The sequence below is a fragment of the Alteromonas sp. AO-Serp genome, assembly GCF_017849675.1.
In the GTDB taxonomy this organism is placed as follows: domain Bacteria; phylum Pseudomonadota; class Gammaproteobacteria; order Enterobacterales; family Alteromonadaceae; genus Alteromonas; species Alteromonas macleodii.
In genome coordinates this window covers 1-57,671 of sequence record NZ_JAFLMX010000004.1, presented here as the reverse complement: position 1 = coordinate 57,671, position 57,671 = coordinate 1, and the positions used below count along the sequence as shown (strand labels likewise).

Sequence of the window (57,671 nt, the reverse complement as noted above, 5' to 3'; positions counted from 1 at the left end):
TTCATAGGGACTGAACGTGGTCACCATTTGTTGAGTCTACTTCATAGACTAGAACATTTACTTGGACGCCTAAAAAATCCTATACCCAGAACTGCATTAAGTGCCACTCTTGGTGAATTAGAGACCGTACCACTCTCTCTTAGGCCAAATAGATCATTGCCCTGCAAAATAATTAAGCAAACGCAATCTTCTGCTTCGCTAAAAATGCAGGTCAAGGGCTACATTGAGGTCAATTCAGCAGTAGGTGATGCCGTGCGAGCTGAACGGCTTGTCTGTAATGATTTATATGAACTTTGCCGAGGTGGTAACCATCTAGTCTTTGCGAATAGCAGAAGTCGTACTGAAAACCTCGCAGCAATATTAGCCGATATGTGTGAGAGTAACACTGTACCAAATGAGTTTTTTCCTCATCATGGTTCCCTTTCAAAGGAAATGAGAGAAACATTAGAAGGTCGGCTACAGCAGGAAAGGCTCCCAACTACTGCAATTTGTACCATGACCTTGGAGCTTGGTATTGATATTGGAAAAGTTAACTCAGTTGTGCAAGTTACAGCGCCTCATTCGATAGCTAGTTTGAGGCAAAGAATGGGGCGGTCAGGAAGACGCGGTGGTGCAAGTATTCTAAGGATGCTAATTACCGAGAACGAACTGACAAAGCAATCCAGTATTGTAGATAAGTTACGTCTGGAGCTAGTTCAGTCATTAGCGATCGTCAGACTATTAGTTGCTAGTAAGTGGTATGAACCAGCTGACTCCTCACTATTGCATTTCTCGACACTTCTGCATCAAATATTAGCATTAACTGCCCAGTGGGGAGGAATAAGAGCTGATCAAATATATAGTTTACTGTGTAAGGACGGCCCGTTTCAGCATGTTACCGTCACTCATTTTAAATGCTTATTGTCTCATATGGGCAATACTGAATTAATTACTCAGTTAGGTAGTGGAGAGCTAGTTTTAGGACATGCTGGCGAAAAAATAACGAATCATTATAGTTTTTACGCCGTATTTAAAACACCTGAAGAATTTAGAATTATTTCAGGCAGCAAAACTCTAGGAACACTTCCTGTAGATAGCTTGATTTTAGAAGGTCAACATATCGTTTTTGCAGGGAAAAGGTGGGTGGTTGAATTAGTTGATGTGGAAAAACAGGTCATATTAGTCAACCGCGCTAAGGGGGGGCAGCCTCCTAAATTTGGCGGTGCTGGAATGGCGATTCATGATGTGGTTCGACAAGAAATGTTTAAAATACTGAGTGAGAGCGACTACAAAATAAAGGTTGGCGAACACCGGATAGAGTTTGCGGATGAAACTGCACAGTCATTGTTTCAGGAAGCGGCTAAATTTTTCCAAACAGCTAATCTTTCAAAAGCTAATTTTATTCAGCAAGGCAATAGAGTGGTGATCCTTCCTTGGGCTGGCGATAAAGTTGTAAACACTATCGTTGCTGTACTGATCAGCAAAGGTTTCGCTGCTGGAGCATTTGCAGGAATCATTGAAATTGAAAAGGCCGATGCGCAAGATGTAATCGATGCACTTAAGAGTTTCCAGACTGATGGCACCATATCTGCGGAAGAGTTAGCTGAGTCAATTCCTGAAAAGGCGATTGATAAATTTGATGAGTATCTACCGGAAAATTTGCTTTTGGCTGGTTATGCCGCGAGAGCATTTGATGTCTTAAGTACGAAATTGAAAATCAAAGAACTATTAACAGATTTCGTCTGATAGATTTATTTTGACTAAATTGTAAGTTCAATAGCTTTAGCTCGTTCTTAAGGCTCTTCAACACTACCTACAAATTCGTTGTGTTTTTTATCGTGAAGCGATTGAACTCATTAAAACTGTAGCACATATGTAGCACAGGAAAATATGGTTGGTAGTTACTATCGCTTGAGGCGAGGAAAAATGGTGGCCCCACCCTGACTTGAACAGGGGACCTGCCGATTATGAGTCGGATGCTCTAACCAACTGAGCTATGGGGCCATTTTGAGATGTGCTGTGCAGTTTTTTATTGCAAATTGCTATGCATAACAACCACAAGCGAGCGCAAGTATAAGCAGTTTTATTTGCCTTGTCACGCCTCGCTGGTGGCTTTGTGATTTGTTTGCTTTATTTTTGTTCACTAAGCTGTAGTTTATGTGCCTTGTTTGGTAATTTTACACGTCGCCACCCAAGAGCTAATGCCAAGCCTAATATGCTAAACAGAGTCGTAGAACCGCCTCCACCAGAGCTATTTGAATTAGTATCCGTTGGCAAGCTCACTACACTTTCGTTTACGGTAACAGTAACGGTGTCGCTGGTGCTAACTCCAAACTCATCCGTTGCAGTTAACGAAAAGGTTAAATTGCTTTGAGATGATGGGGCGGTAAAAGACATGGTTAATGTATCTGCATTTCTGATGGTAACCGTGTCGCCGGCGGTTTGCGTCCATTCTACGCTTGTTAACGCGCCTTCGGGGTCTTGGGCGCTTCCCGTTAATTCAACGCTGGCTCTTACATCGGTTTCAACATCTGTTCCTGCGTTTACCACAGGGGCTTGATTGCTCTCATCATCTTTTATCGTAATCAGCGTTTCTACCACACCACCTAGAAGATTGGTGTCTTGTGCAGCAAGCACTAAACGAAATTGTTCGTTGTCTTCTTCGATACTATCGTTAATAAGCGCAATATTGACGGTCTTCGAATTAGTTTCGCCGTCGCTCCAAGTTAGCGTGCCGCTTTGACTGACAAAGTCTTCATTGCTCACTGCTGTGCCGCTTTCCAGTGAATAGTTCACACTTACTTCGCCTTCACTTCCGCCTTGGCGAACAATGTTTAACGCAAGTTCAGAGTCGGTCTCTAAAATAGTGCGTTCGCCAGTGCTTAATTCAACTTTCCCTTGCTGTGCAGTACCGTTAATGGTGACTCGAGTATAACCGCTACCAGAGGTGATGCCTCCTCCTTGTGGGTTAAATAACCTTACGAAAAATACTTCATTGCTTTCAGTATTTTCATTAGCGCTGATGCTTAACGTGATGTTTTTAGCCTGTGTTTCAGATGCACCCCAACTGAGTTCTCCAGACGCTAACATTACATCGCTGCTGGTGGCTGAACCCGCTATTACTTCATACGCAACTGTCATAGCCCCGGTACCTGTCTTATTAACAGGAAGGCTTAAGGTTGTATCAGCATCCGTTTCATAATTAGCCTGAGAGAAGCCCGCGACTGTTGTTGCGCTCAACGTATTGTCTTTTAATACAAACAAACCGCGCTGAATATCACTAACCAAAATATTACCGCTAGGTAGAAACGGGTATACGCCCCACGCACCATTAAAGTTGGTGCTGTTAAAAGCAGGGTAGGTGTCGAAAAAGCCAGCTTCTACAGGCGCGGTAGGATCTGAAATGTCTAGTACCGTTAAGCCACGCTCATAGTTAGACATATAGTAGCGGTTACCTCTTACGTAGCCGTTGTGATCGATAGTGCCGTTGTCACTGGTCCAAATGCTGGCAAGCACAGGTGTTGTGAGTGATGAAATATCAAAAATCATAACCCGGGTATTTAAGCTGAAGTTTCGCTCGTCCAACTCATCGTGAACAAAGGCATACTGCTTGTCTTCACTAAACCAACCGCTATGGGTGTAGGCAACCTCGTTATAACTAATACTACTTAGTTCAGAGGTACTATTTGTGTTCGTGTGATCCCAAAGGCGCATTGCATCTTCATTGAAGTCAAGCATAACCGTACATCCATCAGCCGTAGCATTCACACAGTCAGTTTGCGCTCTTGCGTCGGTAACGCGCATAGATGACGCATCATGCGTATAGTCGGCACGTGTGAGACCGCTAGGTATGTAAGACGCGGTTGGTGTTTGAGGTGAGGTTAGCGTATATGAACGAAAGGCTCCGCCGTTACTATCCTGGCCAACCAAATGCAACTGAGGCGCAGCGTCATTTAACGGTGTGTTTAGCGTGTAATCTACGTTAGAGATGTAGATATTGTGTGCACGGTTATCGTCGTTAATCCGCTTCGTTAAGCTAATACCATTAGGGAGGTCGTTAAGGTCAATGATGGTAAAACCTTCTGTTACGCTATCGGCACTGGCATAGGCATACGCTTTAAAACGCCCCGCAGCGCTATCGAAATACTGATAGACCTTAATGTCGCGCCATGTCGTACTTTGACCGGTAATTTCACCCACTACTACCGGCGCTGTTGGCTCGGTTACGTCTACAACGGCAATGCTGGCCTGCATGCCAACAATGGCATATTCTCTACGGTTGTTTAAATCGACGTGCCCCCAAATATCGTTGCTACTATTTGATACCGACGACAATACGTTAACAGGTACGTTAGAGAGTAGATCGATATTGCTGCATGGGAAGTCGGCAGCCGTTCCATCTGTGCAAGCTTCATTTGCACTGACTTCTGTACTAAGAACCATGTGCGATGATGCCTGTGCTTGAAGGGAAGAAGCGGCTTTTCCGTCAGTTATACTATCGAACCCTTTTTCATAAAGGGCTTCTGATAAATAGGTAGGCACATTAACTAGTGTAGTTTTGTGCAAGGCAGGCTTCTGTGCCTGGTAATGATCTTTACGAGAAAAGCCTCCTAATACGGGTAAAAGACTGTCGTTTAGAACTTGTGCATGCTGAGCGTTGTCGAAATAATATTGGCCTTCAGCAACGAGAATTTTGTCGCCTTTATTGGCCTGTCGCGCGGCATAGCTCAACGTTTTACAGGGCCTGAAACGGTTGTCACACTTGCCCGCGTCCACGCCGTCCTCGGCAACAAAACGCGCTTTGTCATGGTCTGTGTGTGCTTGTGCACCTTGACTCACAAATGCTAATAGCAGCACTATTAGCGTTAATGGGAATGCATTCATCTTGTCGTCCGCGCAAGTGTGTAATTAGAAAAAGGTAGTTTGTATAAAAAACTACCAGATATCCAAAGGAAGTACATACGTAAATGAAAATGCCTTTTCGCATGAGTGTCATGCCTTCGTTACTCTTTGCGGCGCTAGTGTCGTTAACCGGCTGTGATGTCATTAACCTCAAAGGAAGAGAGCCTGGTGAAATCCCGTTTAAGTTGGTGGGAGTCGATACGGGGGCATGTCCAATGATCATGAGTATTGGACAACAGCGATGGAATATAGACTACTTCGGTTTTTACCTTAGCAAGCCAGAAGTGCGCATTGATGGTAAGTGGCAGCGAGTTAAGTTTAAACAAACCCAATGGCAGACGCCGAATATAGCATTGCTAAAGTTTCACAATAAGTGCAACAACCCTGATGATGCCAATAGCAAAATTGTATTAGATGTATCGGAAGAGCTTTTAAAGCTGTCCACAAACTTGCGCTTCACTATGGGTCTTCCCTTCGACGATAATCACGCTAACCCGCTTACACAGCCTTCGCCATTGAATGACAGTACAATGTTTTGGAGCTGGCAAAACGGTCATAAGTTTTTGCGACTGGATGTGTCTAAAGGCTCAGAGGAAACACGCAAATGGTCTTATCATTTAGGTAGCGTGGGTTGCGATTCTGAATCAGCAGTCAGGCCACCTGAAAAATCGTGTGCTTTCACAAACCGGGTGGAGTTTATTCTGCCGATGACCCAACTCGATACTGATTTAGATTTGGAAGTATCGGTGTCTAACATTGTCGCGCAAGTTGATATAAACGAAGCGCCAAGCTGTATGTTCGAGTCACCTGAAACTGAGCCCTGTAAAAAGCTTATTCAGAATTTAGTGCACAGGCCTTGGATTAAGTGGCAGTAGCGGCACTTTTAATTTGCACTAGAAGGCGAGCTCTGCTCGCTTTCAAGGCGGCAATTATCGCTCTTGTTGCAATGATTTTAGGAGCGTGCAGTAAATCGCCCACGCCTTACATTTGGAATTTGCCTCACAATATTCCACAGCCTCCCGTTCCCGCAGACAATCCTGTGACCGAAGAAAGCGTAATTTTGGGAGAGAAGCTTTTCTTTGATAAGGGCTTAAGTGCTAACAAGGCGGTTTCATGCAGCAGCTGCCATGAACCAGAGCATGCTTTCTCTGAACCTAAGACGGTTTCAGTAGGCGCGAATGGAGACGCGCTAAACCGTAACGCATTAGCGCTAGTAAACGTGGCTTATAATGCATCCTTCACTTGGGCGCATAGCAATTTAGAAAGTATAGAAAAGCAGCTGATGATCCCGCTTTTTAATGAACATCCTGTGGAAATGGGCGTTACGGGAAATGAAAAGCGTATATTAAAGCGCTTTGAGGGCAGCGAATATCGAGCGCTTTTTGAAGCGGCTTATGGTGATGATACACCCAATTTAAACAATATTGTAAAGGCGCTTGCTAGCTACGTAAGAAGTTTGGTGTCGTTTAACAGTGCTTTTGATAACTACGCTTACTCTCAAGATGACGATGCACTAACCGCCCAGCAGCTTGAAGGTTTGAATCTGTTTTTTTCAGAGCGCACTGAGTGCTTTCACTGCCACGGAGGTCTGAATTTCACTCAATCGTCTAAGCATAGTTTTCAACCTTTTGCGGCTCAGCCTTTCCACAACACTGGCCTGTATAATGAAGATGGGAAGGGTAGTTATCCGGAATCGGACATGGGGCTTTACAGCGTTACTCACAATAAACAAGACATGGGGAAGTTTAGAGCACCTACTTTGCGCAATATAGCCCTTACTGCGCCCTACATGCATGATGGCAGTATTGCCACCCTTGATGAAGTCATTGAGTTTTATGCTCGTGGGGGAAATCTGGCTGAAAGCCCTAACCCTTACCGCAGTCCGTTCATAAAAGGCTTTACGATTTCTGAAGATGAAAAGGCGGCGTTGGTTGCATTTTTGCGCAGTTTAACCGACGAGCAATTTGTAAAAACACACACTACACGCAAAAATTAGCGATTTATTGCTCATTTTGTGTAATTTATGTTTATACTTTGCACACATATATCAACCAAATGCTTATGTGCTGATTGTTAACATCGTGATAAACTCAATCACTTACATTCTTTGTTAATAACTATAAAGCAGGTGAGCGGTCGCGGAGATGAGAATGACTGAAAAACCCTTCATTACAAGTGGTCGAAATACCATCATTCATAAAATAAGAAAATTAGATCTATTGGTGATCAATGGTGATGAACATCCGCCAATTCTTGTTACTTATAAAGGTATTAAGCAGTACGAAGGCAAAGTGCCTGAAAACAAGCGCGATGCTAAGATGATGGACATGGAACTAGTAGATGTAACTACTAGCGATGTGTTTGGCGACGAAAAAACATTATTGTTCGTACAAACCCTAAATGGGAAAGAGTATAAAATTGATTACTCTAAAATTGGAACGAGCATGTTTATTAAGATTCACCAAGACAGCATTTTCTAAAACACACCTTACCCCATATTGGGGTAGATGTGTTTTTAATTAATGGGGTTAGGCAATCTGGCCCCAGTTATCTGCCTTGAGTGAATTGAACCCTCCAATTACCCTTCCTTTTCCTTTAAGCTGTACGTAACGCTTTTTGAAAATGTTAAACCGGCAGATGTCCACCGGCGTGACTTCCGATGCATTTACGCCACTTACAACACCTGCAGTTTCCAACCCCTCAGCAATTAACTCTGAACAGAACCAGCTATTAAAGTCTTCTTGATTGTAGCTTATGCTGCCGAACAGGGGATGTTCATCAATCGCGTCCACTGCTGAGCCGAATAGCTGTAGCACGTCGTAAGGTTTCCCGTCTTGTTCAAACATGAAGTTAAAGAAGTCTCGCTTATTTTGCTCAAAGATACTTCTTGAGGCGCTAGACAAGGGCAGCCACCAAATATCACCGTCATAAGATGCTACACGCTCGCTTAGTCTATTGGTCATTACCCCTCGCTTTCCTTTATATGATGTAGCTTCCATGACTTGATTAAAATATCGATTAGAATCTTCATCGCGCATCTTCGTTTGCATAACTATTGCCACATGCGTTACCGCAGAGCGTGTAGTGAGTTTGGTCCAACGAGAAAATAGGCTATTGCCACCAAATGCGATGATGTCACCAGGCTGCATATGCTCTCTAATAAGGTGGTACTGTTGCTGCTCTAACATGGCTCTTCCTTGAATACGTGTTAAAAAATTAGATTGTTGTCTGCACCGCTAGGCGGGCAAGAGTATTTGCTTATGATTTTCCACTTTGCAATGTATGCATTTATAAGAATGTTGCAAAGTGTGTGTTAAGTACGACTAATAACAGTTTAGACCGATTATTAAACCTTAGCTTTTGTGTACTTGTCGCAACGTCTCAAATAGCGGTGCTTTAACGTTTTTATAGCGTGAATTTTACAAAGTTTCACTAATTTAATGGTGCGGGGACAAAAGAGGTAGTCACCGCGTTGCCGAATATTATCAGAGGAACTTGTTATGTTTATGTCACGCCGTGTTACCCAACTTGCTTTACTAGGAATAACCTTGTCGCTTACTGCAACAGTAGCGAATGCCGCCCCGTATCCCAAGCATGTAGAAAAAAACTTAATTGCAGTGTGTGAAGCGATAAAAAGCGATAGCCGTTTGCGATTGCATCGCGCCGTGAAAGCGACGGGTTTTAAAATGCGATATATCCATGAAGGATTAGTGTGCAACGGGCAAGACATGCTTACTTTTGCACTTACTCATAATGCATCTAAAAACGCACAGCTGATTGCTCGTCGCATTAATGCTAGCCCTAGTGTACTAACAGCAAAACGCTAATGAAGAGTTTTCTACCCTGGCGATTGGGCTATGCAGCTTATAGCCCCTTTTTCGCTTATTTTTACTTTTCGCTGTCTTCATCCCATCACTTATTAAGACTGGGATAAATAACGCTGACAGCTATTACTGCTTGCACTTGCAAGGGATCGCAGATGATCGCACTGGTTTTTTTACACTCTGTTTCTATGCAAAACTCACTTTGCAAAATGCTAGAAAAGCTAGACGTATTCAGTCACGTTTATGGCGCGCAATCGGTAGGCCATTGTCTTGCGTTAGCAGAGAAATACCCTCAGTCCATCGGTTTCTATTCAGTCTCTCAGTCAAGTCGAAACCTTGCATCACGGTATTGGCTTGCAGTAGGAAATAAAGACGAAGAAGCGCTGTTAGCCTTTTCTCATAACGCGTCAGGATTTGTTAAATCACCACTTGAAGAACCCCAAGTATTAAACGCTATAGAGCATGTCAAAACCAAGTACCATTTTTATGAACGGGACTTTCAATTCAATATGCTGGTAAAGGGACTTTGTGAACAATATGGGGTGTCTGAACCTGCGCTCCTAGCTACATTGCGCCAGCAATTGAACAAAAGTGTTCAGCCAAATGTTGTAGGAATACGCGCTGAAAACGGGTGGTGTTGTTTAAATCCAGCAGAGATTAAATGGATTGAAGCTGCAGGTGACTACATGTGTGTTCAAACGCTATCAGAAAGCTACGTTGTCCGCACAACCTTGTGTGAATTACTTAAGCGTTTGGGAGAGCAGAATTTTAAACGCTGTAACCGCTCTGTGGCGGTCAACGCAAAACATATCGCGCACCTGGAACAAAAACTCAATCAGCAGCGAGTTGTCATGCAAGGTGGCGAAGCGTTCAAGATTACTCACAAGTATTACTATCAGTTTTGGCTAACAGACTGAACGTCAAATCGCATTTCAGTGCAACATTCTACTATACGACCATGGTACTGCTGGTGGTCTAACTCGCTTATCGTTACACTTACTCACTGAATTTTGGGAATAAGTACCAGGACCTGCAAGGCCTAATAAGGAGCGATAGTGCGAGATGTAAGAAACATGATAGTGGGCGCAGTTTTAGTGTTTGCTGCTTATTATCTTGGGCTAGTTGTCGTTAATGTGAGTGCCCTTCCTATTCCAGGCCCATTAATGGGCTTATTCCTTTTACTCGCGATGCTTTTTCTTTTTCCTCAGCTTGAGGTTCACACGGCGCGCTTTGTTACTTTTCCTTTGAAGCATATGTCCTTACTGTTTATTCCAGCCGTACTTGGCGTATCTATTTATTGGGCTGACATTCAGTCCAATGCACTTGCCATTGCTATCGCGATTATTGTAACGACGTCGATAAGTTTAGGAATAACCGCTTGGTTTTCGCAGCAATTGTTTAATAGCAAAAGCGGCAGCGGCTCAGATGTGGCAAGCAAGGGTGGAAAGCAAGAATGAAGGAGGCTCTACATCAAGCATTTAGCTTAACGGGGTTATTGTGGCTTAGCGTTTCAATAATTGGCTACATTATTGCCCTTTGGGTGAACAAAAAATGCAAAGGTCACCCGCTAGCGCATCCCATTGTCGTTACCGCGCTGATTGTGTCAGCTGGCCTTTATTTAACTGAAACAGGGGTTACTGAGTATCAACAGGCGGCTTCTTTGTTGCATTGGTTGCTAGGGCCTATCACTGTGGCATTAGCACTACCCATTTACAGACAATGGCAAAAGCTAAGGCACTACGGCTGGCGGTTAATGGCGAGTATTGCTTTTGGTGGCATACTCGCGCCTTTCACCGCGTGGCTTACTTTGTTTGCACTAGATGCACCGCGTGCAATACAAATTACCATGTTAGCTAAATCAATCACCACGCCCCTTGCTATGGAGTCGAGTGCACAGGTTGGCGGCATTCCCGCATTGGCTGCCGTTTTTGTCATTGTGACGGGTGTAGTTGGAGCCATTGTGGCTACTGGTGTGTTTGCGGTCCTCAATGTACAAAATCGACAGGCGCAAGGTATTGCTATGGGCACGGTGGCCCACGCAATTGGTACAGCCAAAGCTATTCAAATGGGGGAAGACGTGGCGGCGATGGCGACTCTAGGCCTTTGTGTAAATGGTATATTTACTGCGTTGGCACTACCTGTCATTTTTGGTTTCTTTGTTTGAGAGCTTTTCTCGTAACTTGGCGTTCTATCTATTAGTTGTGATTTAGCCTGACCAGACCTGCAATCACCCGCCTTGACTAAAAGGTGTACAAGCTGCTGGAAAAACGCGTAGCAAAGAATCAACGCGCGCTGATGTTTGTGAGTAAAAACGTGCTGGCAATATTCCCCAAAAGTGCTATTTCTTAGTGAGGTGTTTCATATCACTATATGCTCGGTATCTATTCAAACAAAAAGTAACCGGGTTACAGCGAAGTGTAAGTTAACTCAAATCGTTACTTCAGTTCACAGTAGTTGTGCCGATACAATTGAAATTGCTAGAAAATACCGGCGGTAGCTGGTTTCAAAAGCTAGGTGGTAAAAGAACTTAATGTTTTCTGTACTCGTATGTGACGACTCGTTAGTTGCGCGCAAGCAAGTGGCTAAATGCCTTCCTCAAGACTGGGAAGTGGCCGTACATTTTGCGAAGAATGGTCAAGATGCTCTATCGGCTCTCGCTGAAGGAAAGGGCGATCTTCTATTGCTCGACCTCAATATGCCCGTTTTAGATGGGTACGGCACATTAGAAGCAATTCAGAAACAAGGTCTTAAAACCAAAGTTATTGTTGTGTCTGGTGATATTCAGCCTGAAGCTCATGAAAGAGTGACATCGCTTGGCGCTTTGGACTTTATTCGAAAGCCGGTGGATCCTAAGAAGCTGGCCGAGGTACTAGATAAATTCAACATTCTTCATGTTGAAGAGGAAGAGCCGGAAGAAGTTTCACCGCTAGACCCTGAAATCCGCGATTGTTACCAAGAAATCACTAACATAGCCATGGGGCAAGCGGGGGATCATTTAGCCCGCACCATGAACGTGTTTGTTGAGCTGCCTATTCCCAACGTTAATTTAATTGAAGTGTCTGAACTTCACATGATGCTTTCTGATATTGAGAGCCATGAACAAGTTACTGCGGTATGCCAAGGCTTCTTAGGGCCAGGTGTTAGTGGTGAGGCATTGTGTATTTTGAGCGACTCTAGCTTTGACGACGTGGCTAAAATACTCAATGTAGAAGGCGAAGTTGACGACCAGCTTCAGTTAGAGCTGCTTATGGATGCTGCGAGTATTTTGATTGGCACCTGTTTAACAGGGCTGGCCCATCAAATGGACATTAACTTCAGCCAAGGTCACCCCATTGTACTTGGTCAACATCGTGCCATCACTGAAATTATCAGCATGAACCAAATAAAGTGGAAGCGAACCTTGGCGATTGAGCTTAGCTATGGCTTGGAAGGCTACAATGTTCAGTGTGATTTGATTTTGTTGTTCACGGAAGAGTCTATGAAAATGATGAATTCTAAACTCGCCCACTTGTTGGAGGATTTTTAATGAGCCAGCATTTAGATGAGTTACAAGAATTTCACTGGATGATGGACATGCTACAAACGGTAGACGTTGGCATTGTCGTACTAGACCGCAACTTCACCGTGCAAGTGTGGAACGGTTTTATGGAAAGTCACAGTGGGCTTTTGCCGAGTGAAGTAAGAGACAAAACGTTATTTTCGTTATTTCCCGCAATCAAACAAGACTGGTTTATTAAGAAAGCTAAGCCCGTTTTCGACCTAAAAACCCGTGCCTTTATGACATGGGAACAACGCCCTTATTTGTTCAAGTTTCCAAACTACCGGCCGATTACAGGTAGTGAGTCATTCATGTACCAAAACATTACACTTTCTCCTCTTACTTCTGCGACGGGTAAGGTGGATTTTATCAGTATGATGATTTACGACATGACTGATGTAGCGGTAGGTAAAAAGCAGCTAGAAGCGCTACAAGTAACAGTGTCTGAAGCGCAAGAAGCAAGCTCACAATCAGATAGAGCAAAGAAAACCTTCTTATAACCGCTACGTGTAACCCGTGAGAGTATATTGTTTATCTTGCGGTTCTATCTACATCAAGTTTTTACTCGCACTGAGCATAGAACAGCGGCACAGAGTGCGATGGGAGTACGTATGCAATCAAGTTCGTCTTCATTTTCAAGCTACCTTCCTCGCACCGTAATACGCGGGCTTGCAGTTATTGGTGGTGCTTTCATTCTAGCAGCCTGCGGTGGTGGCGGAGGCGGAGATGGTGACTCTAGTGGTGGGGGATCTGGCAATGGCAACTTAGTTGTTAATGCAGGCGCTAACGCTACCGTAACGGAAGGCGTGACCTATTCACTAAGTGCACAAGTGAGTGGTGGTGATGGCACGTATACGTACAACTGGAGCGCGTCTCCATCGCTGACCATTACACATGAAGACACCAGCGCTTCTGCAGCGAGCTTCGTTGCGCCGTTAGTTAATAGCGCCACTGAATACACGCTTACCGTCTCGGTAAACGATCAAAGCGGTAATACGGCTAGTGACTTCACGGTAATTACTGTTGCGCCGGTAAACATAGCACCGGAAGCAAGTATTGATGTGCCTGCGTGGGAAGGTCTGCCTGCGAATACTTTTCCAGGCGGCGTTGAAATTATTTTTGATGGCACGGGAAGCAGCGATACTGACTCATCTACGTCCGATGGCGAAATTGCCGATTATGTTTGGTCTCAAACCAGCGGCACTAACGTTATTACGGGGGTGGAAACGAACCTTTCTACCTTAACAATTACTACGCCTATCGCTAACGAGTCTCAGGAGCTCACTTTTCAACTTGAAGTAACTGATAGCGAAGGTGCAACCGACGTAGACACAGTGACAATCTCAGTGCAGTCTGAAACCGAGACACTGCCTGTGGTTGATGCAGGCTTCTCGCAAGGCGTTTTCAGTGGTGAGGTGGTTATTTTGGATGGTGAAGCAAGCACCAGTATTCCCAGTGCTTTACCGCTTACTTATTCTTGGGAGCGCAGTAACAACGTTACATCTAACAATGGGGCAAACACGGGAGTGGCAGCTCGCCCGGTAGATGACAACGATGCACTATCTACGTTTGCTATTGCCCCTTCCGTATCTACCGCGACTGTGGTGGCCTATACACTTACTGTAACCGACGCTAACAACAACAGTGTTGAAGACACCATTAACGTTAGAATACGCCCCATGCCGACGCCGCTATTGAACGACACGGGATTTTTGCAGCAAGCCACCAATAATGCGTTAACAGAGGCGCAGCAAAATGATTTTCCTGGCCAAGACGGACAACGCGGAGCTGATATTATTGAACAGAACGGCTTAATTGAAAAAGCTGGGCGTGGTAAAGCCGGCTTCGACTTTACCCGTTTAAATGCCAATGGCGACGAACAAGACGCCAGCGCAGATACGTGGTCGTGCGTTCGTGACAATGTGACCGGATTGGTGTGGGAAGTTAAAACTGACGATGGGGCATTTCAAGATAAAGACTACACCTATTCTTGGTACAGCGAAGAGGTAAATGGTGGTTTTGAGGGCGACCAGACAGGCGCGAATGCAACGTGCTTATTAACCAGCTGTAATACCTCTGCATATGTACAGGCGGTTAACGCACAAGGGCTGTGTGGTTTTTACGACTGGCGACTACCTACTCACCATGAACTCTTTTCGTTAATGCATTTAGGCATTGCCGACGACGTGGCCATTGATGAAGATTACTTCCCTAACACCGGTGCAGTCTCTACCGAGCCCCTATGGTATTGGACCTCAGTGCCAAGTGCTGATGGGGTAAACAGTGATGATGCACAAAATGCATGGGCATTGGATTTCGATTCAGGTGTCGATAACTTTCTTAATAAGTCATCAGCGGCGCGTGTTCGTCTTGTAAGAGCAGGGAGATAGTCATGAGCAATAAAGTTAATAAATCCGCTCAACGCGTACTGAAAAGCGCAGTGCTAACTACACTCAAAATGGTTGCGGCCTCGACGTTGCTTGCTAGTGCATCGCTTTCAGCTTTCGCTCAAGAGTGCTTGTCTGATGGACTAGAAACCACGCCCAACGATAACTTTGAAGCAGTGACTACCAGTACTTTGTTGGATACCACCACAGATTTAGTATGGAGACGATGTTCCGAAGGGCAAACTTGGGACGGCTCAACTTGCAGTGGTGAAGCGGTGAAGTATACGTGGCAGCAGGCGCTACAACTTGCGCAGCAGGCGAGTAACGAAGACCTGCTAGGATGGCGCTTGCCCAACGTTAAAGAGTTGGCCACTTTAACGGAACGCGACTGCGTACGCCCGGCGATTAATAGCTCGCTTTTTCCTGCAACGCCGCCAGATGATTTTTGGACTTCTACCCCTTCGGCAGATGATCCAGACAGAGCCTGGGTTGTTGCGTTCTTTAATGCGAGCCATTCGATTAAAGAGAAAGACCGTTTCATTTACGTTCGACTGGTGCGCACCTACACCAACGAATAGGTGTAGATAAAGATCTACACCGCTTCGTATTAGTCTTTCGTCTAGTATCTGACCCTTAGACTTTTTATCAACAAAGCACGCTCTATAATGCGTGCTTTGTTTTTTTGGTTTGAACGTCAATTTTAAAGAAAATCGACACTCTTGCTTAGAGCCTGTTGACCTTTGGTGAATAACAAAAGTCTACAGGCCCTAGTATCAAGCTGCGTTTTGAGTAGATTGATAATATCGACATGTTCAACCTGATTTTTAGCACGTTAGACTCATGATGGCTTTTTATTTCCCAGTAAGCTAGCCACAATGTTGGTATGAAAATGATATCGAGCCTTAAGGCTGCCCTTTTTACAATTTGTTTATTCGCTGGACTTAGCACATCGGCGCAGGCTGAATATACCTGTAATATCGATTTTGCTTACGGTATTGCCGTTAATAACGAACAGCTTCGCGTAATGGATAAAACCCGCACCGTAGTTCAGATTAATGACCAAAACCAGCTGTTTGTAGGTGGGCGTTGGCAAACCTTGAATGAGCAAGAACGGCAGTGGCTAGAAGAGTATTCTTCAGGGTTACACTATGTAGTACCAAAAATGATTATTTTGGCCACCGAAGGTGTAGATTTAGCTATTGATACCATTGAGCATGTTTACTTAGGCTTAGTAGGCAGTGATCACGACAGCTATGAGCGTTTGAATGCTGCTATGAAGCGTGTTCAAAACCGCGTGAAAGATAAATTCAGGCATGCGAGTAATCATTATTTTATCGGCCCTGGATCACTCGAAAGCGTTGATGAATTCGTGGATAGTGAAATTGAAGCACAGCTTGAGGAAGCAATTTCTACCTCAGTAGGCGGTATATTATCGGCGATCAGTGGTATCAACACTGGAAGTGGCGAAGTAAATCAAGAGAAAGTAGCGGAAATTACTCGTCAGCTTAATAACGTGGGCGAGCATCTTGATGTGGGTGATAAAGCTACGACATTGCGTAAAAAGGCAGAGTGGTTTTGTGAAAAGCTCAAACGCTTAGACGTAGCGGAAGAGAACCTTCGAGCAAGTGTGCCTGCATTCAAGCCTTACAATATCATTACGCGACATGATAAGAGTGAAAACTAGTTGAAATAAGTATTACGTGTACTAATTCTGGTTAAAGACTGAAAAGCCTGCGTGAGCAGGCTTTTTTGATCTAGCTTTTTGGTTGGCTCTAATGGGCAAGATTATACGAAGCACGACAGCAGAGAGTTGAGATATCTACGTCCTTTAGCAGTTACCTGCCAGTGGCTATCTGAAATAGAAAGCAGCCCTTGGTGATGAGCATCAGACAGTGCGCGTTTAACGTCATCCGTTAACTCAGTACCTGTGAAGTCACTAAAATCACTCATCGGACAAGGCTCAACTAAACGAAACCTATTCATAAAAAACTCAAACGGTAGGTCGTCTGCACTAACCAGCGTTTGCGTATCTAAATACGGGCGGCTCATTTCCATATAGCCCCTTGGATGCTTCACTTTAACGGTACGATGAATTGTGCCGTTAGCGGCATCGGTAATCTTTCCGTGCGCACCGCATCCAATACCTAAGTAATCGCCAAAACGCCAGTAATTCAGGTTATGGCGGCATTGGTGCCCGGCTTTGGCGTAGCCTGAAATTTCGTACTGGTGATAGCCTGCACGCTCTAAGAGGCTGTGGCCTTTTTCCTGTATTTCCCACAGGATGTCGTCGTCTGGCAGTTCTGGCGGCTTTGAATAGAAAGGCGTGTTTGGCTCGATGGTAAGCTGGTACCACGACAAGTGGTAAGGATCGAGCTCAATGCCTTGCTTCAAATCTGCCATAGCATTCTCTACGCTTTGTTCAGGTAGACCATGCATGAGATCTAAATTAAACGTAGGTAGCCCTGCGCTGTGTGCTTGTTTTACCGCATTTTCAGCTTGGCTCTCATCGTGGATACGGCCTAGCACTTTTAAATGCTTCGGCTGAAAGCTTTGAATGCCCACCGATATTCGGTTTACGCCTGCCTGATAAAAGCCCGCAAACTTACCTGCCTCGACGGTGCCTGGGTTGGCTTCCATGGTTATTTCAGCAGTGTCGCTTAAGTTAACCCGCTGTTTGACGCCGTTTAAGATGTCAGCCATGGCCTCGCTTGAAAACAAACTGGGCGTGCCACCGCCTATAAAGATTGTCTCGACAGGGCGGTCGCCAATGCGTTTGGCATCAATGGCTAAATCGTCCAGCAGGTGCGCCACATATTCTTTCTCGGGTAAATCAGATTTAAGCCCGTGAGAGTTAAAGTCACAGTACGGACACTTTTGAACACACCAAGGAATGTGGATATAAAGGCTAAGCGGTGGATTACGCAAAAGTCGCTCTCATATTATCAAGCAAAATCGCTAAGGCGTTGCCGCGATGGCTAATACGGTTCTTTTCGGCTTTCTCCAATTCTGCAGCTGTGCAGCCATGAGTTGGCACGTGAAATACCGGGTCGTAACCAAAACCGTCGTTACCAGAGCGAGCAGTTAAAATTTCACCTTGCCACTTGCCTTGACTAACTAATGGCACAGGGTCGTCAGCATGGCGCATAAACACTAATGTACAGAAGAAATGCGCTTTACGCTGGGTTTCGCCATCTAGGGCAGCTAATAGCTTGTCAATATTGGTGTCATCAGTTGCATCAGCGCCAGCATAGCGGGCTGAATAGATACCGGGTGCACCGCCAAGGGCGTCGACTACTAAGCCTGAGTCGTCAGCAATAGCAGGAAGGCCTGTTACTTGTGCCGCATGACGCGCTTTAATAATGGCATTTTCAACGAATGTTGTGCCTGTTTCAGGCACATCAGATACACCTAATTCTTTTTGCGCCACAACGTCTACGCCGTAATCTGCAAATAAGGATGCAAACTCTCGCACCTTGCCTTGATTACCTGTGGCTAAAACAATTTTTTCTGGGAATTTCATTGTGCCAGACTCCTCGTTTTTTCTTTGCTCCTGAAATAAGCTCGAGCACATTCATCGGGTTACTTTAGGTTATTCAGGACGAAGGTTGGGAGTGGTTTGAGCAAACCCTCTGCCGTAGGGATGCGGCAGCGGAGCGCACATGGATGTGTTTACCGCGTGTTTGCGAAAGCCACTCCCAACCTTCGGCCATCGCATCGCTCACCCTCTACGTGCTCAAGTTTTACTTTTTCTTTTTAGGCTTAGCTTTTGCCTTGGCTTTGTCTTTGGCCTTCACTTTTTTCTTTTTGGGGCCAATCTTAGGCGTTTTGTTTTTGGGGCGTAGCTCGTCAATAACGCGAGCTTTAAGTGGTTCGCCCATGTAACGTGCGGTTTTGGCTACCATGTCAAAATCGTGGGCCTCAACCAAAGATATTGCAGTACCTTTGGCGCCAGCGCGGCCGGTTCTGCCAATGCGGTGAACATAAACGTCGGCTTTGCGCGGCATGTCGAAGTTAATAACATGGCTCACGTTAGGCACATCAATACCGCGGGCAGCAACATCCGTTGCCAGCAAGATAGGTACTTCACCACTTTTGAAACGGGCTAGCGCTGCAATACGTTTGTCTTGTGGCATTTCACCCTGTAGCCAGCACACTGGAATATCTTTCGAGGCTAAGAAGTCCTTAAGCATTTGCAGGCGTTCGCGGGTTTTCACAAACACAACCGCTGACGTCGTTGTTTCTTGCTTCAAAATATTCACCAGCAATGCTTGCTTGTGATTCATGTCGTCAGCAAGGTGATACCACTGATGAATTTTGTTCTTCTCTTTGCGCGATGGGTTCGCTTCAATCACTTCAGGATTGTTAAGAATGTCATGAGCGAAAGTCTTAACGCCTTTGCCTTCAAGCGTGGCAGAGAACAATAGGTTTTGCTTGCGCCAGCGCGCTTCGGCAGCAATTTGGTTAACTACCGTTGAGAAACCCATATCCAACATGCGGTCAGCTTCATCAAGAATTAAACACTCGATATCACGGCAATCTGCGGCTTCTTTTTCGATATGCTCAAGCAAACGACCTGGCGTGGCCACAAGAATATCGAGATTCTTGCTTAAGGTTTCTTTATCGGTACCGTAGTTAATACCACCGGTTATTACCCCGCACACAATTTGTGTATGCTTTGTTATGGCTAGGGCTTGTTCGTAAACCTGTAGCGCTAACTCGCGGGTAGGCGTTAGGATCAAAATACGTGTAGCACCAGGCTGTCTGCGCGGATAATCAAGTAAAAACTGGCATGCAGGCAATAAGAAAGCGGCTGTTTTACCAGTACCTGTAGGAGCAGAGGCCAAGATATCTCGTCCATCCAACGCATGCGGGATAACCAGTTCTTGAATGCTAGTTGGAGTTTCAAACCCCATATCGGCAGCTGCGTGACACAGTGCTTCGTCTAATTCGAGTTCTTCGAAAGTCATAGTATAAAAAACGCTCTAAATGAATGGAGCGTATTGTAGCATTGCTATACCAAAACATTGAGAAAAACTGGCGTTAAATTCGCACTCCGTAGGTAAATACACATTCTGACGCTAACGGGTTGGTACTGTTGGCGTTAAGTAAGTGCAAGTGCGTCAAATCGAGCTTACTCACTTTATCCTCACTTTCAACCCGTGAAATTTCGAAGTAGTAGTTGGCGTACGGTGAATTGGGTTCTTGAAGCTCTAGGTAAGGAAACTGGCGATACTTCCATTTACCCTTTACGTCTTCTGAATATGTGGGCGTTTGAAGTGTGAGGGTATACGTACCGTCTTTATACAGCGTGAGGCGCTCGCCGTTACCACATCCATTGGCGATATAGCTATGGATAAGATCTTGGGCAAGGAGGGTTCCGTGGGGGCGATTGCCGTCAGGAAACACGAACAGCGCCAAAGAGTTTTTAGTATACCAATGATTGCCTTGAGTGAGCGATTGGACACGGTTTATAGAGTAACCCGCATGCTCTGCGATGCTAGTGGTATTGTCGATTGCTTCTGGTGATTGTAGCAGCAATGAATAGAGCAACGTATTTGTAGACACGGATGTAGGAAAATCAAAGTCGTTTACTTCAACATTCAAGCCATGGTCCGTTAACTGTTCAGATAAGGCTTGAACTTTGGACGGCTCAAGATATTTGCCATAAAGGTAGACGGTTGGGGGGCTTGCACATCCACTAACTATAAGGGGAAAAGCTAAAGTTATAAGGTACGTTATTACTGTTTTTTTCACTTAAGAATCTCCAAGCCGATGCCAGATTTTTTCATTTAAAAGGGCGAATCGTTTGTTTAAAGCGAAGCGCGCTTTGAAGCTGTTATTTAACGAGCTGCGAACAAGCAACGAATAACTAGCGAGCAACTGTTGCACAAGAACGCACAAATATAGTTAAGGATTACATTTGTAATCTAAATTAGATAATAGCGACATGCTTAAGTTGTGTAAACGAAAACTTGTTAGCAAAAAGGTGGGGCAAAGGCTGTGAGGGACGGTATAAGCATTAGGTATATCACAGTGATGTAATCAGTGCGCGGTAATCCCAGCTTTGAAGCACGCCATCAGAGGAGAGGGTAACAACATCACCATCCTTGTTAAGTGTAATAGCGTGAGTGGTGGCTTCGCTTGAGTAGCGTTTAATTTCCCATGAGGCTATCTCTTCGCCAGAGTTAGCATGCCATAGCGTTACCACTGATTTGGGTGATGTTGTCATTAGGTAGTCACCGTTTTCTAAAAATAACCCTTTTCGGAAAAAGCGGAAACGTTCCATAAATTGTAGTTCAGACATCACTTCATGGGTGGCGAGATCAATAATTTCGTGGCTGTTCAGCGCATCGGATATAAAAGCTCGCTGAGCTCTATTGTCTAGCACTGAAGCGGTAACTCGACTGCGATATTGCCTTTCCAGCAACACATCGTTTTTGTCTAAATCCCATAGAAACCAGCGCTTATCTATCCCTCCAGAAAACGCATAGTCATCAGAAAAATAGCCGACATGAAGCACTTTCATTGTATTGTGCTGGTATTGCAATGCAGTACCGTTATCAAAATTTAGTAGCAATACGGTACCGTCGGTCATACCAACTAGTGCGCTGTCACCATGGTGGGATAGGGAAGTTGATGACGCTGTGGCGCCGGGATCTTTACCACTAAAATGCCAACTACCTACCACATCACCTGATTGCAAGTTAATCAGTGTAGTGCTCCAATAGCCTGTGAGCGCTAACCATGCCTTGTCTTTGGAAAACGTAATTAGGTGCAGTGACTCTTCATCAAGCACGTCACTATGCCACTTGTAGCGCTCTCGTTTTTCATCAACATCCCAAACAGAAACAGAGGAATCGTCAAAAATGAATGCCGCAAGACGGGCATCGTCTGAAAGCGCAGCATTCCTCACTGGCTCTTGGGTAAAGCGAAACTCGTGAACAGGTAATACGCGCGTCTCTTCAGTGCAACCAGAAAGCGCAAGGAGAACGGTGCAAAGTAAATAAAAAAGTGGTGACGCTAAAGGTGAGAGAAAGCATCCGTTCGTTTTTCTTTCGATCATTGCTTTACCACTATTGATTATTAATCGAGGCAATAGCAGATAACTTTGCTTGGTTAATCGCGTCTTTTATTTCGGGGCCTTTAACGCCGGTGGCAATGATGTCTTGCACGTTCACTTGTTTGGCGGCAGCTAATGCATTTTCGATGCGCTTTTGTTGTTCTTGCCAATCTACGCCTTTGCTATGAGCATAAGGCGCAAAAGCGCTAAGCAATAATGTGAAACGTTCCTCTCTACGCCACGCATCACAGCCATTGAACAGGGCAAGTAAATCGGCGGGCGAGTTCTGCGCGTTCAAAAGAAAGCCTTTGAATTTGCAAGCAAGGCTGACGATTTCACTAACTTGGTTTTGCACTTTGAGCCGACTGCATAACTGTTTCGCTTCTTCCTCATTAAGGTGTGTGAGCAGAGCAGTAAATCTTGTTATCAGCCTAGCGGTTTCTGAATTGCTGCTGTCAGGTAATGGGGTTTCTGAACCCGTGTCTTTAACAAAGCTCTCATTTTTAGCCTTTTCTAGATCTACCGCCGTTTTTAATGTTGCCAAAGCAGTATCTACGTTTCTTTCAAGCTCAGTAAACCAGTCATTAAGACCGTGGGCTTGGTTTAATACAGTGAAAAAAACATGCGGTGTTTTCTCTAAAAGACTACGCTTTGTTTCTTGCCATACCCGCTCAGCACTTAGCGTGCTTAACTCGCCGCTTTGCGCCATAGACTGCATAAGAGCCATGGTTTCAGTGGCGATAGTAAACCCTAAATAAGCATAGCGGGTTGCAAACCGAGCAACGCGAAATACGCGTAGAGGGTCTTCACTAAAGGCTTCAGATACGTGGCGAAGTACGCGGTTTTCTAAATCTTTTTTACCACCATAGGGGTCGGTGAGTTTTCCATAGTTGTCTTGCGCTATCGCATTAACGGTAAGGTCCCGGCGTAACAAATCTTCTTCTAACGTCACCGAGCTTGACGCATCGCATACAAAACCGGTGTAACCTTTTCCTGACTTACGTTCTGTACGTGCAAGTGCATATTCTTCCTGTGTTTTAGGGTGTAAAAAAACAGGAAAGTCTTTGCCTACTTGGGTAAAACCCTGGCTGAGCATTTCTTCTGGCGTGGCGCCCACCACGACATAGTCGCGTTCAACAACTTTTCTGTTTAACAGTGCGTCACGCACTGCGCCACCAACGAGATATACTTGCATGCTCTTCCAACGATTTTTTAGTCAGTAATACTTTTTTAGATTGGGAATACATCGACTTTTGACGTGTAACGAAAATCAACCTTCCCAAGGTAACAGAGGCGCAGTATAGCAATGTTACAAATAAAATTCGTAGCCACATCGTTATGCGCTTTCACTTCAAGGTTGCGTCTGGTAGTTTATTCGTCGTTAAAAATTAAAACAGATAGGCGCTTCAGCAACCATGTATTTGAACTACTTCGGGTTAAATGACAATCCTTTTTCGATTGCGCCTAACCCCGATTATTTGTATATGAGCCCAAGGCACAAAGAGGCTTTGGCCCATTTGACCTTTGGCCTCAGAGAAAGCGGTGGTTTTGTAATGCTCACCGGAGAAGTGGGCACGGGAAAAACAACGGTATCGAGAAAACTGTTGCAGCAGCTACCCGATAATACGCAGGTAGCCATGATTTTGAATCCTACCTTATCCGCCCTTGAGCTATTAGCAACGGTTTGTGATGAGCTAGGCTTGGCTTATACACCTGAAAAAGCAAGCCTTAAGTATTTCACCGATTTGATTTTGTCTAAGTTAGCAGAGAATCATCAGTCAGGCATGAATACGGTACTAATGGTTGATGAAGCGCAGCATCTGTTGCCCGAAGTACTAGAACAACTTCGTTTATTGACCAACCTAGAAACGAATCGTGAAAAACTGTTAAAGGTTGTATTGATAGGTCAGCCTGAGTTACAGCAGTTGCTAAAGCGTAACGAATTACGTCAGCTGGCTCAACGCATTACCGCTCGTTATCATCTGCTGCCCTTAACTGCGCCTGAAGTTAGTGCTTACATAGCACACCGCTTAAGCGTGGCAGAAGGTGATATCAGTATTTTCAGTAAGTCTACATTGCGCGCGGTGCATCAAATTACTGGTGGGATTCCAAGGGTAATTAATTTGCTGTGCGACCGAGCGTTAACCTTATCTTTTACTAAGCAGCATGCGGTTGTGCAAAAGCCTATATTCTTGGCCGCGGCAGAGCAAATTCTAGGTGAAGATGTTGTCAGTCAGCGCGTGCAAAGCCAGCGTAAATGGTATCTCGCATCGGCGTTTGTTTTGGCCATCATATTCGGCTACGGGTTAGGGAGTTTGTATGTCTAATATCGTCGCCATTGACCATTTAAAACCCGGTATGGTGATTGTTCAAATTACCAAGCAAAATGGGCCAGTTAAAATTAGAAAGTCGGGTTTAGTGACAAGCGATGCTATGGTGCAGGGCTTGTCTGAAATGGGCGTGCAAGAGGTCGAAATAGACCCTGAGCAAACCGTGGAAATAGCGCCGACAGTTCATCATAGAACTCAGACCCAAGCTTTGCTTCGGGGCGAGCACGACACTACCGCCAAATTTGATAAATCCCTAAACGAGCAGTTTAATCGAAGCTTGTTCTTACCCACAGTGGAAGGGCTTCCGTCAGCATGGAAGCTTTATACCAAGCAAGTTGCGCTTTTTGCCGTCGTTATTCTTGGCGGGTTATGCATTGGCTTTTCCGCCGCTATGGCAAAACGCTGGTGGCCAATGCTAACTGCACCCGCTTCTGTACCGGTGGCAGACTCTGAAAGCTCAGTTTCACAGGTTGAAGCAAGCGGAGGCGCTTCAGCGCTTACGACCACGCAAAGTAGTAATGAAGCACCAGGCACTTCAAGCAACAAAAGTGAACAGGTATCTTCTAACACTCAGGAAAGTGGGCAAAGCGCAGGTTTAAATGAAACTGCTAACACGGCGGTAAATGCAAACATGAGTAACGGCGGTGCAGCTCAGCAAGGCACGCAAGCGAACGCTATGGTAAATAACCAGTCTGTTGGCAACTTAGCTGCAACGCAAAATACTGATTTAGGTGCAGTTCCAAATACAAACCCAATCACAAATACAAACCCAAACACAACAGGTACTCAGAATCGCTACAATAACGACGTGTCCCAACGTTCTGGCGCCGAGCCAAGTAGTGGATATGAGCGTAGCTCTTCAATGGATACAAGACAAACTGAGACTTCAGGGAATTATGAAGGGAGAGTATTAAATGAAGCTACGTCTCAATCTGACGTATCCGTGTCACCAGAACTCATGGCCCGTTTTAATGCTGCCGTTGAAGCGCTAGACTCAAAGGCACAAGATAATACATCCGCTGAAGAGCAAACAAGGGTGACGGTTAAAGACGAACTACCCCGTGTAGATCAGTTACCCGTTCGCTTGTTAACACGACTTCCAACCATGAACTTTAGCGCGCATATGTATGCGTCTCGTCCTGCCGATAGGTGGGTGAGAGTCAATGGCCGTCAAATAGGTGAGGGCGACTGGATTGCTGATAGAGTGCAAATCGTCAATATTGAAGCGCAACGTGTGGTGCTTGCTTTCGAAGATGAGATTTTTACTATGGCAGCATTAACCGATTGGTAATTACTATCTGTTAGTTCCAAAAAAACACTAAAAAGGCCCTTTGAAAAAAGGGCCTTTCGCTGGTTATACTTTGTGTTTTACAGCGGCATCTGATTGATGAAAACGTCTTTAAAGAATTTTGGTAAGTTCAAACTAAACTCTTCGGGGCGAACGCCTGACACAATCTCATCGTCGTACTGACTTAAATCAACGCGTTTCACTTCATTGAAATGCTGCGACGTCACGCTGTAAAAGGTCATAACGTGAGGGCTTACGGGGTCTTTAGGGTTAATCTTGCTCACAATACCTAATTTACCGCTCTTTAACCTCACCAAGGAGCCAACAGGGTGCACGCCAATACACTGAATAAATTGTTTTACCAATTCTTGGTCTAAGTTCTCTGTCGCAGTTAGTCGCTTTAGCGCCTGAGTAGGCGTGATACTGTTTTTGTGCGTACGATTAGATGTCATGGCATCGTATGCATCCACAATGGCAGCAATACGCGAGAACTCTGAGATTTCGTCACCAACCAATCCTCTCGGGTAGCCACTTCCATCGACGCGCTCGTGGTGCTCTTCAATGATGCGTAGCGATAGGTCAGAAATATCGCCACACTGTTCAACTAGGTCAGCACCAATTTCAACGTGAGTTTTCATCACTTCCCAATCATCACTGGAAAATTCGCCTGTATTATTGCGAATTTCATCTGGCAGGGAAGACATGCCGATATCCATCAATAGGGCACCTAAACTCACTTGCTCTGTGGTATCTCTGTCATAGCCAAGAAACTCACAGAAAATGCCGCTTAGTACACTGCAATTAATACTGTGCTCAAGAAGGTACTGGTCGGTATCCTTGATCATAGTCAGGCAGCTCAGCGCATCTTTATTATCAAATACACTTTCGATCAGGCTTTGCGACAGCGACTCCATGGGAGACAAATCTTTTACCGCCCCATTTTTAAGCGACTTTAAAAAGCTGCTTTGAATGGCAATTGCGCTGCTGTAAAGCTCGTTGGCTTCGTTAATTGAATCACGACCCACTGGCTTAACAACCGGTTTAGTCACTTCAGGCTCTTTTTCTTTAGCTGGCTCGGGTGGCACAGCGGGCTCGGGCAGCTTAGATTTCGCAAGATCTACTTCGACGCTTAAAATACCTTTCGATTTTAGACTATCAATAATGGCTTGGGTTTTCACAATGCCTTTAGAGCGCATTTTAAGTGAACCTGTTTGTTCAAGTACTTGATTGACGTACATTCCTGGCTGCAAATCATCAATGGGTACCTGTTCTAGCATTATCTCTCCTGTGAGGCACAACGTTGCCATAGCCTTCAATTACAATAGAAACGAATAGTACGATATTCCAGTGAAAAAAGTGAGGAGTTTATTAGTCTTTAGTATAGCTAGAGTCGGCGAATGTAGGATTACCGAATTCGTGAGAAAACGCGTGACGTGTAAATGTGCCGAGAAGTTGCTTATGGCTCAAATCAGGTGAACTGATATTTTTATTGCGGATTGGTATTAGGCGTCTTGATGCGAAGTTAAGGTAGAGGCATAGATGAGAGAAACAAACAGGGTGCCATCTCGCGACAGCACCCATGTGTCATGCTAGGGCGTTGTTAAGCGCTAAAGCCCCACGCTTTCACAACCACGCGGGCTGTTTATCTTCGAAGGCTTCTATAGCACTTGTGAGTTCAAGCGTTTGACCGATAGCATCTAAGCCTTTAATAAGGTTGTTTTTGTGATGCTCAGCAATATCGAAGCTGAAGCTTGTATCGTTAAAACTTACTGTTTGCGCTGGAAGATCAACGGTGATCTTAGTTGCTGGGTCTGCCTTCACTGCAGCAAACAAAGCGTCCATTTGCTCGCTTGATAATGCCACAGGCACTAGCTGATTATTAATGCAGTTGCCGTAAAAAATATCAGCAAAGCTGGTGGCAATAACCGTTTTAAATCCAAAGTCGGCAAGTGCCCACGGCGCGTGTTCTCGGCTTGAGCCACAACCAAAGTTTTCGCGAGCTAGCAACAGACTCGCACCTTTGTGCTCAGGCTTATTCAGCGCGAACGCTGGGTTTGGCTCTTTCTCTTCTAAATCCAAATAACGCCAGTCGTGAAACAAATGTTTGCCGTAGCCAGCACGTGTTACGCCAGTTAGAAACTGTTTTGGAATAATTTGGTCGGTATCGACATTGGCCTGATCAAGCGGCGCAGCAATGCCTGTGTGTTGTGTAAAACCTTGTTCAGACATAAGTTACTCCTGATAATCTCTAACGTCAGCAAAGCGACCGGTAATTGCAGCAGCGGCAGCCATTGCTGGGCTTACCAAGTGAGTGCGCGCCCCACGGCCTTGACGGCCTTCAAAGTTACGGTTACTGGTAGAGGCACATCTATCGCCTGCCACTAGCTTGTCGTCATTCATACCAAGGCACATAGAGCAACCTGGCAAACGCCACTCAAAGCCAGCATCGATAAAGATTTTATCTAAGCCTTCTGCTTCTGCTTGGCGTTTAACATTACCTGACCCTGGAACGACAATCGCAGTCACTGAATCGGCGACTTTACCGCGCTTAGCGATTTGTGCCGCTGCGCGCATATCTTCAATACGACCGTTGGTACATGAGCCGATAAATACGTGGTTTACTGCAACGTCAGCAAGCTTTTCACCGGGTTTTAACCCCATATACTCAAGCGCTTTTACTGCGCTCTCTTTTTCAATCGGGTCACTGAAGTCTTCAGGGGCAGGTACCGGTGTGTTTACGCCAATAACCTGGCCTGGGTTAGTGCCCCACGTAACCTGAGGAGCGATATCTGCCGCTTCAAGTTCAACCACAGTGTCAAAGGTTGCGCCCTCTTCGGTATAAAGGGTTTTCCAATAAGCGACAGCGTCTTCCCAGTCTTGACCCTTAGGTGCGTATTCACGGCTTTCAAGGTAGGCGAAGGTTTTCTCGTCTGGTGCAACAAGACCAGCTTTCGCGCCAGCTTCAATACTCATGTTGCACACCGTCATGCGCTCTTCCATGCTTAAACCGCGGATAGCTTCACCTGCATATTCAATGACATGGCCAGTAGCGCCGGCGTGGCCAATTTTGCCGATAATGGCAAGAATAATGTCTTTTGCGGTAATACCAACAGGAAGCTTGCCATTTACGTTGATAAGCATGCTTTTCGCGCGGCTTTGTTTCAACGTTTGCGTTGCCAATACATGCTCTACCTGAGAGGTACCAATACCAAATGCCAGCGCACCAAATGCACCGTGGGTTGCAGTGTGTGAGTCACCACACACCACCGTCATACCAGGCTGAATTAGACCTAATTCAGGGCCCATAACGTGCACAATACCTTGCTTTTGGTGACCTACTGGAAATAGCTGAATGCCGTGTTCTTCACAGTTTTTTGCCAAGGTTTGTAGCTGAAGCGCATTGGCTGGTCCACAGGCATCAATTGCCAATGAACGGGTTGAAATGCTGTGATCCATAGTACCAACCGTGCGATCAGGGCGTCGTACTTTACGGCCTTTTTCATTAAGGCCAGCGAATGCCTGAGGTGACGTTACTTCATGAATTAAGTGACGGTCGATATAAATTAAGCTGTCTTCACCGATTTGGTCAATAATGTGGGCTTGCCACACTTTGTCATATAAGGTCTTGGCCATGAGGTTGTTTTACTCCTGCGCCATTAATTGTTTAACGATTTCATCGCCCACTTGTGACGTGCTTGCCGCTTGGCTGCGTTTGTCAGAAGGAAGTAACTCGCCTGTAAGTACACCTGCTTCTAGCGTTGCCACTACTGCCTTTTCAATTGCGTCGGCAGCATCATTCAAGTTCATGCTGAAACGCAGCATCATGGCGGCCGATAAAATTTGTGCGATAGGGTTAGCAATGCCTTGGCCTGCAATATCTGGAGCCGAACCACCTGCTGGCTCATAAAGGCCAAAGCCTTCCTCGTTCATGCTTGCCGATGGCAACAAGCCCATAGAGCCCGTCATCATAGCGCATTCATCAGAAACGATATCGCCAAAAAGGTTTGAACACAGCATCACATCGAACTGCGCCGGATTCTTCATTATTTGCATAGTGGCGTTGTCGATATAGATGTGGTCTAGCTCTACATCTGGATAGTCTTTTGCCACTTCTTCAGCAATTTCACGCCATAAGCGGCTGGTTACCAGTACGTTGGCTTTGTCCACCGACGTCACTTTGCCGCGACGCTTCTGTGCTGCTTCAAACGCTGCAATAGCAATACGGCGAATTTCACGTTTGCTATAGCGCATGGTGTCATACGCGAACTCTTCTTCGCCTTCACCTTCTCGGCCCTTAGGCTGACCAAAGTAAATACCGCTGGTTAGCTCACGCACAACTAAAACGTCTACGCCTGATTTAGCAATGTCTTCACGAAGGGGAGACAGGCTTTCAAGGCCCGGATAAATGCGAGCTGGGCGCAAGTTGCTGAACAGGTCAAAATGACTGCGAAGGGTAAGTAGTGCGGCACGCTCAGGACGTTGCTCTAACGGCAAGGTGTCCCACTTAGGGCCACCGATACTGCCAAACAAGATCGCATCGGCTTGCTCACAGCCCAAAAGCGTTTTTGAGGGTAGCGCTTCGCCTTCAGTATCAATGGCATAGCCACCTACAGGATATGCTGTACGGTTGAGGGTGACGTTAAACTTCTTTTCAACAGCATCTAAAACCTTATTGGCTTCCTGCATAACTTCTGGGCCGATACCGTCTCCGGCTAATACGGCAATTGAATACTGGCTCATTTATACTCCTGCAACGCGTTCTTGTTGATTTTTTTGCTGATCAATTTGATCGGCTAAATATGTGTTGTTTAATACAAAGATAAGGGCTTTAACGCCGGCTTCCACAATATCTGTAGCCAAGCCGATTCCATGGAAACGACGGCCTTTATATGTAGCGATAACGCTCACTTGCGCCAAAGCGTCGGCACCTTCACCTTTTGAATCTAATTTAAAGTCGACAACTTCTAAATCTTCGTGACCTAGTATAGACATGATGGCCTTATAAGCCGCATCTACCGGGCCGTTTCCAATACTAGACTGGGTAATCTCTTCAGTGCCCACTTTCATTTTAACGGTAGCACTTGGAATGATTTCACGGCCTGAATTAGCTTGAAGATAAAGCAACTGGAAGTGTGCTTGGTCGTGTTTTTGCTTATCGAAGAACAACAAGGCTTCAAGGTCGTAATCGTATACTTGGCCTTTTTTATCCGCTAACTTTAAGAATGCGTCATACACCGCTTCTAAGTCATAGTCTTCGGTTTTATAGCCAAGTTCGGTTAAGCGATGCTTAATCACATGACGGCCAGAACGTGACGTTAAGTTTAGGTTGTTCTTATTAATACCCACACTTTCTGGAGTCATAATTTCATAGGTATTTTGCGCTTTTAAGACACCGTCTTGGTGAATACCAGATGAATGGCTAAACGCATTTGCGCCAACAATGGCCTTGTTTGATTGAACTGGCATATTACAAAGCTGGCTGACTAGCTTAGATGTGCGCGATATTTCGGTAGAATTAATGTTAGTTTCAAAGCCCAACATGTTCTTACGGGTTTGCAAGATCATAGCAATTTCTTCAAGTGAAGCATTACCAGCACGCTCGCCAATACCGTTTATCGTACATTCAACTTGTCTGGCACCTTGCTCAACAGCTGCTAATGAATTTGCTACCGCTAAGCCCAAGTCGTTGTGACAATGCACTGAAATGGTTGCTTTATCGATATTTGGAACGCGATTAAACAATTGCTGAATAATACCGCCAAACTCTGTAGGTGTTGTGTAGCCTACGGTGTCCGGAATATTCACCGTCGTCGCGCCAGCGCTAATAGCGGCTTCAACCATTCGGCATAGGTAATCAATATGGGTACGCCCCGCATCTTCACAGGAAAACTCTACATCGTCAGTATACTTACGTGCATGTTTCACCGCGGCTACGGCCATATCTACAATTTCATCTTGTGACTTGCGAAGCTTGGCACCTACGTGAATCTCTGACGTTGCGATGAAGGTGTGAATTCTGAATTGCTCAGCAACGCTTAATGCTTGTCCGCATGCATCAATATCACCCGGCAATGCGCGAGATAGGCCACAAACGATGGAGTTCTTAACTTCTTTGGCAATCATTTGTACAGAGCGAAAATCGCCGGGTGAAGAGACAGGAAAGCCTGCCTCAATGATGTCAACGCCTAACCGTTCGAGCGCCAGCGCGATCTGCAATTTCTCTTTGGCACTTAGGCTTGCAGGTAAGGCCTGCTCGCCGTCTCGCAATGTGGTATCAAAGATCTTCACTTGATTTGTCATGACGCTCTCTCAGTTGAATAGTTAAAAAAAAACCCGTGCTTGGCACGGGTTTTTGTGAAATTAAATCGCTGGTCGCAATCTACCCGTGCAGTCTGGCTGCCATAAGGAGTAGAGATAGAAGAAGGAAACGAATACGCATTTGTTATTTCTTTGCTGACCAAGTTGATAGCGACAATGTACCCATGTGGCATGAAGAGGTCAACCATTGTTTACAATAATGAGTATATTTTTCGTGTATAAATACTTTCTTTTAATTATTTAGGATATGTGTCCTAAAGATCTTGGTCTGAGAGCAACGTGACCAGTAATTACAGCCATTTATGAGGGGCTTAATTTACTATATATGATGTTGGTTAGGATGTTTGTACTAAATTTTGTTGTGGAGATGCAAAAGATATTGTGGTTTTTTATGCGAATATACTGGGTTTTTATTCTTTTTGGGGCGTTGTTACCTATTAAGCAGCGTAAAGTTCTTCCAGTTGATTTGAGTAGATAAGCGCATTTCGCGAAGGGATAAGGCACGTGGTGAACGCTTGGATTTAAAGCTCCATGCGTGGCCACAGCATGCAGCGGTCATTATCGCCTTTGAAGGCCGCAGCAGTATTTTGTTTTGAACTGAAAGTGCCGTGGCCGCTTCCATTTCATCGCGTAGTGGAGTTGAAGAAATGCACTCCCCTGAATTGGCAAACCATCCATTTTTGTTCAGATGGAGCTGGGTATTGTCTTGGTTTACCATATCAATGGAATCAAGCTCAATGTGAGAGCCTTCCATATTTAAAATTAAAACAGGTACAACAAGACCATACCTAGCGTTTTTTCTATACCACGCTTCTCGCTTTTCTACATCGTCTAAATGATTAATGCCGGGGCACTTTGCAGATTGCTTGGCATACCAACTTCCATTATGGGTATCTGTTTTTAGCGGGGATGGATTGTTTGCGATGCCATTACTAATCATATATCGAGCAATAGCTTTCACGTGATAAGGAAGCCCGCCCATTCGACGCTTTAGCAGCGATAGGTTTTTTATCTCGCTATGAGCTAGAGAGACGATTTCTCTTTCATACAGAGCAGTACATATTTCATTGAATTGAGGGTGGCTTCCGCCTAACGCTCCCGATTCGCTAAAAAAGCCTGCTTGAGATCGAGAAGAAGGTTTCTCTGCTGTCATCACTTATCTGCACAAATTTTTGATTATTGAATAACCGTATCAAGAAACGGTAATAAGTGCCATATAGGCGCTTTAAAAGCTGGTATTGCTTTTTGTTTAGCAAGTTTGAGGCTTTAGCGATTACTCATTTCATGATGATTTATATTACCAATTTTTTTATGCGCAAAGGTGAGGGTGAAAAATTTAAATTACCAATTTCCATATAAGTGATAAATCATTAAGTCATTGTTAAATAATGACTTGCTTTATTTTTATGACCTTACCAATATCAAATTATTAAAAAATAATTTGATATTGGTAAGGTGTTGTTGTGATGATGTTAAGACCAATTGTTATTTTTGTTGTTGACCAATATGTGGAATTGATCTACTGTTTGTAACATCCTTGTAAAGTAGGTGTGAGGTAAATTTACAAGGCAGGTAAGTTGCAGATCAATTAAGCGGTAAGGAATGAGTGATTAGACATTCCTCAATCCTTAAGAGGAAAACACACATGGCACACAAATTATCTAAAATAACGCTTGCGGTACTTTCGGCTACGACACTAAGCCTTACCGCAACTACAAACGCGCAGGAATCTCAGCAAGAGTTAAATGAAGATGTAGAGGTAATTGAGGTATCTGGTATCCGAGCGTCACTCGCTAGCGCGATGAATGAAAAACGCTTCAAGAATAATCTTGTTGAAGTTATCGAAGCTGAAGATATTGGTAAGCTACCTGACCAAAACTTAGCGGAAGTATTGGAAAATATTACTGGTATCCAGATTACCCGTGAAGCTGGCGTGGGGACAGGCGTGCAGATTCGTGGTACTGATGCCAACCGCACCGAAATAAACGGGGTTTCAACTGTCGGTTCAGGCGCAGGTCGAAGCGGTATCGATTTTGAAGATGTTTCAGCGGCTATTATTGCTGGCTTAGAAGTGACTAAATCGCCAGACGCGAAAACGATTGAAGGCTCTGTAGGCGGTACGATTAACCTTAAAACTATTCGTCCTTTACAGCTTAATGAGCAGTTAGCAGCGTTTCGTGTGCAAGGCGAGAACAGTAGTTTAACCACTGATAGCAACTTTCAACCTCGTATCTCGGGTACGTTTGGTGATAACTGGGATACCGATCACGGCACCATTGGTATTGTTATAAGCGGAAGCTATGCTGAACAAGACGTAACCGCGTTTCGACCTCGTGCTGATAGAGATAATATCATTACGTCGGATAGTGGCGTAGCGAGCGCTCAGTCTTTTGACTTTTTGCCAATTCAGTTTTTTGTTCAAGACTACGACAACTTCGAGTACGAAACTAAAAATCTAGTGGGCACTATAGAGTGGGCCCCGAACGATAATACTAAGTTCTTTTTTGACGCAATCATTAACGACCAAGAGCGTTTACAAGAAAGTTCGCGGGTGCAAGCGTCTGGGGTGAGTGCGCTTAACGATGTGTCAGTGCCTGATGAATTTGAAACCATTAACTTTGGTTCATTGGGTGGTACAAACTTGGGCTCAATTCAAGCGGCGCTTCGCGGAGTTATTCCAGTTGATCTGGAAAATGACGATGACGATCCTAACTTACGCTTTTCTAGTGATACTAACTCTCGTGTAACGAAAAGCGAGATTTTCCGCTTAGGGGGAGAGTGGCAGGGCGAAAAGTGGAGCGTGTTTGCGGAGGTTGCCTCAACATCATCAGATACTACCACACCGAGTTTTAATACAACGCTTAACTTTATCAACCCAAATGCGCCTTTAGATGCTGGTGGCGCAAACGATAATGCAGTGCCTTTCGCATATGACTTATCTGGTGGTGCATTAACGTTCGGTATTGCTGATGGGGCAGAATACGCGCCAACGGCAGAGCAATTACTTGACCCAAACAACGTTGTGCTGCGTGATGTAAACATTGGTCGTGACACTACTGAAAACTTCGAAGATGCTTTCCGCGTCGATTTCACGTATTACGTCGACACTATGGTTACGTCCGTTGATTTTGGTTATCGCTACAACAAATCAGGTAGTAAGCGTGAAGAGATAGGAAATAATGTAAATCTTCGGTCTATGGAAGATAGCCCGAGAGGTAGTTTATTTAGCGAGCTTTTAGTCGCTGGTCCTGACAACTTTAACGATGCTGATGGGCGTGAGCTCTATGTGGCTGATTTTCTTCTTATAGATCCCGAACAAGTATCGTCTAATCCCGATGCTGTTTTAGCTGCACTTCAACAAGCGCTAGAAACTCATGGTTCTGGCGAAACATTAGATGAACCAACATCAAGTTCAACGGGCTTCTTTGATATTGAAGAGGAAACTCACGCTTTATACGCACAAGCAAATTTTGAATACGAAATGTTCCGCGGTAACTTCGGTGTTCGCTACTTACAAACAGACGTAACTTCTGTAGGCAACTCAGTAACGGTTGATGAAAATGGTGATGAGCTTGTTTCACGCGTTACTAACAACGGCGATTACGACTTTATCCTTCCTCGTTTCAATCTAGTTGCAGATGTTACGGATGACATTGTACTAAGGTTTGGTGCTGGCAAAGACATTCGTCGCCCTAATTTTAACGACCTTTCGACATCGGTAACCTTCAGCACAAGTCCTAACCCAAATGTGGCTATTGGAAACCCTAACCTAACGCCTGAAGAAGTAATTTCTTATGACCTAGCAGCTGAGTGGTACTTTGCTGAAGCCAGCGTTATTAGTGTAGGGATTTTCCACAAAACTCGAAAAGATCTATTCGTAGATCAAATTGTGAGTGCAGCAGAAGATCCAGTAACAGGGTATCGAGACCTAACAGACCCTTGTGAAGGTGGTGGTATCTTCAATCCAATAGCAGATATCAACGTGTTTGGTCCAAATCTTGGCACAGGCGTTTGTGTGGGCACAGAAACTAAAATTAACGATACAGGTGAAACAACCCAGAAAGGTATTGAATTTGCTGTTCAATATGACCTATCTGGTTTTGAAAGCGAGCTAGGTTGGGCTTCAGGTTTTGGCGTGCTTGCTAACTACACTATTCAGGAGTTCGACGGTGGTGAAGCAGAAAACATCGCGACAAGCCGAGCTGGCCAAGTTTTCGCAGCAACCACAGGAAGCGATCAGGAGGTGAGTGCGGTTCAGGGTCTGTTAAATCTTTCTGAAAATGCCTACAACATTACGCTTTATTACGAGAAGTTTGGTCTATCTGCTCGCATGCGCTACACGTGGCGTGAAGCCTACCGTACAGATGACTTCGGAAGTACTTCTAGCTTCCCGTGGGGTTTCCCAGCGGTTCAGGCTGATCGTGGTCAGTTGAATGCAAGTGTGACTTACGATGTTAACGAAAACCTTAATATTGGTGTAGAGGCCGTAAACATCACTGAGTCTGAGGTAGAGCAGTACTGTGTTAACGAAGGTGCGCTTCTGTGCTTCCAAGGTCTGACTGACCGAAGAATCACTCTTGGTGCGAACTATCGCTTCTAACATCGCAAAATGGTGGTGAGGTGTCTGGACGTTAATTTTTCAGATGCTCTCACGGCCAATCAATTTGGTTTTGCCAATCAAGATATTAAGTCAAATCTGAAAGTTATTTGGGTAAACCACAGTCGTCACATGTACCACATTCAGACCGCTCAAATTAGTGGGCGAAGTTTCCTGAATATATACGGTTTAACTTTTACCTTTATTGGTATTACAGGTTTTCTTTATTTCTATCAATTGGTTGACAAATTGGTAAGTTAATAATAACGTAAGGGTAGGCTTGAATTGGCAAGATCTGAAAGCGAAATGCCATTACAAAGCACTAGTCATTTTATTTTTGGTTCGAAAAGCAACTTCGGACAATGCAACGAATATCGTCATTAGGAGACAGTCATGTCCAAACCAACCATTGGTTTTATCGGTTTAGGCCTTATGGGCGGCAATATGGTAGAAAACCTTCAGAACAAAGGCTACGCCGTTACCGTAATGGACTTAAATAAAGCTGCTGTGGATAAATGTGTAGAACGCGGCGCAAAAACAGCGAAAACTGGTAAGGCACTTGCTGAAGCTTCAGACATCGTGATGTTGTGTCTAACCACCTCAGAAATAGTAGAAAAAGTTATCTATGCTGAAAATGGCGTGTTAGAAGGTTTGCAGGAGGGGTCTGTATTAGTAGATTTTGGTACATCAATCCCAGCATCTACTAAGAAAATTGGCGCAGACTTGGCGAAGAAGGGCGTAGGTATGATTGACGCGCCTCTTGGAAGAACACCTGCACACGCAAAAGATGGCCTGTTAAACATTATGGCAGCAGGTGATATCGATACCTTTAACAAGGTAAAAGGTGTGCTGGAAGACCAAGGTGAAAATGTCTTTTATTTAGGCGCTTTAGGTTCCGGCCACACAACTAAGCTAATTAACAACTTCATGGGTATGACCACGGTCTGTGCCATGTCACAAGCCTTCGCTGTAGCAGAGAAGGCAGGCGTAGATAAGCAGCAGCTTTTCGACATTATGTCTACAGGGCCTTCAAGTTCCCCTTTCATGCAATTCTGTAAAAATTATGCGGTTGATAACGTTAGTGATTTAGGCTTTTCAATTGCTAACGCTAACAAAGACCTGGGCTACTTTTTGAAGATGGTTGAAGACCTAGGTACCGAATCAAAAATAGCGGAAGGCTCGTCTGCCAATTTGAACGCTGCGGTTGATGCGGGTTTAAGCCAAGGTAATGTACCTGAGATTTTCGAGTACTTTAAAACGCTGACTAAGTAATGTATCGACTACGTCGTCATCGCTCTTAAAGTGATCAAAAGGCAGGTATTTTATGCAAGTGCAATTTATTAAGTGGCTAGCTGTGTTTATTGTTATTAGCGCTATGTCGTCAAACGCGGGCGCTAAACAATATAACGTTAGCTCACCAGATGAATACAACGCAATAGCATCGTCTCTTAAGGCGGGTGACGACGTAATTTTACAAAATGGTGTTTATCGAGACTTTGAAATTTTACTAGTAGGGCAGGGTAGCGCTGAAAAGCCCATTACGCTGACTGCGCAAACTAAAGGTAAGGTTATTCTGTCTGGTCGTTCTAACTTAAAGTTAGCTGGGCAGTATTTAGAAGTATCGGGTTTGGTATTCAAAGACGGATATACCCCTAGCAGCGCTGTTATCGCGTTTAGGAAAGATGCACAAACGCCAGCTAATTATTCACGAGTAAGTGAAGTAGTCATTGATGAGTACAGTAATCCGGACCGCCAAGAATCAGATTATTGGGTTGCACTTTATGGTAAGCACAACCGGTTTGACCATAACCACCTGACGGGTAAGCGTAACAAGGGGGTTACTGTCGCTGTTCGGCTTAACGGCGAGGCACATCAAGAGAACCATCACAGTATCGATCACAACTACTTCGGTTATCGCCCTGTATTCGGTTCAAATGGAGGAGAGACGTTAAGGATAGGTACAAGTCATTACTCACTGAGTAATTCGAATACTCAGGTTATCAATAACATATTCGAACAAACTAATGGCGAAGTTGAAATTATTTCTGTTAAGTCTGGTGAGAACCTGCTGAAAGGAAACGTTTTTCTATCCGCTAAAGGCACCCTAACCCTTAGACACGGTAATAATAATCGCGTTGAAGATAATGTGTTTTTAGGCAATGGCGTGGACCATACCGGTGGAATTCGCGTTATCAATGAAGGCCAAGTGATAACCAATAACTACTTGGAGGGGCTAACGGGCTATCGCTTTGGTAGTGGCTTTACGGTTATGAATGGTGTGCCTGACTCGCCTATCAATCGTTATCATCAGGTTAATAACGCGCAAATCACAAATAACTCATTCATTAACGTGTCACATATCCAACTTGGTGCTGGAAGCGATGAAGAGAGAAGCGCGACACCTATAAATTCATTGTTTGCCAATAACCTTATTTACAATGCTTCGCTAAACCAACCTTTTACATTATTTGATGATGTGAGCGGCATTACATTCGCTAACAATGTCGCTAATACCAAAATGATAAAAGAACTTAGCGAAGGCTTTACTACTGCATCGCTACCCCTTGTTAAGGGTGAGAATGGGCTTAACGTCGCTAAGCTAAACGAGCCTGAGGTAAAAGGCGCAGAAACAAAAGATGTTGGTGTTGCTTCTAACATGAACGTCGTATCAAAAAGTGACGTCGGCGTAAGCTGGTATCCCAAAATAGTACCTGAAGTGAACTTCGCTGCAGGTAAAACAATTAGCGTAAGTGCCGATGCTGCTGAACTTATGACAGCACTTGAAAATGCCAGTGACGGAGATGTTATTACAATGGCACCTGGCACTATCGTTGTGCCCAGTGTTCTTATTATCGATAAGACAGTAACGGTAACCGCACAGACTCCCAAAGCTACAACACTGTCGTTCGAACGCTCCGCCTTGTTCGAAATACATGACAATGGAAATTTGAAGCTTGAAGGTTTGGTGCTTTCAGGGAAAGACAGCCCAGACGCTTTTGGCAATAGCGTTGTAAGAACGAAAAAGTGGGGCATGCTTCACAACTATGTTTTGAACGTAGAAAACTGTGATATCGAGCGTCTCGATATCAACCACTCTTTTAACTTCTTTACGTCTGGCAAAGGCGCGTTTGCCGATGACATATCACTCTCGAAAAATAGTTTTAACGGCATTACGGGCCATGTTTTAAGTCTTGATAAAGAGATAGAGGACTACGGTATTTATAACGCTGAGTATGTCAGCATAACCAACAACACGTTTAGCAACATAAGTGGTAGCGTTGTAAATCTCTACCGAGGCGGTACCGATGAAAGTACCTTTGGACCGCACTTAGACATGCAGGGCAACGTGTTAACTAACGTAGGCAGTGGTAAACGCAACAAACAAAGTGCCAGCGTTTATCTTCATGGCGTGCAAGTTTCAACGCTAAAAAATAACAACTTTAATGAGTCTGAGCCTGTTGTGGTTAATCACACCGTTGGTGAGCCAATTACCGCAATAACAAACAATACGTTCCTAAATACACCTATGCCAATGATTAAAGAGCTGTTTGCACCTGGTCCGCACACTGCGGTATTGAATGACAATGTTTCCACGAAAGCGAACAAGAGGTAATGGGCAATGATTAAAAACCTCTGTTCCCTACAACAAAAATCTGCGCTTTTACTTTTCATTTTTTGTTCGCTTTCTTTTTCTTCTCTTGCCGCTCACCCTAACTTGGTGATCACGCAAGACGACGTTGTAAAAATGCGCAACGCCATAATGCAAGAAGGGCGTTTCCAAGATGCTTATTTGCAAGTTAAACAAGAGGTAGATTTGCATTTAGCAATGCCAAACGTTGTTCCTGTGCCAAAAGACGGCGGCGGTGGTTACACTCACGAACGTCATAAAAAGAACTATCAGCTTATGTATAACGCTGGCGTGGTGTACCAAATTAGTGATAACGAAAAGTATGCGAATTATGTAAAAAATCTCTTGTTAGATTATGCCGCACTTTATCCTACATTAGGGTTGCACCCACAGCGTAAAGTGAACGCCCAAAACCCTGGTGTTTTCTTCTGGCAAAGCCTAAATGAAGCCGTATGGCTTGTGAATACTATTCAAGCTTACGACTTGATATACAACGCGCTTGATGAAGAAGAGCGAAGCGTAATTGAGAACCAACTGTTGCGTCCTGTCGCGTTGTTCTTATCAGAGGGTCAACCGTCTACGTTTAATAAAGTACACAACCACGGAACGTGGGCTACCGCTGGCGTAGGTATGGCAGGGTATGTGTTAAACGAACCAGAATGGGTTGAAAAAGCACTTTACGACCTAGAAAAGTCAGGCAAAGGTGGTTTTTTAAAACAGCTCGATACGCTATTTTCCCCTCAAGGCTACTATAACGAAGGGCCGTACTACCAACGCTACGCGCTAATGCCGTTCGTTACGTTCGCTAAAGCAATTGAAAATAATGAGCCTCAACGCAATATTTTCGACCACCGCGATAAGGTTTTGCTTAAAGCAATAAATACCACCATTCAGCTTAGCTACAATGGATTGTTCTTCCCAATCAATGACGCAATTAAAAGCAAAGGCATAGATACTATTGAGTTAGTGTATGGTGTTGCTGTGGCGTATCAGCAAACAAAAGATAAAGGCTTACTGGATATTGCCAAGCAGCAAGGGCGAATTGTACTCACAGGCGATGGTGTTGACGTAGCGAAGGCGCTGGATGAGAACAAAGCAACGCCTTATATTTTCGAATCGATGGCCTTGGGTGACGGTAAAGATGGCGATGAAGGTGCATTAGTAATTATGCGCACTGAAGAACCTCAGGGTGAAACAGTGTTATTTAAACCTGCAGCCCAAGGTTTAGGACATGGGCATTTCGATAAACTAACATGGCAGCTTTACGATAAAGGCAGTGAGATTGTAACCGACTATGGTGCGGCACGATTCTTAAATGTAGAAGCCAAATTTGGTGGTCGTTACCTTCCAGAAAATAATAGCTATGCCAAACAAACCGTTGCGCACAATACGGTAGTGGTTGATGAGCAAAGTCATTTCTCTTTTAACTTGGAAAAGGCGAATGCGAATGCGCCTACGCTACACTTCTTTGAAAATAACGAGCACGGTACAGTTGCTCGCGCCAGCATCGAAACTGCCTATGACGATGTTGTACTTGATAGAACGATAGCGCTGCTTTCTTTACCTACCTTAAATAAGCGCATTGTTGTTGATGTGTTTGATGTATCTAGTGACAAGCCGCACACCTACGATTTACCACTGCATTATAGCGGTCATTTAATTGATACTAACTTTGAATATCAGGGTTATACCAATACGTTATCTGCACTAGGAAGCGTAAGTGGATATCAGCACTTGTGGCTAAGGGCGAAGGGTATTCCGAAAGCTGATATAGCTAGAGTGACTTGGCTAAATAGTAACGGCCGTTTCTATTCACAACACAGCGTTGCAAAAGGCAACGAAACCTTTCTATTTACCCAGCTAGGTGCCGGTGACCCAAATTTCAATCTTCGCAACGAGAGCAGCGTGATACGCAGGGTAGAAGGTAAGGCGCATCACCAATTCGTTTCCGTTCTAGAGCCTCACGGTGAATACAACCCTAGTAAGGAATATACCTTGGGTGCAGAAAGCATTATTACATCAGTTCAGACAGTAAAAAACGACACATTGCTTTTACTTGTAATAAAAGCAGCTGAACAGCAGTTTCTAATAGCCATAAATACCACAGACGGTAGCGAGTCGACCGAGTCTGTTTCTTTTGATTTTGATAAAAACCGTTACACGCTTTCAAGCCGTTTCGCTGTGTATGCGCTGTAATTTTTTAGGATTTACGTTATGAATAAGCAAAGCGAACATTTTTTATTTGGCAACGAGACAGAGATTGAAGACTTAGGCAATGGCTTAAAGCGTCAAATGTTGGGGTTTAATCATGAACTTATGGCAGTAAAGGTATTTTTTGATAAAGGTGCAGAAGGGTATACCCATGCACATCGCCATTCTCAGGTGACGTATGTTGAAGAAGGTGAGTTTCATTTCAGCATTGGTGGTGAAATGAAGATTTTGAGGAAAGGGGATAGCTGTCTTATCCCACCTCACGTAGAGCATGGTGCAGTTTGCCCTACAGGCGGCATTCTAATAGATACTTTTAGCCCAGCTCGCGAAGATTTTGTGGGAGAATAATAATGAAAATTAATGGCTTGCGATGGTGGGTAATTGCCCTTATCGCGCTAGCAACCATAATTAACTACATCGATAGACAGGCACTCAGTGTGCTTTGGCCAGACATTGTTGAAGATCTATTTCCCGACGAATCTGCATTAGAGCGCAAACAAATTTATGCGAATATTTCTATTGTCTTCGTTTTCGCTTACGCCTTTGGGCAAGCTATTTTCGGAAAAATCTTCGATTGGATAGGTACCCGTATTGGGTTTGTATTATCAATAGGCGTGTGGTCTCTTGCTACCGTGCTTCACGCATTTGCACAAGGCTTTCTGAGTTTTGCTATTTTTCGCGCCATTCTTGGTGTAGCAGAAGCGGGTAACTGGCCAGGCGCAGCGAAAGGCAATGCCGAGTGGTTTCCAACTAAAGAGCGTGCGTTGGCACAGGGTATTTTTAATTCTGGCGCTGCGATAGGTGGAATAATTGCTATCCCAGCTATCGCTATGATGACCATTTACTTTAGTTGGCAGCTTATTTTTATTGTTGTGGGGTCTTTGGGCTTTTTATGGCTGGTGCCGTGGCTTGTTCTTGTTAAAGCTCCGCCTGGCTCACACCCGTGGATAACTGATGAAGAAAAGCAGTACATACTCACTGGCCAGCGCATGGTTTCGAGTGATGACGCCGCTGATTGTGAGAGCGAATACAATCCCTCTACAAAGGAGCTACTGTCGAAAAAGCAAAGTTGGGGCGTAATTATCGCTTCCGCTGCTATCGACCCTATTTGGTGGTTGTTCGTGTTCTGGATCCCAATTTACCTTAACGAAGTGTATGGCATGGATGTTAAGTCTATTGGTCTGTATGGATGGGTTCCATATGTTGGCGCCATGCTGGGCGCATGGTTCGGCGGCTTACTCGCGCAGAACCGCATAAAGGCAGGCTGGAATACCGATAAAACCCGAAAACTCGTTATCACGCTGGGTTGTGTGATTATGCTTCCTTCGCTACTGGCGATGGCAAATCCGGGGTCTGCAATTACAGCGGTGTTGATTATGGCTGTCATTTTATTTGGTTTTCAAACGGCTATCGGAAATGTTCAAACACTACCCAGCGACTTATTAGGTAAAAAGTCGGTGGGAACCTTGTCTGGGTTTTCCGGAATGGCCGCGAAATTAGGCGCTGTAGGGTTAACGTCATTGGTACCTATGTTAACCGCCGATGGCAACTATACTCCTGCTTTTATTATTGGCGCATCGCTTGCCATTATTGCCGCTGCTGCGGTGTGGCTTCTTATTCCTAAAATCGAACCAATAAAGCAATAGTGTTTTTACTGTGGGCTCGATTTTATCAGCCCACAGTCTCTATGAATTACCAAACAAGGCGTACCAAATGAAAAAGCTAAGCTTTATGGGCGAATGCATGGTTGAACTGCGCTCAAATGAAGGCTCTGATACATCGCTACATCAATCGTTCGCAGGCGATGTGTACAATTCTGCCGTTTACTTAAAGCGATGTTTTTCTGATATACAGGTGGGGTTTGTTACTGTCGTCGGAAACGACACCTTTAGCTCTCGCATGAAGGGCAACTTTGAAGTGGAAGGGCTAGACACCTCATTTGTGTTTTCAAATGAAAATCGCTCTGCAGGTCTGTATTTAATTGATACTGATGCTTCGGGAGAGCGCAGCTTTACCTATTGGCGATCACAATCTGCCGCTAAAACCATCATGTCATTCCTTAAACCAGAAGCGTTAAGCACATTGTCTGAAAACGATATGTTTATGTTCTCTGGTATTTCCATTGCCATTATCCCACGCGACGAACGGCCGTCGTTCTTCCGTTTTATTGAGGCGTTAAAAGAGAGTGGCGTAAAAATTGTGTTCGACCCTAACTATCGTGCACGACTTTGGGAAACACCTGATGAAGCAAGTAAGAACTTCAAGCAGGCACTTTCGCTTTGTGATGTAGCACTCGTTGGCGTGGAAGACATTATTGAGCTTTTTGATATTGAAAGTGCAAACGATGCCTTAGCCCTTTGCGAATCATTTGGCGTCAGTGAAATCGTTATCAAGAATGGACCTTTATCAGTGCTCACCGTGTTAGACGGTGAGCGTTTGGAGCACGCTATTGTGCCAGTTGCCAACGTAGTCGATACCACATCGGCCGGCGATGCATTTAACGGTGTGTATTTAGGCGGCAGGCTTAATGATGTGCCTATTTCTCGTTCGGTTGAACTTGCAGCAAAAGCAGCAGGCACTGTGATTCAGCATCGCGGAGCAATCATCCCACGAGGAATCGTTGAAACGGCATTAGCTGAACAACGCTAAATAATTACTGAACAATTGACACTTATTTTTTGTTAGATGTAAGCGGTGGCACATCCATCACACTGTTTGCAGAACACCTTTCAGGTTAAGGCCTATTAACATTCAACAAATAGAGAGACCATTTTATGACACGCTTTTCTGAACTTATGTCAGGCCAAACCCTGTTGCCAATTATTCAGGCAGATTCCCCTGAGCAAGGTGTGAATATTGCGAAAGCAATGTCGAAGGCAGGCTTAAACCTTGTAGAGGTTGTGCTTAGAACAGAGGCATCACTTGAAGCGCTTAGCGCCATTAAGTCAGAAGTACCTTCACTCATTGTGGGGGCAGGCACAGTGATAAACGAAGAGGTATTATCTGCCGCTATTGAAGTGGGCAGTGACTTTATCGTGACGCCTGCGGTATCTAATTCACTGTTAAATGCGTTAGAGGCATGTCAGATACCTGTATTGCCTGGTGTGTCGAATACTGCAGACATACTTATGACCCTTGAAGCTGGTTTCACTGAACAAAAGCTTTTTCCAGCATCTCTATCAGGTGGTGCACCTTTTTTGAAAGCAGTGTCATCGGTATTTCGCGATGTTACGTTTTGTCCTACAGGCGGCGTGAATCAATTGAACAAAACTGATTACCTTTCGCTACCTAACGTATTTGCAGTTGGTGGAACGTGGGTCGCGAAAAAAGAGTGGGTAAGCGAAGAAAACTGGGAAGCAATAACGCAGTCTTGCCAAGAGGCAAACGCATAATTTTTTGCTTAGAAGGGGCGTTTATCCGCCCTTTGTTCTCATTAACTAACCTACTTGTATGACCAAATTGTAGTTTGATACACTTTTTTTTCGATTTCTTGTTTTAATTTTGTTCAATCGCCAAAAGACGATTATAATTAAGTTGTTGATAATAAATGCTAATGTTTTTATTTTGCTTGCTTGAGAGCTTGAATTGAAATATTACCAATTGCGTGTATATTGACGCTATATAAAGTTAAGAATAGCAATTTAGTTCGACGGGTAGTCTGCAACGGCAGAAAAATAAATATACCGCCAGAGCTAGAGAAAGTTGCATAGTGGGCGCGTAATGCGCACTACGTTTAATTGAAAAGGTTTCGAACATGAAAAGTCGTCGAATGTTCTGGCAAATTGCAGAAAAAATAAAGGCGTTAATTGCATCAGGTCTTTACCCACCAGGAACGCGTTTACCCGCCGAGCGTGAGTTAGCTGAGACATTCGATGTAAGCCGTCCGACGATCCGAGAGGCTATTATTGCCCTTGAAGTACTTCAGCATGTTGAAGTGAAGACGGGGTCTGGCGTTTACGTACTCGATAAGCCAAAAGACAAAGAAGACGCTACCACAGAACAAATAAGTGCATTCGAGCTGACTCAAGCAAGAGCACTTGTAGAAGGTGAAGCGGCTGCTTTAGCTGCATTGTCGATTACTGATGAAGAGCTTTCTGCCCTTGAGAAGACATTAGAAGCAATGAAAACCGGGGTAAATGCGGAAGAAGCTGACCGTGATTTTCATATCATTATCTCACGTGCCACGCGCAATAAAGCCATACTGTTGGCAGTAAATAAGTTCTGGTCGTTACGAGATTCACAGCCTCAAATCATTCAAGCTTACAGCACGGTTTGTAGTCAGTCTGACCAAGATAGACTGGAAGAGCATTATGAAATCTTCGAAAGCTTAAAGGCGAGAAATTCACAGGCCGCGAGAGCTGCTATGCATGCTCACTTCAATCGCTTAATCGACGCGCTGTTTGCAGCGAGCGAGGCGCAGGCGCTAGAAGAAGTGAGAAAGAAAAGCAGTCAAACTCGCGATCTTTATTCATTAAGCCATTTGCGTACTAACTAAGCCATTAGCGCGCAAAGTGAGCCATCAGCGCACAAAATGAGCCATCAGCGCACAAAATAAGCCATTAGCGTACGAACAAAGCCATTACCGTACAAAATATGCCATTTGGGAACGGATTTCTCCGTTCCACCTCATATCAGTAGTTGCTAGTTACCATGTTCATTCTCAATTGAATAAAAGCTGGCAACTACACGCTCTGCTTCATTTGCAGAATTGTTAACGTGATATACACCTACCTTGAAATACAGATATTGATCATCTTCATCATAACCACTATTCCCAATATTTAAAGAACGGGTGACGTCAGACTTTCCTTCTCTTGAAATCGTTGCGGTGAGCGTGTCACCTTCAACGTCAATAACGTAGGTAAAACGCTCATTAAGTGCTATGCCATCAGTGGGGTTGTTTGCATCACTGTCTCGCGAGCCGATCATTTCTACCCATATTTCTTCTTTCTCGCCATTCGCTGTTGCCACTGCTCTGCGCTCGTGGGCAAAGTAAATAGCGCCTAAGTTATTACTAGGCAACTTGCGGTAGTACAGGCGTATTGGCTCGTCATCGTTAGCATGTATTTGACCTATGATCACGCGGCCTATTTGGAAATTCTCGCCTGTAGTGGTAACTTCGTTTACCGCCATCTCAACCCGTAAACGACCATTCACGCCGCCTGCAGCATCTTGATTTGCCTGAGAGGCGGAGGAGAGTACCCAGTTGTTTTTATTAACGCCTTGGGTCTTAATACTGGTATCGCCGCGTCGCAACATTTCACGTAACTCAACGCGAACATAATTGGTGTTTACAGAGGTTTTAAAACCGATTGTAGGAGAGCGCATCACTAACGCGCCATCGTTACCTACATAGAAATATTCGGAGTTGGTATACCCCTGCTGAAGCCTAGTTTCGCCTATGTTATCAGCCGTGCCTGAGTCATCATTGTCTGTTGGAATGCTTAAATACCAGTCTTGTAAATCGATACCCGCAGTTGAAGTAAGTGCAGATGAAATTTCACCGTCGCCTTCAGTGCAATTGAATAACTGAACCTCAACTATTGCGTTATGGTCATTAACAGAGTTTCCAAACGGGGTAACACGTATATAGCGAGACGTTACAAGCGCTGGTAATGAATAAAGCTCGAAACCCGCAAGCTGTGTATTTGAGTTGATATTTGATCGCTGTGTATCCCAGCTTTCACCATCTAGTGAGGTTTCAATAGAAAAGCGATAAGCGCGAGCTTCGCTGTCATACCACTTAATTTGAAGAGCACCTAGTTGTTGGTCGCTATCAAATGAAAGCACGAGCGCAGAATTAGTGCCTGTTGATTGCCAACGAGAGGCGTTAGAGGTATCGCCGTCGATAGCTTTAGATGCATTAAAAGGCGCTTTTTCTTCAGTCGCCGATGCGCTTAACCCTGTTAATGGTAACGCGCTACATGCTTCCGTCTCATTTGTTGGGGGAATGGGAGACGGTGTTGGCGCAGAGCTATCGTCTGGTAAAGGCGTTTGCGAGGTTGTGGACGATGAAGAAGAGCCACAGCCATTTAGCGAAGTAAGCGTTAGTAAAACAAGCAATAAGCGAAACATATACATTCCTTACTGGCGTTGAAGAAAAAAAGGGCCCATGTTCGGGCCCCAATTACTCACAGTGAAACCTTGGTTAATAGCGGAATTGCACGCCAGCGAAGACTCTTTGACCGTACACATTAATTTCTGCAAAGTTGTCTTGGGTTGGGCGATACTGGCGTCTGGGCTCATCAAAGATATTGATAGCCTCTAGACTAAACTTCCAATTCTTATTCAGGCGATAAGACACACGCGCCTCAAATACTTCCGTATCGTCTATGAATCGAATAGCGCCAGGCGTATTAACAAACTGCTGGAAGTAGTTGCTTCTGTACTTGTAGTTAATAGATGCGCTTAAGTCTTCCCATTGATAATAGAGCTGCGTAGAAATAACGTGCTCTGAAAAACCGAACAGGTTAGCTGGTGCAACAATGCCCGTACGCGAAATTAAATCACCCGAGCTAGGGTCGATAACTGTTGATTCGCCGAAGCTCTCATCTTGAAATTCAAAATTCGAGTCTGCGTAGTTGTAGCTAAGCTTTATACCAAAACCACTTAACCAGCTATCTAGGTATGAAAATGAGTGTGTAGCGGTAATTTCAGCACCATAGATAGTGCTGGTATCGTCGCTAGTTTGAGGCGCAGTAACGATGGTTTCTAATTCTTCACCATCAACTTCAAAAATTTCGGTTTGAGACGTGTTTGAGAAGCCACCTTCAAAGCTTTTGTAATACAAACCAAGCGCAAGAATAGTATCTTCGTTTGGATACCACTCAATAGCGGTGTCTACATTCCAAGATAGGAAAGGTTCAAGTACTGGGTTACCTACTGCCACTGCGCGCGCAAGCGCATCTGATATCTCGCCAGTGTCGCTGTCTTCGTCTAGGCCTAAGAAGTTTCTGCCAAAGCCTAGGTCTGATGGATCTGGGCGTGACAGGCCGCGATAAATAGCGCCGCGAAACATAACCTCATCCGAGAGGTCTACGATTAAATTGAAGCTTGGAAGTAACTCAGTGTAATCACCGCCGCCTTCTACTTGAATGAGTTCGTCAGTAATAGGGGCAATGCCTGTAATTAGGCCGTTTTCATCGCGTGTAGCCTGTAAGGGTCCTCGATATGACAGAGACGATACTTCTGTTCTTACAATGCGAAGACCAAAGTTGCCGCGTACACCATAATCATTTATGAAAGTGTCGTAGTCTGCCTGCAGATAGGCCGCGATGGTTTTCTCTTCAACGTCAACAGCTGCAATATCTTGTCTATCTGAATCATCAACCGTTGGGAAGGCGTTAGCGATTGTTAGCACCTCTCCCGCATCATTAGTCACTGTGCCTAGCAATGTCTCTGCTAAACAGATTGGATCGAACGTAGCGAAAGAGTTACCTGTTCCTGCGCTAATTACGTTACCTTCGCTATCAACGTTGGTGAAAAGCGGCGCGCCTCCAGTCTCATCGTCAAAGAAGCCTGATTCAGGAAATGCGTTGTTTCGGCAAGCATCATTAGCCATAGCTGCCGCTTCATCACTGAACGTTACCTCTGTTCGGTTGTTGGTACCACTGCCACCAGGTACGCTGTCGTATTCTAACTTAGATAGCCTAACACCACCTTTTACACCAATGATAAATTCAGAGTCTGGTATGTAGTCGAAGTCAGCGCGTACCGCTGAAATCTTGTTATTTCTAAATTGGTTTAGATCTAGGCGTGTTCTTGCTTCATCAGCAAAAGCACCGTGGTAGTTAACGTCGAAGTCTTGAAGTGTCCATGTAGGTACAAGAGAACCGTTGGCAAATATCTGTGCTGCAGTTCTTACTTCACCGTTACCATCCGCTCCCAGTACATCATTACCGTAGATGTCTACATCTTCCGACTGCAGTCTGGTTTGAATAATATTTTCGCGTCGTTCAGTTTCAGAGGTAGATAGGTCAAGAGATATGCTTAGTCTATCGTTTACCGTATAGTCGAAACGTAAGCCTCCTCCAGTGTACTCTTCAAGGCGTTCTGCAAATTGGCTGTTTGTTTCAATGTTTTGCGTAGCTGTAAATTGTCTTAGTGCACCGTTAGAGGTAGCCACAAGGTCAAAGGGGAGTCTTTCTGACGCTGGCGTGGTATAGCCATCAATGTGGTTGACTTCGGCAAAGACGAGGTCGTTTCTTACTTCACTAAAGGTTCTATCTGAAAGCTGTACGTCGGCATTTACCTCTAGCTTGTTATTAGGGCGCCACTGGATAGCACCGAAGAATGATTCTCTATCGTCGTCGGTAACGTTTTGTCTAAACGAGTTTTGCGAGCGAGAAAAGATAAACGGCTCCGAAGCATCAGGCGCTGCGCCGGTACCATCAGTAATTAAATTTAGCGCGCCGCCGTTATCTTCACAGTCTGTGCGGCTGCTGTTAATTCCGTCACCAAATGCTGGTGAAACTCTGCATGCATCCCAACTCGTTCCTGTTCGAGCTTCCTGTTCGGGGTTGGTCGTTACGTTCTTTTGATAGCCTACAGATATACCTATGTCGCCGAATCGTTCAGTTTCAAATTGGTCCACAAAGCTACTGGTAATACGCTGGCCAAAGTCGCGAATAGGGTCTTCTAAATCTGTATTGTCTGGATTCCAGTTACCTTTATATTCAAACTGAAAGCGGCGTTTACCGAAATCTAATGGTTTGATGGTATCTAAATGTATTTGACCTGAAACACCGCCTTCAATCAGCTCAGCAGACTGTGTTTTATAAATCGCAACTTTATTAAAAAGCTCTGATGGAAACTGAGAGAAGTTTACAGAGCGGTCACCACTGCCGTTCGCTGCTTCACGACCGTTCATTACCGTACTGCCTAGATAAGGGCCAAGGCCTCGAATTGAAATTTCCGTTGCACCGCCTTGCTCTCTGTGAGAAGACGCGCCAGTAAGGGTTTCTAATGCCTCACCAATAGACAAAGCAGGCAGGTCGCCAATGTCGTCAGCAGAGATACCATCAACAATTTCAGTTGATTCACGCTTTATCGAGATAGAGCTTTGAATAGTACCTCGAATACCTTTAACTTCGATAATTTCGGTTGTTTCTTCATCGGCAGCATCTGCTTCTTGCGCTGAAACTGGGGCGCTCATAAGCAGACCTGCAGAGCACGCAGCATAAACCAGAGCTGGGCTGAAGTATTTGGCGCGAATGGCGTGTACGAACGGATTTGGTTTTCTCTGATTTATCATCGTGGCTTCCATAATGCTGTGTCTTTTGTTTTGTAGGGCTTTCAGCAATTTATTTGGTTATTAAATCTAACCAAAACGCATATCTGTTATTACCAATTTGTTTCATTGTGTAAAGCCAATGCTAAGGGTTTGTTTACGTATTGGCAACAAATTTACAAGAAAATAATTAAAATTGTCATTATTTCGCTTATCTATGAGACGGATAGCCAAAAGATGTAGATCGTGCTTTTATCTGCTAAAAGGCTATTAAATATATATAAATCAATCCATTAATGTTTTGGTGTTCAGTGGTTAGTGGTTCTCGATGTCAAAAAAATGTTATCAGTTTGTTTTTCTGGTGGTAATAATAAATTCTTTGTGGTTACATACCAATAACTATTTTGGTTGTATGTATTGGTAAGGTTGGTTTTCTCTATTGGTAAGTTTTTGGCAGTGGGGTTTATCAGCATCAAAGAAAATAAGCAGCGAGAGTAATAATGAAAAAAATAAGTATTTTAACGCTTAGCGCCTTAAGCCTAGGGCTTGCGGGTTGCGGTGGTGATGATGGTGCTACAAACCAGCCTGGTGCCTTATCTCTTTCTGGAACGGCTAAGGAAGGAGAGACGTTAACTGCATCAGTCAGTGACCCTGACGGTATTGATCAAAACACAGTGGTGTTTACATGGTTTGCAGATGGTACACCAATAGCAGATGCAACCGATGCTTCTTACACGCTTACGGTAAATGAAGCTGGTACACGTATTCGTGTAGCGGTTACGTACGTCGACCTGGGCAACACGCGTGAAGGTTTTACTACAGAAGAAACCGAGGTGGTAGAAGCGTTGCCTGTTAACTTTGAGGGTGTTATTACCATTTCAGGCTCTACAACGGTAGGGCAAACGTTAACGGCAGACATAACAGACGATAATGGTTTGTCTGGCACCGTAACTTACAGCTGGGCCTCAGACGGCGATGTTATCGAAGGAGCTGTATCTAATTCGCTTGAGCTTGTTGAGGCTTACGAAGGAACTGCCATTACGGCTATGGCTTCATATGTTGACGATAGTGGATTTGACGAATCAATTACCTCTGAGCCTACTGAAGCTATTGCACCAGTGCCGGCTGATAATGTAACGGGCTCGCTTGACGACCCTATTACTGGTGAGCTAACAGTAGGTGCCACGCTTACTGCACCTACCCCTGTTGATGCCAATGGCGTTTCAGGTGAAATTAGTTACCAGTGGCAGTCGCGTAACGTTGGTGAAGATTTATCTACAGCGGTCAATATCGATGGTGCAACAGAAGCAACATTAGTCGTAACAGACGCAGACTTAGGCAAAGTGCTTTCAATTAACGTATCTTACACAGATGATGCGAACTATGAAGAAGACCTTTCGAAAAGTGCAGATGACCAGATATTTACGTTTTATGTGCAAGGTGAAGTGTCGCTCACTGCAGCGCTAGCTAACGCGCAAGAAGGCGATTCAATTGGTATCGCGGATGTATTAAATACAAGTGATACTGCAGATGATTATGAAGATATGGCTGAGCTTTCTATCGCACAAAATAATCTTCTTATTAAACGGGTAGCAGAAACTAACGCGGTCATTTCAGGCACTACGTGTATTGCATTCAGTTCGTCAGTCAGCGGTGTAGTATTAGATGGTCTTGTGTTTGAAGAGTTAGTGATACCCGTTGCGGGGAGCTGCGGTGAAGGTCGTGGTTCAATTGACCTAAACGGCTCTGGCAATACTATTAAAAACGCTAGTTTCTTGAGCGACTCAGGTGCTACGCGACCCAATTTAGGTTCAAGTGATGAGTCTCACTACATCACGGTTAGTGGTACCGACAATATTATTGAACGTAACCTATTTACTGGTAAAAGCGTCAACGAAGCTGAAGAAGGCTCTGCTATTAGCATGTTCCTAGGTGTCGGTGACACGCCTAACTCATTGGGCGATCATCAGCGTAACATTGTTCAATACAATCTGTTCAAAGACTTCCTACCTACCACTATTGACGGTGACGGAGAGTTCGACACTGACTCAGGTAGTCACGCTGTTCAGGTTGGTCGCTCTGGTAGTGGCGATGGCGCGGGTCGCGGCGAACATGTGGTTCAATATAACCGTTTCGATCGCGTACTTGTGGATCGTGGTCTTATTATTGTTCAAGGTGGCGGTAATAGTATTCATGCCAACACGATTGTAAACTCTTGGGGGAATGTCGAGTTGCGAAATGGCTATGGTAATACCGTGTCGCAAAATATCATTATCTCAAGCGGAGAACCTTATACGGCAACCGTTGGCGGAGTAGAAGGTACTAATAATAAAGACGGTGGTATTGCTTTCACGCCTTTAGGCCATGCAATTACCGACAACTTTGTTGCTAACATCATTACTAATTCTTCAGACCGCGCAGCACTGCATATCGATTCTGATTATATCGACAGCGGTAACTCATCTACGCAAACACTGATTGATGCAGGCCTTGATTTAAATACGGTTATTGCTCGTAACACGATATTAAATACAACTAACGCCATTCAGTTTGAAGATGATTCTTCTCGCGACGGCGCAGAAAACTGTACTAATCTTGATTACACCTTGGACTTCGACAGTAACCTTATTGCTAATCAAAGCGCAGACAACAACATCTTCGGCACGGCTTCTGGTGCTGGTGCTACAGCGATTAAGCAAGATGAATATCCTGCTCATGGTTGTGCATTAGATAACGATTCTGACTATGATAATAACCATATTTATGCTCAAACCGTTGCTGATTTAACACCGATAATGCCAAAGCGCGATAACACATCTTTGGTTGATGGTGTTGATGGCAACATATTGGCTGACAATTCAGAAGACGGTGCAAGCTTGAGTGAACCCACTGCGAATAAGTTAGTGGAAGGTACGGGTAGCGATGCCGGTATTGGTGCAGCGCTGGACGACCTTATCTTTATTGAAGAAAACATGGTTGGGCCTTATTCAACGTGGGAAGCACCGGCTCTGAGTAACTAAAAAAATCAACTAAACAAATTAACTAGGCACACTTACTAGGTAAAGCAACACTGTATTGCAGTTTGGTATATCAGTTAAGCGAGTATTGAAGCTGTAGCCTTTTCGCCAACAAGTATTTTTGTCGGTAAGATAAACAAAAATGCCCCAATAAATGGGGCATTTTTTTACGTATTCACAATCGCAGTGAATAACAAAGGCTTTTCTAGTTCTCTTCTGGTGTACTTTCTGTCACCGTAAGTTCAGTAAAGGTTACTCGCGTGTAGTCACCATTTTTTTCATCTTCTTCCCAATTACCCGTGCCTAAACAGGCCGGATACCAGAATGCGGGGTCGTCTTTTGTGCTGCACTGGTTATAAGCGCCAGCTTTGAAGTAGTTCCAATCAAGGGTATAACCGTAGGGGTGATCGTATTTATCTACCTGTCCATACGCATCAACGGCATTGGCAAGGTTAATGGAATACTCAATGGTTTCATGATTTTCTGACTCGAACCTAAGGTGCATGATATCGCCATGAACGTTCACGGTGTAGCTGAACGTCTCATCAAGCTTAATGCCTTGAGCGCCAGGGTCGGTACTGTCAGTCCACAGGTTACCCCAAACAGGATAGGCAATGTCTTTGCGTTTTGGGTCGCTTTTAGGAAGGTTTCGCTCATAGGTCCAAAATACCGAGCCGGTTTCGTGTTCAGGCCATTTTTTAAAATATATTTTTAGCGGTTCATTGCCCCAGCCAAAGCCTTTTACTTTCTTTTTCCATTTAGTTGCGTGAATTTGGCCTACAACCACAGAATATGCTGGTGGTTTCTCGGGATACTTAGCTCTTAGCGCTACATGATTCACTTTCAATGTGGCCTGCATTTTTCCACCCACACGGGCAAAGCGTCGCGCTATGGGGTTACTGGCAACGGTAAAGCTATTTTCTGCTGACTGTGTTTTAACTGACTTATTGTTGCCACGCAGCATGTGGCGCAGTTCGCTTCGCGTATTTGTAGAGTTCTTTGTAGTTAATGCTTTGTTAGGGCTGGTGAACACCAATCCACCTTCGTTATTCAAATAGAAAAACGAAGGATGCGTAAAAGATTGAAGGTCTTCAACAGAAATGTTGTCAGCTTTTCCATCGTTGTTACCGTCTGCAGGTAACGTTAAATACCACTCACTTAAATCATACTGTTGTGCATGCAGCGCGAGGTCTTCCGCCCATACTGGACTTGTGGTTGCTAATGCAGTGGCGAGTACACTAGAGAATGTACTAGAGATAACAAGCCAGCGCTTTTGGATTGGCAAAATTGCTTTCATAAACAGGCCTTATTATGTAATTAATGCAGTATACGTAGGGCTGCGGTCGCATAGCATAGGTTAATGTTTCCGCAACTTCATAGTAACAATATTGCCATTGGTTTACCAATTAGTTTAATTTGGTTTTACATTTTTTAGTTATTGGTAAGGTTTGTGGTGGGTTCGCTGTAGATTTAGATTAAGGGGTAATAAAAAAGCCAGATAGCAATGCTAACTGGCTTTTAAAAAAACGATGGTTAACAACAATGTTGTGTTAACAGTCCACAATAAAGACTTTTCAATGAGCCTTTTTTATTGACCTTTGATTTCGCTACGGCCTTTGTAAGTTGCAGCGTCACCAAGAGCTTCTTCAATGCGAAGTAATTGGTTGTACTTAGCAACGCGGTCAGAACGGCATAGTGAACCCGTCTTGATTTGGCCCGCTGCTGTACCTACTGCTAGGTCGGCAATAGTGGCGTCTTCAGTTTCACCAGAACGGTGAGAGATAACTGCCGTAAAGCCCGCATCTTTTGCCATTTTAATAGCGTTAAGGGTTTCAGTTAGTGAACCGATTTGGTTGAACTTGATAAGGATTGAGTTACCAATACCGTTATCAATACCGCGCTTAAGAATTTTAGTGTTAGTTACAAACAAGTCGTCACCAACTAGCTGTACTTTGTCGCCAATCTTCTTAGTTAGGCTTGCCCAGCCGTCCCAGTCGCTTTCGTCCAGGCCGTCTTCAATAGATACAATTGGGTATTGTGAAGAAAGGTCAGCAAGGTAATCGCCAAACGCTTCTGAATCGAAGCTCTTGTCTTCACCAGATAGTACGTATTTGCCTTCTTTATAGAATTCAGACGCCGCGCAGTCTAGTGCAAGGGTGATGTCTTCATTCATTTTGTAGCCAGCGTTTTCAACGGCTTCTACGATTACTGCAAGCGCTTCAGCGTTTGAACTTAGGTTAGGCGCAAAACCACCTTCGTCACCAACTGCTGTATTAAGACCTTTAGCAGACAGTACTTTCTTAAGAGCGTGGAAGATTTCTGCACCCATACGTAGTGCTTCTTTGAAGCTCTTCGCGCCAACTGGCTGTACCATGAACTCTTGAATGTCTACGTTGTTGTCAGCGTGCTCACCACCGTTGATGATGTTCATCATAGGTACTGGCATAGAGTATTGGCCAGATGTACCGTTTAGGTCTGCAATGTGCTCGTAAAGCGCTACGCCTTTTTCCGCCGCAGCCGCTTTAGCTACAGCAAGAGAAACTGCAAGAATTGCGTTCGCACCAAGGGTTTCTTTGTTTTCTGTGCCATCAAGGTCAATCATGATGCCGTCGATATCAGCTTGCGCTAGTGCGTCTTTACCGATAAGCGCTGGCGCGATGGTATCGTTAACTGCTGCAACTGCCTTTGTTACACCTTTACCTAGGTATCGAGACTTGTCGCCGTCGCGTAGCTCTAGTGCTTCGCGGCTACCAGTAGATGCACCAGATGGTGCTGCAGCACGGCCCATTACGCCTGATTCTAAGTATACATCTGCTTCTACGGTAGGGTTTCCGCGTGAATCTAAGATTTCGCGTCCGATAATGCGACTAATTTTCGCCATGTTTTTTCCTCAACAATTGAATGGGGTGCAACGGGAGAGAGCACCCCTTTTATTAGAAATTAGTGATTTTCTTTCTGGTATTTTCCTGCCGCAGCAACGAAACCAGTGAATAATGGGTGTCCATCCCGAGGAGTTGATGTGAACTCAGGGTGGAATTGGCCCGCAATGAACCAAGGATGATCAGGGATTTCCACCACTTCTACAAGTCGCTTGTCAGTGGACAAACCACTTACTTTCAATCCTGCAGCTTCAATTTGGTCACGCAGGTTGTTGTTTACTTCGTAACGGTGACGGTGACGCTCATAAATTTCGGCATTACCATACATCTCATGAACTTTTGTACCTTCAATAAGGTGACATAGCTGACTACCTAGACGCATGGTACCGCCAAGATCTGAGTTTTCTGTACGAGTTTCAGTTGTTCCTGCAGCATCTAACCACTCAGTGATAAGGCCGACTACAGGGTAAGGGGTTTCAGAGTC

General features: G+C 44.6%; 44 protein-coding genes and 1 tRNA gene (1 of these 45 running past the window's edge). 25 read left to right on the top strand and 20 right to left on the bottom strand.

Annotated features, from left to right (window positions below; genetic code table 11):
- Nucleotides 1-1,725, top strand: the 3' portion of a protein-coding gene (locus QVA83_RS00705) for a DEAD/DEAH box helicase (protein WP_039224686.1). It extends 477 nt beyond the left edge of the window; 1,725 of the gene's 2,202 nt are visible here — the last part of the coding sequence; its start codon lies beyond the left edge, outside the window; it ends in the stop codon at nucleotides 1,723-1,725.
- A 181-nt stretch (nucleotides 1,726-1,906) separates the two neighbouring features.
- On the opposite strand, the gene QVA83_RS00700 is transcribed toward QVA83_RS00705, so the two are convergent.
- Together QVA83_RS00700 and QVA83_RS00695 are read right to left on the bottom strand one after the other, a co-directional pair.
- Nucleotides 1,907-1,983 (bottom strand) — tRNA-Ile (locus QVA83_RS00700).
- Nucleotides 1,984-2,109: 126 nt separating this feature from the next.
- A complete protein-coding gene (locus tag QVA83_RS00695) occupies nucleotides 2,110-4,863 on the bottom strand; it encodes a choice-of-anchor B family protein (protein WP_156077973.1) in 2,754 nt (917 codons plus the stop codon).
- Nucleotides 4,864-4,946: 83 nt separating this feature from the next.
- Between QVA83_RS00695 and QVA83_RS00690 the strand changes: the two genes are divergently transcribed.
- The 3 genes from QVA83_RS00690 (at nucleotide 4,947) to QVA83_RS00680 (ending at nucleotide 7,361) form a co-directional block, all read left to right on the top strand.
- Nucleotides 4,947-5,756, top strand: coding sequence for an MbnP family copper-binding protein (locus QVA83_RS00690; protein WP_014948461.1), 810 nt, complete (start codon nucleotides 4,947-4,949; stop codon nucleotides 5,754-5,756).
- Nucleotides 5,757-5,827: 71 nt separating this feature from the next.
- Nucleotides 5,828-6,877, top strand: a complete 1,050-nt coding sequence (locus QVA83_RS00685) for an MbnH family di-heme enzyme (protein WP_502711449.1) — start codon at nucleotides 5,828-5,830, stop codon at nucleotides 6,875-6,877.
- A gap of 154 nt (nucleotides 6,878-7,031) precedes the next feature.
- Nucleotides 7,032-7,361 carry a hypothetical protein gene (locus QVA83_RS00680; RefSeq protein WP_014948463.1) on the top strand — a complete coding sequence of 110 codons (330 nt, stop codon included), beginning with the start codon at nucleotides 7,032-7,034 and terminating at the stop codon, nucleotides 7,359-7,361.
- A 48-nt stretch (nucleotides 7,362-7,409) separates the two neighbouring features.
- Here the strand turns inward: QVA83_RS00680 and QVA83_RS00675 are convergent, their stop codons facing one another.
- Nucleotides 7,410-8,069 carry a hypothetical protein gene (locus QVA83_RS00675; protein ID WP_014975806.1) on the bottom strand — a complete coding sequence of 220 codons (660 nt, stop codon included), beginning with the start codon at nucleotides 8,067-8,069 and terminating at the stop codon, nucleotides 7,410-7,412.
- 312 nt (nucleotides 8,070-8,381) lie between these two features.
- On the opposite strand from QVA83_RS00675, the gene QVA83_RS00670 reads away from it, so the two are divergent.
- The 9 genes from QVA83_RS00670 to QVA83_RS00630 all read left to right on the top strand — a co-directional run bounded on the left by QVA83_RS00670 (nucleotide 8,382) and on the right by QVA83_RS00630 (nucleotide 16,314).
- Nucleotides 8,382-8,708: a DUF3718 domain-containing protein gene (locus QVA83_RS00670; protein WP_156077974.1), complete on the top strand. Its 327-nt coding sequence runs from the start codon at nucleotides 8,382-8,384 to the stop codon at nucleotides 8,706-8,708.
- A gap of 152 nt (nucleotides 8,709-8,860) precedes the next feature.
- Complete coding sequence (locus QVA83_RS00665; protein ID WP_014948466.1) at nucleotides 8,861-9,622, top strand: LytR/AlgR family response regulator transcription factor; 762 nt, start codon at nucleotides 8,861-8,863, stop codon at nucleotides 9,620-9,622.
- Nucleotides 9,623-9,760: 138 nt separating this feature from the next.
- Nucleotides 9,761-10,162 (top strand): CidA/LrgA family protein, encoded by a 402-nt coding sequence (locus QVA83_RS00660; protein ID WP_039224692.1) that lies wholly within the window; start codon nucleotides 9,761-9,763, stop codon nucleotides 10,160-10,162.
- Nucleotides 10,159-10,869 carry an LrgB family protein gene (locus QVA83_RS00655; protein ID WP_014975808.1) on the top strand — a complete coding sequence of 237 codons (711 nt, stop codon included), beginning with the start codon at nucleotides 10,159-10,161 and terminating at the stop codon, nucleotides 10,867-10,869. The genes QVA83_RS00660 and QVA83_RS00655 overlap by 4 nt, the downstream gene beginning before the upstream one ends.
- A gap of 366 nt (nucleotides 10,870-11,235) precedes the next feature.
- On the top strand, nucleotides 11,236-12,231 hold the full coding sequence (locus tag QVA83_RS00650) for a response regulator (protein WP_014975809.1): 996 nt from the start codon (nucleotides 11,236-11,238) through the stop codon (nucleotides 12,229-12,231).
- Nucleotides 12,231-12,743, top strand: a complete 513-nt coding sequence (locus QVA83_RS00645; protein ID WP_014948470.1) for a PAS domain-containing protein — start codon at nucleotides 12,231-12,233, stop codon at nucleotides 12,741-12,743. Before QVA83_RS00650 ends, QVA83_RS00645 begins: the two co-directional genes overlap by 1 nt.
- Nucleotides 12,744-12,854: 111 nt before the next feature.
- The gene (locus QVA83_RS00640) at nucleotides 12,855-14,633 is read left to right on the top strand and encodes an Lcl C-terminal domain-containing protein (RefSeq protein WP_039224958.1); all 1,779 of its coding nucleotides are present in this window, start codon (nucleotides 12,855-12,857) and stop codon (nucleotides 14,631-14,633) included.
- Between the two features lie 2 nt (nucleotides 14,634-14,635).
- Nucleotides 14,636-15,208, top strand: coding sequence for an Lcl C-terminal domain-containing protein (locus tag QVA83_RS00635; RefSeq protein WP_014948472.1), 573 nt, complete (start codon nucleotides 14,636-14,638; stop codon nucleotides 15,206-15,208).
- Between the two features lie 311 nt (nucleotides 15,209-15,519).
- Nucleotides 15,520-16,314, top strand: coding sequence for a YggN family protein (locus tag QVA83_RS00630; protein ID WP_014975812.1), 795 nt, complete (start codon nucleotides 15,520-15,522; stop codon nucleotides 16,312-16,314).
- A 101-nt stretch (nucleotides 16,315-16,415) separates the two neighbouring features.
- Here QVA83_RS00630 and hemW read toward each other — a convergent pair whose 3' ends face one another.
- The 6 genes from hemW to QVA83_RS00600 all read right to left on the bottom strand — a co-directional run bounded on the left by hemW (nucleotide 16,416) and on the right by QVA83_RS00600 (nucleotide 22,885).
- Nucleotides 16,416-17,555, bottom strand: coding sequence for a radical SAM family heme chaperone HemW (hemW, locus tag QVA83_RS00625; protein ID WP_156077975.1), 1,140 nt, complete (start codon nucleotides 17,553-17,555; stop codon nucleotides 16,416-16,418).
- On the bottom strand, nucleotides 17,548-18,150 hold the full coding sequence (locus QVA83_RS00620) for an XTP/dITP diphosphatase (RefSeq protein ID WP_014948475.1): 603 nt from the start codon (nucleotides 18,148-18,150) through the stop codon (nucleotides 17,548-17,550). The genes hemW and QVA83_RS00620 overlap by 8 nt, the downstream gene beginning before the upstream one ends.
- Nucleotides 18,151-18,370: 220 nt before the next feature.
- Complete coding sequence (gene srmB / locus QVA83_RS00615; RefSeq protein ID WP_014948476.1) at nucleotides 18,371-19,597, bottom strand: ATP-dependent RNA helicase SrmB; 1,227 nt, start codon at nucleotides 19,595-19,597, stop codon at nucleotides 18,371-18,373.
- 73 nt (nucleotides 19,598-19,670) lie between these two features.
- Nucleotides 19,671-20,384 carry a hypothetical protein gene (locus tag QVA83_RS00610; RefSeq protein WP_156077976.1) on the bottom strand — a complete coding sequence of 238 codons (714 nt, stop codon included), beginning with the start codon at nucleotides 20,382-20,384 and terminating at the stop codon, nucleotides 19,671-19,673.
- A 274-nt stretch (nucleotides 20,385-20,658) separates the two neighbouring features.
- Nucleotides 20,659-21,693: a WD40 repeat domain-containing protein gene (locus QVA83_RS00605; RefSeq protein ID WP_156077977.1), complete on the bottom strand. Its 1,035-nt coding sequence runs from the start codon at nucleotides 21,691-21,693 to the stop codon at nucleotides 20,659-20,661.
- A 10-nt stretch (nucleotides 21,694-21,703) separates the two neighbouring features.
- Nucleotides 21,704-22,885 (bottom strand): tRNA nucleotidyltransferase/poly(A) polymerase-related protein, encoded by a 1,182-nt coding sequence (locus QVA83_RS00600; RefSeq protein ID WP_156077978.1) that lies wholly within the window; start codon nucleotides 22,883-22,885, stop codon nucleotides 21,704-21,706.
- A 220-nt stretch (nucleotides 22,886-23,105) separates the two neighbouring features.
- On the opposite strand from QVA83_RS00600, the gene QVA83_RS00595 reads away from it, so the two are divergent.
- The gene (locus QVA83_RS00595; protein ID WP_014948480.1) at nucleotides 23,106-24,017 is read left to right on the top strand and encodes an ExeA family protein; all 912 of its coding nucleotides are present in this window, start codon (nucleotides 23,106-23,108) and stop codon (nucleotides 24,015-24,017) included.
- Nucleotides 24,010-25,311, top strand: a complete 1,302-nt coding sequence (locus QVA83_RS00590) for a general secretion pathway protein GspB (protein ID WP_287498001.1) — start codon at nucleotides 24,010-24,012, stop codon at nucleotides 25,309-25,311. The genes QVA83_RS00595 and QVA83_RS00590 overlap by 8 nt, the downstream gene beginning before the upstream one ends.
- Nucleotides 25,312-25,388: 77 nt before the next feature.
- On the opposite strand, the gene QVA83_RS00585 is transcribed toward QVA83_RS00590, so the two are convergent.
- The 6 genes from QVA83_RS00585 to QVA83_RS00560 all read right to left on the bottom strand — a co-directional run bounded on the left by QVA83_RS00585 (nucleotide 25,389) and on the right by QVA83_RS00560 (nucleotide 32,779).
- On the bottom strand, nucleotides 25,389-26,585 hold the full coding sequence (locus tag QVA83_RS00585; RefSeq protein ID WP_156077980.1) for an HD-GYP domain-containing protein: 1,197 nt from the start codon (nucleotides 26,583-26,585) through the stop codon (nucleotides 25,389-25,391).
- 346 nt (nucleotides 26,586-26,931) lie between these two features.
- Entirely contained in the window at nucleotides 26,932-27,537 is a 606-nt protein-coding gene (gene leuD, locus QVA83_RS00580) for a 3-isopropylmalate dehydratase small subunit (protein ID WP_014948483.1), read from the bottom strand.
- A gap of 3 nt (nucleotides 27,538-27,540) precedes the next feature.
- Nucleotides 27,541-28,941, bottom strand: a complete 1,401-nt coding sequence (gene leuC / locus QVA83_RS00575; RefSeq protein WP_156077981.1) for a 3-isopropylmalate dehydratase large subunit — start codon at nucleotides 28,939-28,941, stop codon at nucleotides 27,541-27,543.
- Nucleotides 28,942-28,950: 9 nt separating this feature from the next.
- The gene (leuB, locus tag QVA83_RS00570; RefSeq protein WP_014997513.1) at nucleotides 28,951-30,048 is read right to left on the bottom strand and encodes a 3-isopropylmalate dehydrogenase; all 1,098 of its coding nucleotides are present in this window, start codon (nucleotides 30,046-30,048) and stop codon (nucleotides 28,951-28,953) included.
- Nucleotides 30,049-31,608 (bottom strand): 2-isopropylmalate synthase, encoded by a 1,560-nt coding sequence (gene leuA / locus QVA83_RS00565; protein ID WP_014948485.1) that lies wholly within the window; start codon nucleotides 31,606-31,608, stop codon nucleotides 30,049-30,051.
- A gap of 448 nt (nucleotides 31,609-32,056) precedes the next feature.
- Nucleotides 32,057-32,779 (bottom strand): hypothetical protein, encoded by a 723-nt coding sequence (locus tag QVA83_RS00560; protein ID WP_156077982.1) that lies wholly within the window; start codon nucleotides 32,777-32,779, stop codon nucleotides 32,057-32,059.
- A gap of 492 nt (nucleotides 32,780-33,271) precedes the next feature.
- Here QVA83_RS00560 and QVA83_RS00555 point away from each other — a divergent pair, with 492 nt between their 5' ends.
- The 9 genes from QVA83_RS00555 to QVA83_RS00515 all read left to right on the top strand — a co-directional run bounded on the left by QVA83_RS00555 (nucleotide 33,272) and on the right by QVA83_RS00515 (nucleotide 46,557).
- A complete protein-coding gene (locus QVA83_RS00555; RefSeq protein WP_273001455.1) occupies nucleotides 33,272-36,226 on the top strand; it encodes a TonB-dependent receptor in 2,955 nt (984 codons plus the stop codon).
- A 390-nt stretch (nucleotides 36,227-36,616) separates the two neighbouring features.
- Nucleotides 36,617-37,495, top strand: a complete 879-nt coding sequence (locus QVA83_RS00550) for an NAD(P)-dependent oxidoreductase (RefSeq protein WP_039224712.1) — start codon at nucleotides 36,617-36,619, stop codon at nucleotides 37,493-37,495.
- Between the two features lie 52 nt (nucleotides 37,496-37,547).
- Nucleotides 37,548-39,836: a polysaccharide lyase 6 family protein gene (locus QVA83_RS00545; RefSeq protein ID WP_156077984.1), complete on the top strand. Its 2,289-nt coding sequence runs from the start codon at nucleotides 37,548-37,550 to the stop codon at nucleotides 39,834-39,836.
- A 6-nt stretch (nucleotides 39,837-39,842) separates the two neighbouring features.
- Nucleotides 39,843-42,047, top strand: a complete 2,205-nt coding sequence (locus QVA83_RS00540) for a heparinase II/III domain-containing protein (protein WP_156077985.1) — start codon at nucleotides 39,843-39,845, stop codon at nucleotides 42,045-42,047.
- 18 nt (nucleotides 42,048-42,065) lie between these two features.
- The gene (locus QVA83_RS00535; protein ID WP_014948493.1) at nucleotides 42,066-42,410 is read left to right on the top strand and encodes a cupin domain-containing protein; all 345 of its coding nucleotides are present in this window, start codon (nucleotides 42,066-42,068) and stop codon (nucleotides 42,408-42,410) included.
- Nucleotides 42,411-42,412: 2 nt separating this feature from the next.
- Complete coding sequence (locus tag QVA83_RS00530) at nucleotides 42,413-43,708, top strand: MFS transporter (protein WP_014948494.1); 1,296 nt, start codon at nucleotides 42,413-42,415, stop codon at nucleotides 43,706-43,708.
- 67 nt (nucleotides 43,709-43,775) lie between these two features.
- Nucleotides 43,776-44,711: a sugar kinase gene (locus QVA83_RS00525; protein WP_156077986.1), complete on the top strand. Its 936-nt coding sequence runs from the start codon at nucleotides 43,776-43,778 to the stop codon at nucleotides 44,709-44,711.
- Between the two features lie 125 nt (nucleotides 44,712-44,836).
- Nucleotides 44,837-45,454: a bifunctional 4-hydroxy-2-oxoglutarate aldolase/2-dehydro-3-deoxy-phosphogluconate aldolase gene (eda, locus tag QVA83_RS00520; protein ID WP_156077987.1), complete on the top strand. Its 618-nt coding sequence runs from the start codon at nucleotides 44,837-44,839 to the stop codon at nucleotides 45,452-45,454.
- Between the two features lie 362 nt (nucleotides 45,455-45,816).
- Nucleotides 45,817-46,557 carry a FadR/GntR family transcriptional regulator gene (locus tag QVA83_RS00515; protein ID WP_014948497.1) on the top strand — a complete coding sequence of 247 codons (741 nt, stop codon included), beginning with the start codon at nucleotides 45,817-45,819 and terminating at the stop codon, nucleotides 46,555-46,557.
- A 146-nt stretch (nucleotides 46,558-46,703) separates the two neighbouring features.
- Here QVA83_RS00515 and QVA83_RS00510 read toward each other — a convergent pair whose 3' ends face one another.
- Nucleotides 46,704-48,137, bottom strand: a complete 1,434-nt coding sequence (locus tag QVA83_RS00510; RefSeq protein WP_156077988.1) for a polysaccharide lyase family 7 protein — start codon at nucleotides 48,135-48,137, stop codon at nucleotides 46,704-46,706.
- A 73-nt stretch (nucleotides 48,138-48,210) separates the two neighbouring features.
- The gene (locus QVA83_RS00505) at nucleotides 48,211-51,315 is read right to left on the bottom strand and encodes a TonB-dependent receptor (protein ID WP_039224966.1); all 3,105 of its coding nucleotides are present in this window, start codon (nucleotides 51,313-51,315) and stop codon (nucleotides 48,211-48,213) included.
- A 476-nt stretch (nucleotides 51,316-51,791) separates the two neighbouring features.
- Between QVA83_RS00505 and QVA83_RS00500 the strand changes: the two genes are divergently transcribed.
- Complete coding sequence (locus QVA83_RS00500; protein WP_156077989.1) at nucleotides 51,792-54,311, top strand: poly(beta-D-mannuronate) lyase; 2,520 nt, start codon at nucleotides 51,792-51,794, stop codon at nucleotides 54,309-54,311.
- Nucleotides 54,312-54,513: 202 nt separating this feature from the next.
- Here QVA83_RS00500 and QVA83_RS00495 read toward each other — a convergent pair whose 3' ends face one another.
- The 3 genes from QVA83_RS00495 to QVA83_RS00485 all read right to left on the bottom strand — a co-directional run.
- Nucleotides 54,514-55,605 (bottom strand): polysaccharide lyase family 7 protein, encoded by a 1,092-nt coding sequence (locus QVA83_RS00495; RefSeq protein WP_156077990.1) that lies wholly within the window; start codon nucleotides 55,603-55,605, stop codon nucleotides 54,514-54,516.
- 291 nt (nucleotides 55,606-55,896) lie between these two features.
- Complete coding sequence (eno, locus tag QVA83_RS00490; protein ID WP_014975823.1) at nucleotides 55,897-57,189, bottom strand: phosphopyruvate hydratase; 1,293 nt, start codon at nucleotides 57,187-57,189, stop codon at nucleotides 55,897-55,899.
- A gap of 59 nt (nucleotides 57,190-57,248) precedes the next feature.
- On the bottom strand, nucleotides 57,249-57,671 hold a 423-nt coding region (locus tag QVA83_RS00485; protein ID WP_287498000.1), incomplete at its 5' end, for a glutamine amidotransferase-related protein.

Excerpts from the sequence above, each read along its gene's own strand:
- QVA83_RS00515 (WP_014948497.1), top strand. The coding sequence starts at position 45,817 with ATGAAAAGTCGTCGAATGTTCTGGCAAATTGCAGAAAAAATAAAGGCG.
- QVA83_RS00530 (WP_014948494.1), top strand. The coding sequence starts at position 42,413 with ATGAAAATTAATGGCTTGCGATGGTGGGTAATTGCCCTTATCGCGCTA.
- QVA83_RS00685 (WP_502711449.1), top strand. The coding sequence starts at position 5,828 with ATGATTTTAGGAGCGTGCAGTAAATCGCCCACGCCTTACATTTGGAAT.
- QVA83_RS00665 (WP_014948466.1), top strand. The coding sequence starts at position 8,861 with ATGATCGCACTGGTTTTTTTACACTCTGTTTCTATGCAAAACTCACTT.
- QVA83_RS00545 (WP_156077984.1), top strand. The coding sequence starts at position 37,548 with ATGCAAGTGCAATTTATTAAGTGGCTAGCTGTGTTTATTGTTATTAGC.
- QVA83_RS00595 (WP_014948480.1), top strand. The coding sequence starts at position 23,106 with ATGTATTTGAACTACTTCGGGTTAAATGACAATCCTTTTTCGATTGCG.
- QVA83_RS00585 (WP_156077980.1), bottom strand. The coding sequence starts at position 26,585 with ATGCTAGAACAGGTACCCATTGATGATTTGCAGCCAGGAATGTACGTC.
- QVA83_RS00540 (WP_156077985.1), top strand. The coding sequence starts at position 39,843 with ATGATTAAAAACCTCTGTTCCCTACAACAAAAATCTGCGCTTTTACTT.
- QVA83_RS00600 (WP_156077978.1), bottom strand. The coding sequence starts at position 22,885 with ATGCAAGTATATCTCGTTGGTGGCGCAGTGCGTGACGCACTGTTAAAC.
- QVA83_RS00640 (WP_039224958.1), top strand. The coding sequence starts at position 12,855 with ATGCAATCAAGTTCGTCTTCATTTTCAAGCTACCTTCCTCGCACCGTA.
- QVA83_RS00590 (WP_287498001.1), top strand. The coding sequence starts at position 24,010 with ATGTCTAATATCGTCGCCATTGACCATTTAAAACCCGGTATGGTGATT.
- QVA83_RS00675 (WP_014975806.1), bottom strand. The coding sequence starts at position 8,069 with ATGTTAGAGCAGCAACAGTACCACCTTATTAGAGAGCATATGCAGCCT.
- srmB (WP_014948476.1), bottom strand. The coding sequence starts at position 19,597 with ATGACTTTCGAAGAACTCGAATTAGACGAAGCACTGTGTCACGCAGCT.
- QVA83_RS00535 (WP_014948493.1), top strand. The coding sequence starts at position 42,066 with ATGAATAAGCAAAGCGAACATTTTTTATTTGGCAACGAGACAGAGATT.
- eno (WP_014975823.1), bottom strand. The coding sequence starts at position 57,189 with ATGGCGAAAATTAGTCGCATTATCGGACGCGAAATCTTAGATTCACGC.
- QVA83_RS00620 (WP_014948475.1), bottom strand. The coding sequence starts at position 18,150 with ATGAAATTCCCAGAAAAAATTGTTTTAGCCACAGGTAATCAAGGCAAG.
- QVA83_RS00695 (WP_156077973.1), bottom strand. The coding sequence starts at position 4,863 with ATGAATGCATTCCCATTAACGCTAATAGTGCTGCTATTAGCATTTGTG.
- QVA83_RS00690 (WP_014948461.1), top strand. The coding sequence starts at position 4,947 with ATGAAAATGCCTTTTCGCATGAGTGTCATGCCTTCGTTACTCTTTGCG.
- leuD (WP_014948483.1), bottom strand. The coding sequence starts at position 27,537 with ATGTCTGAACAAGGTTTTACACAACACACAGGCATTGCTGCGCCGCTT.
- QVA83_RS00655 (WP_014975808.1), top strand. The coding sequence starts at position 10,159 with ATGAAGGAGGCTCTACATCAAGCATTTAGCTTAACGGGGTTATTGTGG.
- leuA (WP_014948485.1), bottom strand. The coding sequence starts at position 31,608 with ATGACAAATCAAGTGAAGATCTTTGATACCACATTGCGAGACGGCGAG.
- QVA83_RS00510 (WP_156077988.1), bottom strand. The coding sequence starts at position 48,137 with ATGTTTCGCTTATTGCTTGTTTTACTAACGCTTACTTCGCTAAATGGC.
- QVA83_RS00680 (WP_014948463.1), top strand. The coding sequence starts at position 7,032 with ATGACTGAAAAACCCTTCATTACAAGTGGTCGAAATACCATCATTCAT.
- leuC (WP_156077981.1), bottom strand. The coding sequence starts at position 28,941 with ATGGCCAAGACCTTATATGACAAAGTGTGGCAAGCCCACATTATTGAC.
- QVA83_RS00495 (WP_156077990.1), bottom strand. The coding sequence starts at position 55,605 with ATGAAAGCAATTTTGCCAATCCAAAAGCGCTGGCTTGTTATCTCTAGT.
- leuB (WP_014997513.1), bottom strand. The coding sequence starts at position 30,048 with ATGAGCCAGTATTCAATTGCCGTATTAGCCGGAGACGGTATCGGCCCA.
- QVA83_RS00500 (WP_156077989.1), top strand. The coding sequence starts at position 51,792 with ATGAAAAAAATAAGTATTTTAACGCTTAGCGCCTTAAGCCTAGGGCTT.
- QVA83_RS00505 (WP_039224966.1), bottom strand. The coding sequence starts at position 51,315 with ATGATAAATCAGAGAAAACCAAATCCGTTCGTACACGCCATTCGCGCC.
- QVA83_RS00635 (WP_014948472.1), top strand. The coding sequence starts at position 14,636 with ATGAGCAATAAAGTTAATAAATCCGCTCAACGCGTACTGAAAAGCGCA.
- eda (WP_156077987.1), top strand. The coding sequence starts at position 44,837 with ATGACACGCTTTTCTGAACTTATGTCAGGCCAAACCCTGTTGCCAATT.
- QVA83_RS00670 (WP_156077974.1), top strand. The coding sequence starts at position 8,382 with ATGTTTATGTCACGCCGTGTTACCCAACTTGCTTTACTAGGAATAACC.
- QVA83_RS00560 (WP_156077982.1), bottom strand. The coding sequence starts at position 32,779 with ATGACAGCAGAGAAACCTTCTTCTCGATCTCAAGCAGGCTTTTTTAGC.
- QVA83_RS00605 (WP_156077977.1), bottom strand. The coding sequence starts at position 21,693 with ATGATCGAAAGAAAAACGAACGGATGCTTTCTCTCACCTTTAGCGTCA.
- QVA83_RS00645 (WP_014948470.1), top strand. The coding sequence starts at position 12,231 with ATGAGCCAGCATTTAGATGAGTTACAAGAATTTCACTGGATGATGGAC.
- QVA83_RS00555 (WP_273001455.1), top strand. The coding sequence starts at position 33,272 with ATGGCACACAAATTATCTAAAATAACGCTTGCGGTACTTTCGGCTACG.
- QVA83_RS00630 (WP_014975812.1), top strand. The coding sequence starts at position 15,520 with ATGATATCGAGCCTTAAGGCTGCCCTTTTTACAATTTGTTTATTCGCT.
- QVA83_RS00525 (WP_156077986.1), top strand. The coding sequence starts at position 43,776 with ATGAAAAAGCTAAGCTTTATGGGCGAATGCATGGTTGAACTGCGCTCA.
- QVA83_RS00650 (WP_014975809.1), top strand. The coding sequence starts at position 11,236 with ATGTTTTCTGTACTCGTATGTGACGACTCGTTAGTTGCGCGCAAGCAA.
- QVA83_RS00550 (WP_039224712.1), top strand. The coding sequence starts at position 36,617 with ATGTCCAAACCAACCATTGGTTTTATCGGTTTAGGCCTTATGGGCGGC.